Origin of the sequence: Pseudomonas paeninsulae (genome assembly GCF_035621475.1) — a bacterium.
GTDB classification, from domain to species: domain Bacteria; phylum Pseudomonadota; class Gammaproteobacteria; order Pseudomonadales; family Pseudomonadaceae; genus Aquipseudomonas; species Aquipseudomonas paeninsulae.
In genome coordinates this window covers 2,578,198-2,634,345 of the sequence record NZ_CP141799.1, presented here as the reverse complement: position 1 = coordinate 2,634,345, position 56,148 = coordinate 2,578,198, and the positions used below count along the sequence as shown (strand labels likewise).

Genomic DNA, 56,148 nt, shown 5'->3' with positions numbered 1-56,148 from the left:
GCGCCGGAAACAGTACAAAATCCAGGTAGCCGGTAAGGGCAGACAGGCCAACCAGCCCGAGAAAAACCACCAGCAGCGGCGTAAAACAACACAATGCCGCCACTACCGAGCCACCCAGGCCGATCTTCAACAGCGTATTGGGGTTACTCATCGTCACTCCTTAAGCGAAGCCGGGTAGCCTGCGTTTTCGCTGGCGTTGCTCAGGGCTTCGACGCTGGTTTTGCTGTCATCGAAGGTGACTATTGCTTCACGGTTCGCATAACTCACCTCGGCCTTGATCACACCCTCGACCTTGGTCAACGCCTTCTTCACCGTGAACGGGCAAGCGGCGCAGCTCATGCCCGGCACCGACAGGGTGACGGTCTGGGTGGCTGCCCAGACAGGTGTAACGATGAGGGTGGCGAGGGCGATGGATACGAGTAGTTTTTTCATGGCGAACTCCTGATCAGTAAAACCATGGGAGAAGGTAGGGAAAGCCGAGCGCGACCAGCGCCAAGGCCACCACCACCCAGAACAGCAGCTTGTAGCTGCGGCGTACCTGAGGGATGGCACAGACCTCCCCGGCCGTGCAGACTTGCGCCGTGCGGAAGATCCGTCGCCAGGCGAAGAGCAGTGCGACCAGCGCTGCGCCGATAAAGAGCGGACGATAAGGCGCCAGTACCGTCAGGTTGCCGATCCAGGCCCCGCTGAATCCCAGCGTGATCAACAGCAGCGGCCCCAGGCAGCACGTCGAGGCGAGGATCGCAGCGAGTCCTCCCGCGACCAGAGGGGCGCGCCCGTTTGACGGCTCAGACATGCTTTTCTCCTTCCGATTATTCGAGCGATGACCTAAGGTTACTTCCGTAGTCATGTACGGACTCAAGCGCTATGCACAGCAAACCAGAAAGCCTGACCATCGGTGCCTTCGCCAAGGCCGCCGGGGTTAACGTGGAAACCATCCGCTTCTATCAACGCAAGGGGCTGTTGGCGGAACCGCAGCGCCCCCAGGGCGGTATCCGCCGTTACGGACAGGCGGACGTGGCGCGGCTGAGCTTCGTGAAAACGGCCCAGCGCCTGGGCTTCAGCCTGGATGAGATCGCCGAGCTGCTATGCCTGGAAGATGGCACCCACTGCACCGAGGCCAGCCGCCTGGCCGAGTACAGGCTGCAGGACGTACGCGCCAAGCTGGCCGACCTGGCGCGGATAGAGTCCGCTTTGTCCGAGCTTGTGAGCGCCTGCCAAGCCGGCAAGGGCGAGGTTTGCTGCCCGCTGATCGCCTCGTTGCAAGGCGCAACGGCTCTCGTCGCCACCGGCGCTGACAGTGGCTGATGAGGGGCCAAGCACCGCCGCCGAGCCCATTGGCCAGTCATCGAGAGGGCTGTCGATGAACACCCACGAAAACCCGCTTGCTGATCGACGGCCCCTCGAATGCCTTTCTCTTCCCGGCTACGGCCTTCTGTCGGCAGGCTCAATTGTCGGAACAACCACCACCGTGAATCAGATACTCCAAGGCCCGCAGCTTGCCCTCACGGTCTTCGTAGTACATGACCGAGGGCACAACATCGCACACCTGGCTGGTGTCGCTTATGTACAGCGCTCGCGCGATATCCAGCTTCATCCCGTAGTGGTAGGTCTCGACCGGGATCTGCTCCAGGTGAGACGGGATATCAGGCTGCATGTCCTGTGTCAGTTGAGTCTGGCCGGCATGTGCCAGCCCACCAGCACCGACCAGGCTTATCGCGGCGATCAGGCTGGCAAATCGGATTGTGTGTTTCATGACGTCATCCTCCAGAGGAATTTGACTGACATGAATTTGATCTGCTGTGGCAGCGCTTGTTACAGCTCGAACCATGCGGCTCGTCGGCACTCAAGCGCCTGGCCTACACCGATTGAGTCGATCCCTTCCCGCATTAACTCGCCGCGGTAACAAACCGCCGGCCAATGCCTGCAAAGCGCGTGGGACTTGCGGTGCAGCCCATCGATCGCGATGCCGGCGCGCTGTAAGCGTGCATATGCGCAGGGGCCAGATGATTGAAGGTGGCCTCGGCGAGGATGCTGCAACAACTATTGACGGTACAGAGAAACAGAATATTCAGCGCATGCTCACCTAACAATCAATGCTGGTTCAGGGCCTGAACCCAGCTGTCGACGGAAATGGGTAAATAGCCGGTGATCTCCAGCGTGCGATCTTCGAACACATCCTCACCGGGATGGGCCACCTGCCACGCTGCGACCACTTGATCGCGGTGCTCGATCAGCGCCTGAATATGAGGGCGGAAGAGCTGTAACAGAGCAGTCAGCCACAGATTGGCCGGCCAGGATGGATGGGCATGATCAATGCTAAACGTCGGCAGCAGCTGTTTCACCGCTGCGGCGGGATACCAGGTCTCGCCCGTCACCCAGCGATTGCAAGCGAACAGTCCTATCGGCTGGCCCCAGACATCCATGGACACGGCAATCAGATGGGCGATGGCCTCATCGCCGCTCGGCCAGGGTTCACTCCCCACTGGCGCCGACAGCGGTTGCAACGCGCTGGGGATGCCCTGACCACGGATGAACGTATGGAAATGCCCGTGCTCCAGGCCACCTTCACGGTGAGCGTGGTAGTAGTACTGGGCTTGGCTATCACGGTCGTACACATCGCCATCAGGGTAATGATTCATCTCGTAGAAGCCGTCATGGCCCTTGAGCAATTCGCCGACCACATTGAGACCGGCCTTGCTCAAGGCTCGCTGACAGCGGCGAACTTCTTCTGCCGCAGCCAGTTGTGCTGATCGTTCTGCCGCACTCAACCGCTCGGCATGCGGCAGCTCGATCGCACAATCGGGCAATGCGGTATCGAAAGCGGGAAGTTGGGCGTTCATGGCGGGATCTCGAAAAAGGACCGGAGCGCAGGAGCAGCCGCCCCGGTCAAGGCACGTTTATTACTTGGCGGCGCAGGGCGCGCACTTGGCAGCGCAAGGGTTCTTGGCCGCACAGGGATTTTTTGCGGCGCAGGGGTTGGCCGCGCAGGGATTCGGTTTGAAGCTCGCCTGCAGACTTGCCGTATAGGCAACCAGCGCCGCCAGCTCTTTCGACTCCCAGCCCAGGGCCTTGGATGCCATGGGTGCGACCATGCAGATCTGGATCATCTCGTCGAGAAACACCTGGGCCATGCCGAACTGACTCTTCGCCATGGCCACCTCATGGGGATATGCCTTGGCAAAACTGGCCTGGAACAGATTGCCGCCCTGGTGGCAGGTAGCGCAAGACAGACCGTTGCTGCTCAGGCTGGGATCCTTGTAGAGCTTCTCACCATAGGCCTTCAGCTCGGCCTGGGCGCCTTGATAGGGCTTGTAGTTGACGGGGCGCTTGACCGACTTGAGCGCACAAGGGTTCATTTTGGCTGCGCAAGGATTGGCGGCGCAGGGGTTACTGACGGCACAAGGATTCTTCGCCGCACAGGGGTTTTTAGCCGCGCAGGGATTCTTCGCTGCACATGGATTCAAGCTGCTGGGTGCGCACTTGCCCGCACATGGGCTGCAGGGGTTGGCGGCCACGGCCGGGCCTGAAAGTGCCATGGCCAGCACCGTCGCCGACACCATGCTGGCAAGGGGGCGATAACAGTGTGCAGTGGGAAGGTCGGGGCATATGTGGCGCATGGTCATTTCCTCAATCCACGGTTAACAACGGTACGTTGTGCACTTACCTATGGGCACCGGGTATTGAGTTGGTCTGCGCCCTTCGACAATAGCGGCAAAAACCGAGTCATTCCCGAACCAGGCGCTATAAGCCATGGATTTGTCCAACAGGTGGCACCTGCGTTTGCTCGCCCAACAAAACTGAGAGGCAAATCGGCCGATTTTGTTACAGCGCTAGTTTCTCTAATTAGGCAGATGACTATGCCGCCACACCTACCCAGCGGCATGAAGCAAGCCGCCGATGGCTGCCGCGACGGCCGGGCAGATCAGCAAGCGCCTTTGCCAGCAAGAGCGGTTCCTCCGCGGGAACCGCTCCTCAGCAAAATGCAATGCTCCGCAGGCGTCTCAGTCAAGTGACTACTGGCTCTTGGCGGCACAAGGGTTCTTGGCTGCGCACGGACTCTTTGCGGCGCAAGGGTTAGCCGCACAAGGACTCTTGGCGGCACAGGGGTTCTTCGCCGCGCATGGATTTGCCGCACACGGGTTCGCCGCACAGGGATTCATGGCCGCAGGTGCACACTTGGCAGCACAGGGCGAACAAGGATTTGCGGCCAGCAGCGGCCCTGCCAATGCCATGCTTAGAGCACCCGCACACAGCATGGCGGCCAGAGGACGGCGAGCAACGGCGTTGGCTGTTTTTTTCAGTAGGTGAGTCATGTCAGTTCCTCAAAATTTGTATGGAGTGTCGAGTAGCACGGACGGGGAACTTCGATGTGCTCCGCCCTGGGAATGCGAACACCGGACCCCTTTGTTTACTGGCCAATCACCGTTCGCTTAACTCAGATGCAGGGAGCGATGTTTTGTTACAAACTCGCCCTGGATCAGCACACTGCCCCGTGCTGTTACGCACTGAGCTCGGTTGCTTTCCGCCCCTGGGGCAAAAGACATGGAGCTGTGACTTGGGTTGCGTGCGCTCATATCCAGGCCGGCCATGACAACTGCGTTGTAACAATGCACTCTGGCAGGCCTCTACTTAACAACAGGGGTTACCTGCAATGCGCACTTGCAGGTCATCGAGGGAGAAATAGATGGATGAACAGGAACTGATCATCCGGCTGCGCCAGGGTGACAAGGGCGCCCTGGAGTCGGTGATCAAACTGCACCATGCCTTCCTGGTTGCCATGGCCACCCCGCTGGTGGGCAATGACCTCGCCAACGATGTCGCACAGGAAACCTGGCTGAAGGCTTTCGCCGCGATTGGCAAATTCGAAGGGCGCTCCAAACTGCGCACCTGGCTTGCCCGTATTGCCATCAACGAAGCGCATGCCATCCGCCGCAAAACAGGCCGTGAGGTGTCCCTCGATGGCTGGGGCAGCGATAGCGGATCGCCCATAGGCGCGCGTTTCAACGAGCAAGGCGCGTGGGATACACCGCCCACTCAGTGGCACCATGAAACGCCAGACGAGCTTCTGACTGAAGCTGAACTCTACGAGTGTATTCACAAGCATCTGCACAAGCTGCCTGAAGACCAGCAAAGCGTGGTGGTGATGCGTGAGCTTGGCGGGCTGGACTATGGCGAGATAGCCCGGGCGCTCAATCTGGCGGAGGGCAATATCCGCGTATTACTGCACCGCGGCCGGCAACGCATGCACGCCATGCTTAATCATTTCGAGGAGGTAGGAACATGCTGACCTGCCGTGAGATGTCCGAACTCGGCTCCGACATCATTGAGGGTGATCTGCGCTTAAGCACTCGCTGGGCAGTGTTCATGCATCTGAAAATGTGCTCGCGCTGCTCGCTGTACATCAAACAGCTGAAACTCACCTCCGACGTACTGCAACAACTACCGCTAAACGCAGAAGCGGTTGATAGCGCGGCCATTCTGGAAAAACTGCAAGAGCGGGATAAATAACAGAACTAACCAGTGCTGTAACAAAAACGCGAGCAGATTCTCATAAAGGTACAGCCTCAACGAGGGGCAGACCTGAATGTCACCTGGGTAAAGCCCGGTTATGCCAGTCAAGTCGACTATCAGGGCTTCAAACAGGATCAGGCCGAGCTGGACAGCTATCTGGCCGTTCTCTCGAACGTGCCGCGCGAGCAATATGACAACTGGAGTCGCGGCCGGCGTATGGCATTTCTGATCAATGCCTATAACGCCTTTACCGTAAAGCTTGTTACCGAGAATTACCCGCTGGACTCGATCAAGGAAATTGGCGGCGTGTTCGGCAGCCCCTGGGCTCAAGCATTCATCCCGCTGTTCGGGCAAACGTTGACACTCAATCAGATCGAGCATTCGATGATCCGCGAACCCGGCGTATTCGACGAATCACGCATCCACTTCGCGGTTAACTGTGCCTCCATAGGCTGCCCGGCCCTGCGCAGCGAAGCCTACGTTGCCAGCGAACTCGATGCGCAGTTGCAGGACAGCCAGCGGCGCTTCCTCAGTGATCGCAGCCGCAACCGTTTCGATGCAGCCGCCGGCCATTTTCGAGTCTCGAAGATTGTCGATTGGGACGCCGACGATTTCGCCAATCAGAGCGGCTCGCTGCAAGCCTACCTGCAAAGACAGACGACCTTGCTGGCAGCCGCAGAGCATCTGGAGCAGGCCTAGAGCACAAGCAAAGTGGAGTTCCTCGACTACGACTGGTCACTCAACCAAGCCCATTGACCCGGAGACCGCACGATGACAGACAAGATGGCTTTGGTACTCGCTGGCGGCGGCAGCTTGGGGGCCGTGCAGGTCGGCATGCTGCAGGCGTTGATAGCGGCAGACGTTACGATCGACCTAGTGGTGGGGGCATCGGTAGGGGCCATCAACGGCGCCCATTTCGCCTGCAAACCGAACGCCAAGGGCGTTGCCGAGCTGGCCGAAATCTGGTGCGCGCTGGGCAAGCAGGATATTTTCCCTTTTTCCCTACTGGGCGCGACCAAGGCCCTGCTGCTGCGGCGCGGATACATCCTCGACAACGCAGGCCTGCGCCGGATGATTCTGTCGGCACTGCCGATCAGTCGCCTGGAGGACTGCGAGCTGCCCCTGCATGTGGTCACCACCGATTTGCTCAGCGGTGCCGAGGTGTTGCAGTCGCAGGGCGACATCCTCCAGGCGTTGCTGGCCAGCGCCGCCATTCCGCTGGTCTACCCACCGATTGCAATCGACGGACACTTGCTGATGGATGGCGGCGTAGCCAGCAATACCCCGATCGCCAGTGCCGTTGCGTTGGGCGCGAAGCGCATCGTGGTCCTGCCCACCGGTTTTGGTTGTGCCTGCAAGGCTCCGCCCAAGGGGTTCGTTGCGCTGGCCCTGCATACCCTCAACCTGATGAGCATGCGCCAGCTGGTACGCGACATTGAGCTGTATGCCCCGCATGCCCATATCCATGTCGCTGCGCCTTTATGCCCCTTGGGCGTTTCGGTATTCGATTTCACCCAGACGCGCAGCCTGATCGAACGCGCCAAGCTGCATGCCCAGACCTGGCTGGATAGCGGCGGGCTCGAACAAACGGGTGTTCCCGACTCCCTGCGCGCGCATTCGCACGCCGACATGCTCCCTGTAGAGATGCCATGAGCGCATTCGTGGCTGGGCAGGCGGTTGGGCTATATGGCCGAAGCGGCCGACGAAACGAAGTCTTGCTATTGGCATCCGCCAGATTCATCCCAACCGTCGATCCACCTGTACTGGATGCCACGTCAAGGTGTGCGAAGGCCTTACGCTGCGCGAGCGCTCCATACGGTGAAGGTTATCTAATTGGTACGCGGTGCCAACCTGGCTGACGGGAACCAAGCCCTTGGTCAACGGGTCGCCAGCAACGAGAAAGCAATTTCTGACGGCAATAGCTTGGGCTTGGTTGCCTGGAACCTGATAGACCTCGCGCCTGAAATCAGGCGCGAGCAGCTCAAGCCGCAAAACAAGCCAACGTGGAGACTAAGGTGCGGACGGGCATACTCCAGAAACAACAAGGCCCCGAAATACGGGGCCTTGGTACATCTATATGGTGGAGGGCTAGGGATTCGAACCCTAGAAACGCTACTAACGTTCGCCGGTTTTCAAGACCGGTGCATTCAACCGCTCTGCCAACCCTCCAAATTTTTTCTACATCCTTACAAGGTGCAACACCGATCATCCTTAGATAAGAACTCTAGGACAGCTTCCCATCGGCGGTTTTCAAGACCGCTGCCTTAAACCACTCGGCCACGCTTCCAAAATTTTCTACGGCCATGGGGCAGGGCCGTTTTTTACATTGCTCAATCACGCCTTGGCTTGACTGAGGGCGGCAATCTTACCGGAACGCAACACACTGTCAAACTCTAAAGGTTGGCAGTGCCTATCGCTCTGTTATGATCCCCAAAAGCCTGATCACGGATCTACTAATTTTTTACAGGAGTGCCGCCATGCGCGAACAAGATTACACACTCAGTCACACGCAGGTTGAGCAGCTGGAAGTCAGCCGCGTTCTGCGCAATACATATGGCCTGCTGGCCATCACCCTGGCCTTCAGCGGCTTGGTCGCCTTTATGGCGCAGCGCGCCAATGTGCCTTACCCCAACTTTTTCGTGGTGCTGATCGGCTTCTACGGCCTGTTCTTCCTCACCGCTAAACTGCGTGACTCGTCCTGGGGCCTGCTCTCCACCCTCGCCCTGACCGGCTTCATGGGTTACACCCTGGGGCCGATCCTCAATCGCTACCTGGGCATGGCCAACGGCGCCGAAGTGGTCAGCTCGGCATTCACCATGACCGCGCTGGTGTTCTGTGGTCTGTCCGCCTATGTACTGATTTCGCGTAAGGATATGAGCTTCCTCAGCGGCTTCATCACTGCTGGCTTCTTTGTCCTGATCGGCGCCATGGTGGCAGGGTTCTTCTTCCAGATCAGCGGCCTGCAACTGGCGATTAGCGCCGGTTTCGTGCTGTTTTCCTCGGCCTGCATCCTGTACCAGACCAGCGCCATCATCCACGGTGGTGAACGCAACTACATCATGGCGACCATTAGCCTGTATGTATCGATCTACAACCTGTTCCTCAGCCTGCTGCAGATCATGGGCATCATGGGCAGCGACGACTGATCCTCGAGTCGCGCCCGAGGCCCGCTTCGGCGGGCTTTTTCATGCCTGCGGCGAGCATCTTGCGCGCTCACGCTTTATCATTGGGGCAGATTTCCCTGCCGGCTTCTATATGAAATTCGCCATCGCCCTCTTCGCCCCACCGCATGCGCCCTCCTCCCGGCGCGCCCTGCGTTTTGTTCAGGCTGCCCTGGCCGGCGGCCATCAGATCGTGCGGCTGTTCTTCTATCAGGACGCGGTGCATAACGCTTCGAGCAATGTGGTCAGCGCACAGGATGAGCTGGATATCCCTGCGCAATGGCGCGAACTGGTCTGCCAGCAGCAGCTCGATGGCGTTGTATGCATTGCCGCAGCGCTACGCCGCGGCATCCTCAATGAGCAGGAAGCGCAACGCTACGAGCGCAGCGCCGCCAATCTGGATGCTCCCTGGGACCTTTCCGGACTGGGTCAACTGCATGAAGCGGCGCAAACGGCCGATCGCCTGGTGTGTTTCGGAGGGCCTTGAAATGAACAAATCCTTGCTGATCATCAACCGTCAGTCGCCCTGGTCCGGCCCCTGCGCCCGCGAAGCGCTGGATATTGCCCTGGCTGGCGGCGCGTTCGACTTACCCCTCGGCATGCTGTTTCTCGACGACGGCGTGTTCCAGTTGGCGTCAGCGCAACAGCCCGCAGCCCTGCAGCAGAAAGACCTGGGCGCCAACCTGCAGGCCTTGCCGCTGTTCGGCGTCGAATCGCTGTATGCCTCGGCGCGCAGCCTGCAAGAGCGCGGCCTGGAGCAACAGGCGCTGACGCTGGCGACCGAGGTGCTGGATGATGCCGCCCTGATAGCGCTTATCGACCGTTACGACCAGGTGATCACCCTCTGATGGCTACGTTGCATGTTTTGTCCCATTCACCGTTCAGCGACAGTCGGCTGAGCAGCTGCCTGCGCCTGTTGGGTCCTGCCGACGGTTTGTTGCTCTGCGGCGATGCGGTATACGCCCTGCAACCCGGCACCGCACAGCACCAGGCCCTGGATCTAATGCCCGTCGGTATCGGCCTGTTCGCCCTCGACGAAGACCTCTGTGCGCGCGGCCTTGCCGCGCCGGCGCGGATCCAGGTGGTCGACTACCCGGGGTTCGTCGAACTCAGTTGCCGCTTCGACAAGGTCAACAGCTGGCTATGAGGCATTTGATCGTTAGCGGCCGGCGCATCGAGCTGGACAAGGACGGCTACCTGGTGGTCCTGGCCGATTGGTCGGAACCCGTGGCCGAGGCCCTGGCGCAGCAGGAGCAATTGACCCTGAGCGCCGAACATTGGCAGATTCTGCAAGTGTTGCGGGCCTTCTACGCCGAGTTCCAGCTGTCGCCAGCCAACCGGCCGCTGATCAAATATATGGCGCTCAAGCTAGGCCCGGAAAAGGGCAATAGCCTGCACCTCAATCTCCTGTTCAAAGGCGCTCCCGCCAAACTCGCCGCCAAGCTGGCGGGCCTGCCAAAACCGACGAATTGCCTATGAACCTTGTCACTCCAGCGGAACACCCTTTTGCCCAATTCGTACGCATCCTCGGCAAAGGCAAGCGCGGCGCGCGCAATCTGACCCGAGCAGAAGCCCGTGAAGCCATGGGCATGTTGCTCGACGGCAAGGCCGAGGACACCCAGCTCGGCGCTTTCCTGATGCTGCTCAGGCACAAAGAGGAAAGCGCCGAGGAGATGGCCGGCTTTGCCGAGGCGGTGCGCGAGCGTTTGCAGGCGCCAGCCATTGCGGTCGACCTGGACTGGCCCAGCTATGCCGGCAAGAAGCGTCACTTACCCTGGTTCCTCCTCGCCGCCAAGGCCCTGGCCAATAGCGGCGTGCGCATCCTCCTGCATGGCGGCGGCGCACACACCGCCGGGCGCTTGTATAGCGAGCAAGTAATCGGGCTTCTGCAGATTCCACTGTGCCGCAGCTGGGGTGAGGTGGAGCATGCCTTGCAGGAACAACAACTGGCATTTATCCCGCTGGGCGACTGGATGCCGCAACTGCAACGGATGATCGACCTGCGCAACATCCTCGGTCTGCGCTCGCCGATCCACTCGCTGACCCGCATTCTCAATCCGCTAGCGGCGCGCTGTGGCCTGCAAAGCATCTTTCACCCCGGTTATCAGGCGGTGCACCGCGAGGCTAGTCAGTTGCTCGGCGACACTGCGCTGGTGATCAAGGGTGACGGTGGCGAGGTGGAAATCAATCCGGACGCCACCAGTCATCTGTACGGCACGGCCAACGGCGAGAACTGGGACGAAGACTGGCCGCCGTTGTCCGCTCAGCGCCACGTCAAGCCCGGGTCGCTGCAACCGGAGCACCTGCAGGCGTTCTGGCGCGGTGAAGTCGAGGACGCTTACGGCCGACTCGCGGTATTGAGCAGCATGGCCTTGGCCTTGCGTGCCCTGGGCATGCCACGCGAAGAGGCGTTCAAGCAGGCGCAGCAACGCTGGGACGCACGAAAAATATCGAGCTAGTCGATTTTTAGAGACAGTTTTTTCTACCTTTCAATCGAACCGCTGCCGTTAGACTGAACGCCTGAGCCGTAACGCTAAAGGAGTCGGAAAATGGGTTTGTTGATTGAGGGCCGCTGGCATGACCAGTGGTACGACACTGCCACTGACGGCCGCTTCAAGCGCGAGAATGCCCAGCGGCGTAACTGGATCACCGCCAACGGCAACCCTGGGCCAAGCGGCGAAGGTGGCTTCAAGGCGCAGGCCGGTCGCTATCACTTGTATGTTTCCCTCGCCTGCCCCTGGGCCCATCGCAGCCTGATCCTACGTCAGCTCAAGGGTTTGCAGGACCTGGTCGATGTATCGGTGGTCAGCTGGCTGATGCTCGACGATGGCTGGACCTTCGACCCGACCCACGGCTCCACGGGTGATAGCCTGGACGGTCTGGATTTCTTGCATCAGCGCTACACCGTCGATGACGCCAACTACAGTGGTCGGGTGACCGTGCCATTGCTGTGGGACAAGCAGCAACAGTGCATCGTCAGCAATGAGTCGGCGGAAATTATCCGCATGTTCAACTCGGCTTTTGACGGGCTGACCGGTAACTTCCTGGATTTCTACCCCGAAGCACTGCGCGGCGAGATCGACGCACTCAATCAGCGCATCTATTCGGCGGTTAACAATGGCGTGTACCGCGCCGGTTTCGCCACCACCCAGGCGGCCTACGAGGAAGCCTTTGTCGAGCTGTTCGACGAACTGGACTGGCTGGATGCGCGCCTCGGCGAGCACCGTTACCTGGCTGGCGAATACCTCAGCGAAGCCGATTGGCGCCTGTTCACCACCCTGGTTCGTTTCGATGCGGTGTACTACGGGCACTTCAAGTGCAACCTGCGGCGCATCGAGGACTACCCGCACCTGTCCAACTGGCTGCGCGAGCTATATCAATGGCCCGGGGTGGCGGCAACAGTGGATTTCGACCACATCAAGAGCCATTACTACGCCAGCCATCGCACCATCAACCCGGCCGGCATAGTGCCCAAGGGGCCGGCGTTGGAGCTTGCCCGCGGGCATGATCGCGAGCGGTTACCGGGCAAGGGCATTTGGCGAACGTCGTAACGCTTCAGTTTTTGCAAGCGAGTGTAGTGACAGGCCTGTAGTCGTGGTAAACGCTGCAAACTGCCGAGCGATCAGGCGCCGCCATCGTTGCGCGCCGTGTAACTCAGCACTAGATAGCCCGAGTTGCACCGATGGTGGGTTACGACGCAAGGGGCTGCGGCGGGGTCATCGCTATCGGCAACATGCGCCTAATCCACCCTTCAAGAGGCCATGGAACTGTAGGATCATATGTGTCGACTCATTCGCTTCAAACCTCGGCCTGAGCACCTTCGAACCAGGCCAGCTTTTCGCGCAGTTGCACCACTTCGCCGACAATGACCAGGGTCGGCGCGTGGACCTGATGCTGGGCGACCAATTCCGGCAGGTTCGCCAGGGTGCCGGTGAAGACCCGCTGGTTGGGCGTAGTGCCCTGCTGAATCAGCGCTGCGGGTGTACTGGCGGCACGGCCATGGGCGATCAATTGCTGGCAAATCAGCGGCAAGCCGACCAGGCCCATATAGAACACCAGGGTCTGGCTGGGTGCTGAAAGCTCTGCCCAAGGCAGATCGCAGCTGCCATCCTTGAGGTGGCCGGTGACGAAGCGTACCGACTGCGCGTGATCGCGATGGGTCAGCGGAATCCCCGCATAAGCCGCGCAGCCACTGGCTGCGGTGATGCCCGGTACCACCTGGAAGGGAATACCCTGGGCTGCCAGCTCCTCGATCTCCTCGCCGCCACGACCGAAGATAAATGGGTCGCCACCTTTCAGGCGTAAGACCCGCTTGCCCTTTTTGGCCAGGCTGACTAACTGCTGGTTGATCTGCTCCTGCGGTACGGCATGCTCAGAGCGCTGCTTGCCGACATAGATACGCTCGGCATCGCGGCGGCACAGCTCGATGATCGCGGGTGCGACCAGGCGGTCGTAGAGCACCACATCGGCTTGCTGCATCAGGCGCAAGGCGCGAAACGTCAGCAGGTCAGGGTCGCCGGGGCCGGCACCGACCAGATACACCTCACCCAGGGTGCGTGGCGCGGCGCCGGCGATTTTCTCTTCGAGCAGGCGCTCGCCCTCATGCATTTTTCCAGCGAATACGCTCTCGGCAATTTGTCCCTGGAATACGTCCTCCCAGAACACCCGGCGTTGCTGCACATCGGGAAACAGGCCCTTGACCCGGTTGCGAAACTTCTTCGCCAAACCGGCCAGTTGACCATAGGTCGCTGGAATCCAGGTTTCGATCTTGGCCCGGATCAACCGCGCCAACACCGGCGCATCGCCGCCACTGGTGACGGCGACGATCAATGGCGAGCGGTCGACGATAGCCGGGAAGATCACGCTGCACAGTTTCGGTGCATCGACGACATTGACCGGAATCCCCAGCGCCTGGGCCTGGGCGGATATTTGCGCATTCAGCGGTTCATCGTCGGTGGCGGCGATGATCAGCGCCACGCCGCTCAGGTCCTCGGGCTGGTAGTTGCGCAGCAGCACCTCGCCAGCCCCCAGGCTGACCAGCGTGCAAAGTTCGTCGCGCACGTCGGGCGCCACGACCCGCAGCCTAGCGCCGGCATCGGCGAGCAAGCGCGATTTACGCAGGGCGACTTCACCGCCACCGACCACCAGTACCAGGCGATCCTGCAATTTGTGGAACAGCGGGAGAAAGTCCATGAGTATGATCCAGGCGATGACAATGGCGAGGCACACGCCTGGCCCGTAGGGTGGGCTTCAGCCCACCAGAATTGCCTGCAGAAGTGGGTTTTAAAACCCACCCTGCAAGATGTACTCCTGCGCGTTAACCGATGACTTCAACGCCGCCCATATAGGGTTTGAGCACCTCAGGCACACGAATACTGCCGTCGGCCTGCTGGTAATTCTCCAGCACCGCCACCAGGGTGCGGCCCACCGCCAGGCCGGAGCCGTTGAGGGTGTGCAGCAGCTCCGGCTTGCCGGTTTCCGGGTTGCGATAACGAGCTTGCATACGCCGCGCCTGGAAGTCGCCGCAATTGGAGCAGGAGGAAATCTCGCGGTACTTGTCCTGGCTCGGCACCCATACTTCCAGATCGTAGGTCTTGGTCGCGCTGAAGCCCATGTCGCCGGTGCAGAGGGCGAGCACGCGGTACGGCAGTTCGAGCAGTTGCAAAACCTTTTCGGCATTGCCAGTAAGTTCTTCCAGGGCCTGGTAGGAGGTGCTCGGCTCGACGATCTGCACCATCTCAACCTTGTCGAACTGATGCTGACGGATCATGCCACGGGTGTCGCGACCAGACGCGCCGGCTTCGCTGCGGAAACATGGAGTGTGGGCAACCAACTTCAGCGGCAATTGCTTGGCCTCGAGAATCTCGCCGGCGACTATATTGGTCAGCGACACCTCGGCAGTTGGAATCAGGTACAGATCGGCTTCGTTTTCGCGGCTGATCTTGAACAGGTCTTCTTCGAATTTGGGCAGCTGACCGGTGCCCTGCAACGCTGGCGCTTGGACCAGATAAGGTGTGTAGGCCTCTTCATAGCCATGTTCGCCGGTATGCAGATTGATCATGAACTGCGCCAGGGCGCGATGCAGGCGAGCGATCGGTCCACGCAACAGGGCGAAACGCGCACCGGACAGTTTGGCGGCGGTTTCGAAATCCAGCCAGCCGTACTTCTCGCCCAGGGCCACGTGATCCTGAATGGCGAAGTCGAAGACCTTGGGCGTGCCCCAGCGGCGCACCTCGACGTTGCCCTCTTCATCCGCGCCCACCGGCACCGACTCGTGTGGCAGGTTGGGAATGTTCAGCAGCAGGCTATCCAGCTCGACCTGAATGGCATCCAGCTCCTGTTTGCCTTGCTCCAGTTCGCTGCCCATGCGATCGACATCCGCCAGCAGCGGCGCTATGTCTTCGCCGCGCTGCTTGGCCTGGCTGATGGCCTTGGAGCGACTGTTACGCTCGGCTTGCAACTGCTCCGTGCGGGTTTGTAGGGTCTTGCGCTGGGTTTCCAACGCTTCAAAACGCGCCACATCCAGTTGAAAACCGCGCGCAGCAAGGCGCTGAGCCACATCGTGGAGTTGGCTGCGCACCAGTTTGGAATCGAGCATGTCAGGTTCTCGTCGATCAGAGTTTGGTGAGTGATAGGCCTGCCCAGGTCGCGAGCAGGCCGCCCAACACACTTAGCGCCAGATAGCCGAAGGCCATTGGCGCCTGGCCGCTTTCCAGCAGGCGCAAGGTGTCGAGGGAAAAGGATGAAAAGGTGGTAAGACCGCCCAGAAAACCAACGATCAAGCCGGCGCGTAACTCCAGCGGTATTTCCGGGCGTAGCAGAAACAGTCCATACAGGTAACCGATCAGCAAGCAACCAACGATGTTTACCGCCAGGGTCGCCGTATAGAAATATTGCGGCCAGCTTGCGTTGATCCAGTTGGCCGTAGCAAAGCGCAATAAGGTTCCGCACGCCCCACCGACCGCCACCGCGAAAACGACTGCGATCATGGCTTTCTCCGCTTGCGCGGACTGAGCGCATCCTGGCTGGCCAGATGCGCGAGCTTATCGCGAATTTTCTGCTCAAGGCCGCGCGGCACCGGTTGATAATACTGACGCGCCGGCAGTTGCTCGGGGAAGTAATCTTCACCTGCGGCGTAGGCTTCCGGCTCATCATGGGCATAGCGGTATTCATCGCCATAGCCCAGCTCTTTCATCAACTTGGTCGGTGCGTTACGCAGGTGCAGCGGTACTTCCAGGGAGCCATGTTCGGCAGCATCACGCATCGCCGCCTTGAACGCGCTGTACACGGCGTTGCTTTTCGGCGCGCAGGCCAGGTATACGATGGCCTGGGCGACGGCCAGCTCGCCTTCAGGGCTGCCCAGGCGCTCTTGCACGTCCCAGGCATTGAGGCACAGCGTCAGTGCCCGGGGGTCGGCATTGCCAATGTCTTCGCTGGCCATGCGCACGACCCGGCGGGCTATGTACAGCGGGTCGCAGCCGCCATCGAGCATGCGCGCGAACCAGTACAGCGCGCCATCCGGACTGGAGCCACGCACCGACTTGTGCAGCGCGGAAATCTGGTCGTAGAACGCTTCGCCGCCCTTATCGAAGCGCCTACGGCTGTCGCCGAGTAGGTCCAGCAACAACTCGGTGCTGATGGCGCCGCCGTCCTCTACCAGATCCGCAGCGTTTTCCAGGAAGTTCAGCAAGCGCCTGCCATCGCCATCGGCGGCGGCCAGAAGAATCTTGAAACTTTCCTCTGGCAGGCTGAGTTGCCGCTCGCCGAGGCCTTTGGGGTCGGTCAGGGCGCGACTCGCCAGCTTGTGCAGCGCCGTTTCGTCCAGGCTTTTGAGGACATAAACACGCGCCCGCGAAAGCAGCGCGTTGTTCAGTTCGAACGAGGGGTTTTCGGTAGTGGCACCGATGAAGATCAGGGTGCCGTCTTCCACATAGGGCAGAAAGGCATCCTGCTGCGACTTGTTGAAGCGATGCACCTCGTCGACGAACAGGATGGTCCGACGGCCATATTGGGCGGCATGCTGTTGCGCCACTTCGACCGCCTGGCGGATCTCCTTGACCCCGGAGAGCACCGCCGAAATCGTCTCGAAATGCGCATCGGTGACCTGGGCCAGCAAGCGCGCCAGGGTGGTCTTGCCCACGCCCGGCGGCCCCCAGAAAATCATCGAGTGCAGCGCGCCCTGCTCCAGCGCTTCACGCAGCGGCTTACCGCGCGCGAGCAGATGCTCCTGGCCGACGTACTCGTCCAGGCTGGCAGCACGCAAGCGCGCGGCCAGGGGTTGAGCGATGGGCGCATTTCGAAACAGATCCATGACGGCGGGCTACGACCTCTTACTCTTGAATGACATCCGCGCCTTCGGGAATTTCGAAGCTGAACAGTTTGTCGTCCACGCTTTCATTCATCTTCACGCTGAGGAACAGAATGTTGGTGCGCTGGCCAATACTGTCGATCAGTTGCATGTCATTCAACACACCGCTGCGAAATGACAGGCGCAGACTGTCGAACAGCGTGTCCTTGGATTTTGGCTTGAGGATGAAGTCGACCACGTTGCCGCCTTCCTTATGGCTGATCTCGAAATTCTCTTGAATCTCGGACACATCGCCGGACAGTAGCAGAGCCGGGGTATGGGTCAGGCGCTTGTCGAGGGTCTGAATGGTTACCTGCTCCAGATCCGGGTCATACAACCAGACCTTCTCGCCATTGGACACCAACAACTGCTCCATAGGCGCGTCAGTGTGCCAGCGAAACAGCCCCGGACGCTTGAGTACCAATTGCCCAGCTGTTTCCTGCAACTGCGTCCCACTGCCATCCAGGGTCAGTTGTGAGAAGCGGGCGCTGATGGTTTTTGCCTGGTTGAGCAATGTGGTCAGGCGCTGTGCCGACACATCCTCAGCGGCCAGGACGGAGACGCTGGTAATACTTAAAGCGGCCAGCAACAGTATACGAATCAGGCGCATGGAACTCCCTATTACATTGATTTCTAGGCGTTAGTCACGGGTTGGACTTGGCGCGATCACTTCGCGCGAGCCATTGGTGCTCATCGATGTCACTACGCCTGCCACTTCCATCGCTTCGATCATCCGCGCGGCACGGTTGTAACCGATCTTCAATTTGCGCTGCACAGCGGAAATCGAGGCCCGACGGCTTTCGGTGACAAAACGCACGGCTTCGTCATACAGCACATCTTCTTCACTGCCTTCGCTACCACCCTCACTGCTACCGTCAAAGCCACTGCCGGACTCTTCGACACCGGCCAGAATGTCTTCGATATAGTCCGGGGTACCGCGCAACTTCCAGGCTTCGACCACACGGTGGACTTCTTCGTCGGAAACGAAGGCGCCATGCACACGAATCGGCAGACCGGTGCCGGGCGGCAGGTAGAGCATGTCACCGTGGCCGAGCAACTGTTCGGCGCCGCCCTGGTCGAGAATGGTGCGTGAATCGATCTTGCTCGATACCTGAAAGGCCATGCGCGTCGGGATGTTGGCCTTGATCAGGCCGGTGATCACATCCACCGACGGACGCTGGGTGGCGAGAATCAGGTGAATACCGGCGGCGCGGGCCTTCTGCGCGATCCGTGCGATCAGCTCTTCGACCTTCTTGCCGACGATCATCATCATGTCGGCAAATTCATCCACCACCACCACAATGGTTGGCAGGGTTTTCAGCAGCGGCGCCTCGTCGTGCATGCTTTCGCGCTTGTATAGCGGATCGGCCAGGGGCTCACCCGCCTCCTCGGCCTCCCTGACCTTGCGGTTGAAGCCTGCCAGGTTGCGCACGCCCATCTTCGACATGAGCTTATAACGCCGCTCCATTTCAGCGACGCTCCAGCGCAGGGCGTTGGCCGCCTCCTTCATGTCGGTGACCACCGGGCAAAGCAGGTGTGGAATGCCTTCGTAGATCGACAGCTCGAGCATTTTCGGGTCGATCATGATCAAGCGCGCCTCTTCCGGCGTGGACTTGAACAGGATCGACAGAATCATCGCGTTGACCCCGACCGACTTACCCGAGCCTGTGGTGCCGGCGACCAGCAGGTGGGGCATCTTCGCCAGGTCAGTAATCACCGGACGACCGCCGATATCATGGCCGAGGGCCAGAGTTACCGGGGATTTGGCCTCATCGTACTCTGGGGACGACAGCACCTCAGAAAACCGCACGATCTGGCGGTCTTCGTTGGGCACCTCGATGCCCACGGTGGTTTTGCCGGGAATTACTTCGACCACGCGCACGCTGATGATCGCCATCGAGCGCGCCAGATCCTTAGCCAAGCTGGAAATACGACTGACCTTGACGCCGGCGGCGAGCTGGATCTCGAAACGGGTAATTACCGGGCCCGGATGCACTGACTCGACCATAACCTCGACGCCAAACTCCTTGAGCTTGATCTCCAGTAGGCGCGACATGGCCTCCAGCGACTCGGGGGAGAATTTCTTCTGCTTCTTCTCGGCGACATCGAGAATGGAAATCGGCGGCAAGGAGCCTTCGACGGCGCTGTCGACGAACAACGGAGCCTGCTTTTCTTTCAGTACGCGCTTGCTCGACTGGGCGGTTTTAGACTCCGCTGGCGGGGTAATCAGGGGCGCCGTGCGGCTTTCACGCGCGCTCATGTGTTTACTCAGCGCTTCCTCACGCTCAAGCAGGCGCTCTTTGACTTTGGCCTGTTCACGGCGGTCGTGCACCATCGGCGCCGCCACTTCGCTAACCCGCTCATCGACTTCGCGCAACTGGGCGACCAGTTGCTTGCGCTCGGTGCGGGCATTCCACCAGCGGTTGACCAGGCTCTGGATCAACTCGAAAAGATCCAGGGTGATCTTGCCGGTGAGATCCATGACCTTGAACCAGGACAGGTCGCTGAACACGGTCAAGCCAAACAGGAACAGCGCAATGAACAGCAAGGTGCTGCCCTGCACGTTCAATACATCTTCGGTCAACTGACCAAGACTCTCGCCTAATGCACCGCCAGCGCCAGCAGAGGCCGGTATGCTGCTGCCCGCGTCAAAATGTATATCGGCCAGCGTAGCCCCGGACAGCACCAGGAATACCAGACCGATCAACCGCCAGGAAAACAGCCAGCCGCTCCACTGCCAGGGCTGATGGCGGTTTCGGAACACCTGCAAGGTCTTGACCCCGAGCAACAGCGGGAACACATAGGCGAAATAGCCCAGGGCCATGAATAGGATGTCGGCGAACCAGGCGCCAGCACGGCCGGCGGCATTCTGTACTTGATCGATATTGCTGGTATGCGTCCAGCCCGGATCGGCGGGATCATAGGTCAGCAGCGCCATCCACAGATAAAGGCAGAGTGCACCGAGAGCGATCAAGGCGCCTTCTTTCAACCTGTAGGGCAATTGCTGACGCCAGACTGGAGTCTGGGCTGTAGGGCTTGAATTCTTCAAAACACATCTATTCCTGCGCCTGCGGCGCGCCGAATAATCGGTTAATGGCAAAAACTTTTGACTATTGTACGGATTTACCCGATTGATGCCACGCTAGGCAACGAGGTGGCAACCAGCCTGGACGAAGGCCTCTGCCACCGGCTCCCGCTCGTCCCCTGCTTCGGTGTAGCATAGCCAGCAACATATTACGTGCGACTCAATTTGAGCATGCATTCTCTTTTGTGACAAAGGCTTATGAGGTGTTTCTATGAGCGAAGTCAAGCATTCACGCCTGATCATCCTGGGTTCCGGCCCTGCCGGTTACGCTGCAGCGGTATACGCTGCCCGTGCCAACCTCAAGCCCGTAGTGATCACCGGCATCCAACCCGGCGGCCAACTTACCACCACAACAGAAGTGGACAACTGGCCAGGTGACGTCGAAGGTTTGACCGGCCCTGCGCTTATGGAACGCATGCAAAAACATGCCGAGCGCTTCGACACCGAGATCATTTATGACCACATTCACACGGCCGAGTTGCAGCAGCGTCCGTTTATCCTCAAAGGCGACAGTGGCACCTACAGCTGCGACGCACTGATCATCGCCACCGGCGCCTCGGCGCAGTACCTCGGTCTGCCGTCGGAAGAGGCGTTTGCCGGCAAAGGTGTTTCTGCCTGCGCCACCTGCGACGGTTTCTTCTACCGCAATCAAGTCGTCGCAGTGATTGGTGGCGGCAACACCGCCGTCGAGGAAGCGCTGTACCTGGCCAATATCGCCAAGGAAGTGCACCTGGTTCACCGTCGCGACAAGCTGCGCTCGGAAAAGATCTTGCAAGACAAGCTGTTCGACAAGGCAGCCAACGGCAACGTCCAGCTGCACTGGAATCACACCCTTGACGAAGTGCTTGGTGATGCCAGCGGCGTAACCGGCGTACGCCTGAGAGACACCAGCAATGGCTCATCCAAGGAACTGCCGCTGACCGGCGTGTTCATCGCCATCGGCCACAAGCCCAATACCGATCTGTTCCAGGGTCAACTGGAAATGCGCGAGGGCTATCTGCTGATCAAGGGCGGTAGCGAAGGCAATGCTACTGCGACCAGTATCGAGGGTGTGTTCGCCGCCGGCGACGTGGCCGACCACGTGTACCGCCAGGCAATCACTTCTGCCGGGGCCGGCTGCATGGCTGCGCTGGATGTCGAAAAGTTCCTCGACGACAATTGATCGCTCCCAGGGCGGGTTCCACCGCCCGAAAGGCTGCCAATCCCGCCCTCTCCTCCCGCGGTTTCGTCGAATGCTGACCTGGTTGCAACGCGATTCCCTGAGTTTCCCGCCGCTTGCCAAAGCCCTGCGCGAGCCCAACGGCTTGCTTGCGGCCGGTGGCGACTTGAGTGCCGAGCGCTTGATAGCGGCTTATCGCCACGGCTGCTTCCCCTGGTATCAGGATGGCCAGCCGATTCTCTGGTGGTCGCCAGATCCGCGCACGGTGCTCTTCCCCGACCAACTGCATGTCTCACGCAGCCTGACCAAGGTGCTGCGCCAAGCACCCTATCAGGTGACCTTCGATCAAGCTTTCGCTGAGGTAATCCAGGCCTGCGCTGCGCCCCGCGACCATGCCGACGGCACCTGGATCACCACGCCTATGCAGCACGCCTACCTCGAGTTGCATCAGCGCGGCATTGCCCATTCGGCCGAAGTCTGGCGCGACGGCGAATTGGTCGGCGGGCTATACGGGCTGGCAATGGGCCAGTTGTTTTTCGGCGAATCCATGTTCAGTCGCGCCGATAACGCTTCGAAAGTCGGCTTTGTCACCTTGGTCGAGCAACTAAAGGCCTGGGGCTTCGCCCTCATCGACTGCCAGATGCCCACGCAGCACCTGCACAGCTTCGGTGCCAGACCGGTTGCCCGGGCAGATTTCGCCGACTACCTGAAGCGACATATCGACCAGCCCAGCAAGGCGTCCTGGCGCGCCTAGGCGAGTACGGCAGCGTGGCATACACTTATTCAAGGCTTTACCCCGAGAGTCGATCATGACCGAGCTGGCCCGCCTGAAGTTTTACGCCACCCAGCCTCATCCGTGCAGCTATCTGCCCGAGGAACAGGCCACTACCCTGTTCCTCGACCCCAGTCAGCCGATGGATGTGGATGTCTATGCCGAACTTTCGGAAATGGGCTTTCGCCGCAGCGGCGACCACCTTTACCGGCCCCACTGCCAACGTTGCTCGGCCTGCGTGCCTGCGCGCATTCCCGTTGCCCAGTTCAGACCCAATCGCCAGCAGCGGCGTATCTTTAAACGCAATCTCGACATCCAGGTCTGTGCGGTGCGCCCGGTGTTCACCGAGGAGTACTACGACCTCTATGCCCGCTATATCGAACAACGCCATGCAGATGGCGACATGTACCCACCGAACCGCGAACAGTTCGCCACTTTTCTGGTACGCGACCTGCCGTTTTCCCGGTTCTACGAGTTTCGCCAGCACGGCCGACTGCTGGCGATTGCGGTCACTGACGTGCTGCCCAATGGACTTTCAGCGGTTTACACCTTCTACGAGCCCGGCGAAGAGCGCCGCAGCCTCGGACGTTTCGCCATTCTGTGGCAAATCAGGGAATCAGCGCTTCTCGGATTGCACGCCCTGTACCTCGGTTATTGGATCAAGAATTGCCGAAAAATGAACTACAAGACGCAATACCGTCCAATCGAGCTATTCGTTAACCAACGCTGGATCACTCTCACCTGAAGTCGCTTGGCGTACGCCCTCCTTTTCGGGCACAATGCATGCCGCTTTTGCCAGGAGCCAGTTGCACCGGCCATGGCCATACTTTGGATACCGAGGGCTTTACTGCATGTCGAAAGAAGACAGCTTCGAAATGGAAGGCACTGTCGTCGACACCCTGCCCAACACCATGTTCCGTGTGGAGTTGGAAAACGGGCACGTCGTTACCGCGCACATCTCCGGAAAGATGCGCAAAAACTATATCCGCATTCTGACTGGCGACAAGGTTCGCGTAGAACTGACGCCTTATGATCTGAGCAAAGGTCGTATCACCTACCGCGCCCGTTAACAGGTCTTTGGAAAAACCACTGCATTTGGCCATAGGCATTAAGGACAGGTAGTTAAAGGCGTAGCGTTAAGCGCGCTTTAGCCTGAATCCAGGAACCTGCCGGACTTGAGACTGCCTTACAGCTAAAGTCCGACAGGCCCCAGGATGAAGTGAGCCAAGCATATCGCGACCTTCGCTTTTTTCTTGACTGACTTACCAAGCTTCCCTGCCACTCAGCCTTGACCTTCTGCACCCGGCTTTTCAAGGACTCATCAAATCATGCGCTCACAAAAACGCCCGGCATTGCCGGGCGTTTTTGTGAGCGCTATTTTATTAAGGCACTAGCAACCTAAGGCCATTTCCGCAGTGGTTTCGAACTCGAAGGTCAATTCGTCTCCACTGAGGTCGACATGGGCCACGCCTCCATGCTCGGCCAGCTCGCCAAACAGGATCTGCTCCGCCAAGGGCCGCTTGATCTTCTCCTGAATCAAGCGCGCCATAGGCCTTGCCCCCATCTGCACGTCGTAGCCTTTCTCTGCCAGCCAACCACGCGCGGCATCACTGACTTCGAGCATCACGTGCTTGTCTTCGAGCTGCGCCTGAAGTTCGGTGAGGAACTTGTCGACGATGCTCTTGATCACTTCATGACTCAGGCGACCGAACTGGATGATGGTATCCAGACGGTTGCGGAACTCCGGCGTGAAGCTCTTCTTAATCACTTCCATGGCATCGGACGCATGGTCCTGATAGGTGAAGCCAATGGACGCCCGCGCCGCGGTTTCCGCTCCGGCGTTGGTGGTCATGATGAGGATCACGTTACGGAAATCGGCCTTGCGCCCATTGTTATCGGTCAGGGTGCCGTGATCCATCACCTGCAGCAGCAGGTTGAAGACTTCCGGATGAGCCTTCTCGACTTCATCGAGCAGCAATACACAATGCGGAGTCTTGGTAATGGCCTCGGTCAGCAAACCGCCCTGATCGAACCCGACATAGCCTGGCGGCGCACCGATCAGCCGGGAAACTGTATGCCGTTCCATGTATTCGGACATGTCGAAGCGCACCAACTCTACACCCAGCGCCTTGGACAACTGACGAGCCGCTTCGGTTTTACCGACCCCGGTAGGGCCCGCAAAGAGGAAAGAACCGACCGGCTTTTCTGGCGCCTTGAGTCCCGCCCGTGACAACTTGATCGCCGTGGACAGGGAGTCGATGGCGGCCTCCTGACCGAACACTGTCAGCTTGAGGTCGCGCTCCAGATTGCGTAGCAACTCTTTGTCCGAGCTGCTGACGTGCTTTGGCGGGATTCGTGCAATTTTTGCCACGATATCCTCGACCTGCGCCACTTCGATGCGCTTGAGCCGCTTCTCCACTGGCTGCAGGCGCTGATAGGCGCCGGCCTCGTCGATTACGTCGATGGCCTTATCCGGCATGTGCCGATCATTGATATAGCGCGCAGCAAGCTCAGCCGCCGCGCGCAGAGCCTCGTCGCTGTACTCGATGCCATGGTGCTGTTCAAAGCGCCCCTTGAGGCCTTTTAGAATGCCGTAGGTATCATCCACCGAGGGCTCGCTGACATCGACCTTCTGGAAGCGCCGCGCGAGGGCGCGATCCTTCTCGAAAATGCCGCGAAATTCCTGGAAGGTAGTGGAGCCTATGCAGCGAATTTCCCCTGAAGACAGCATTGGCTTGAGCAGGTTGGACGCATCCATCACCCCGCCAGACGCAGCCCCAGCACCGATTATGGTGTGGATTTCGTCGATAAACAAAATGGCGTGCGGGCGCTTGCGCAGCTCGTTGAGCAGTGCCTTGAGGCGCTTCTCGAAGTCGCCACGGTATTTGGTGCCAGCCAGCAAAGCGCCCAGATCCAGGGAGTAGACCACGCTGGTAGCCAGCAGATCGGGCACCTGATTGTCGACAATGCGCTTGGCCAACCCCTCGGCTATAGCGGTTTTACCCACACCGGCTTCGCCGACCAGCAGCGGATTGTTCTTGCGCCGACGCGCCAGGATCTGCGCGACCCGCTCGACTTCCAGCTCTCGACCGACCAGCGGGTCGATCCGCCCTTGGCGGGCTAACTCATTGAGATTACTGGTGTAAGCATCCAGCGGATTGCCTGAAGCCGAGGGCTCTCCACCCTCTTCATCCTGCATTTCCTGCTCGCTTTCTGTATGGCCACCATGGCCTGGCACTTTGGAAATGCCGTGGGCGATGAAATTGACCACATCGATGCGTGCAACGCTCTGCTGCTTGAGCAGGAACACTGCCTGACTTTCCTGCTCGCTGAAAATTGCCACCAACACGTTGGCGCCAGTCACTTCACGCTTGCCGGAGCTTTGCACATGGAAGACGGCGCGCTGCAATACCCGCTGGAAGCCCAGGGTCGGCTGCGTCTCCCGCTCTTCATCATGTTGCGGAATCAGTGGGGTTGTGGAATCGATGAACTCCTGAAGGTCGTGACGCAATTTGTCGAGGCTGGCACCGCATGCGCGCAGTACGCTGGCGGCGGCCTCGTTATCCAATAGAGCCAAAAGGAGGTGCTCAACCGTCATGAATTCATGACGCTTGGTGCGAGCCTCCTTGAAGGCCAGATTGAGGGTGACTTCGAGCTCTCGATTTAACATGGCTTCACCTCGTGCCCAAGCGGCCGGCGTTAACCGTCCTTCTCTATCTCACAGAGTAGCGGATGCTGGCTTTCTCTAGCGTACTGATTAACCTGCATTGCCTTGGTTTCGGCGATGTCGCGGGTAAACACTCCGCAAACTGCCCGTCCCTCTGTGTGGACGGTCAGCATGATCTTGGTCGCCAGCTCCCGGTTTAAGTTGAAAAACACCTCGAGCACTTCGACCACGAAATCCATCGGTGTGTAGTCATCATTGAATATGACCACCTTATACAGCGGTGGTGCCTGCAGCGCAGGCTTGGATTCCTGCACGGCAAGGCCGGTGGAATCGTCCTCATGCGTTGCCGGGCGGTCCTGATTGAATGTTAGTCGAATCTGGCTACGTGCATGCATGCTGTAATAAAGGTTCTGGCTGGGCGAGTACGGATGGTAGATGGAGTTTGACCGGCTTCTCAGGCAGTTGCAGCATCGCCTTGACTAACGGCAAAACGGTGTTACAAACAATGAATACCCACTTGTGTAGGTATGAGGGATTCCGCGCCCTCGCCCAAGCCTGTTTGTTGATTCGCGCGCGGAATCAGAAGTGGATGATACTCCAGTGGTGGAGTTCTTTGCAGAGGGATATCAGCATGCTTAGCGGTAAGGTCAAGTGGTTCAATAACGCCAAGGGCTATGGATTCATTCTGGCCGACGGCCGGGATGAGGACCTGTTCGCTCATTACTCGGCGATCCAGATGGATGGTTATAAAACCCTGAAAGCCGGTCAGGCGGTAAGCTTCGATATCATCCAGGGCCCTAAAGGACTCCACGCCGTGAACATCAGCGCGCTTTCGGCCACCACCGAAGCCCCTGCTACTGCAAGCCAGCCCCACGGCAATACGATTGAAGCTTGAACAGCAGGATGACTAGTTACCCGCAATAAAAAAGACCGGTCATTTGACCGGTCTTTTCCTACCGCTGATCAGCTCACATGTGAGAGATCATGGCGTCGCCGAACTGCGAGCAAGACATCAGCTTAGCGCCCTCCATCAGACGCTCGAAGTCATAGGTCACGGTCTTGGCCGAGATAGCGCCGTTGGTGCCTTTGATGATCAGGTCTGCCGCTTCGATCCAACCCATGTGACGCAACATCATTTCGGCAGACAGGATCAGCGAACCCGGGTTCACCTGATCCTTGCCGGCGTACTTCGGCGCAGTGCCGTGAGTCGCTTCGAACATGGCAATGGTGTCGGACAGGTTGGCGCCAGGCGCAATACCAATACCGCCCACCTCGGCCGCCAGGGCGTCGGACAGATAATCGCCGTTCAGGTTGAGGGTGGCGATCACATCGTACTCCGCCGGGCGCAGGAGGATCTGCTGCAACATGGCGTCGGCGATGGCGTCCTTGACGATGACATTCTTGCCGGTTTTCGGGTTCTTGAACTGCATCCAAGGACCACCATCGAGCAGGGTTGCACCGAACTCTTCGGCAGCAATTTCGTAGGCCCACTCCTTGAAGGCACCTTCGGTGAACTTCATGATGTTGCCTTTGTGCACAATGGTCAGCGAGTCGCGGTCGTTATCGACCACATACTGCAGCGCCTTGCGCGCCAAGCGCCGGGTGCCTTCTTTGGAAACCGGCTTGATGCCGATACCGCAGTTTTCGTCGAAACGAATCTTGGTGACTCCCATTTCCTCTTTGAGGAACTTGATGACCTTGTCGGCTTCCGGCGAACCGGCTTTCCATTCGATCCCGGCATAAATATCTTCGGAGTTTTCCCGGAAGATGGTCATGTCGACATCGCCTGGCTTCTTCACCGGGCTAGGTACACCTTCGAACCAGCGTACCGGGCGCAGGCAAACGTACAGATCCAGTTGCTGGCGCAGGGCCACGTTGAGGGAGCGAATTCCGCCACCGACCGGGGTGGTCAGCGGGCCCTTGATGGAAACGACGTAGTCTTTGACGGCGTCCAGGGTTTCCTGAGGAAGCCAGGTGTCCTGGTCATACACCTGAGTGGCTTTTTCGCCTGCGTAAACTTCCATCCAGGAAATCTTGCGCTTGCCGCCGTAGGCTTTTTCGACGGCCGCATCGACAACCTTGATCATTACCGGGCTGATATCGACGCCGATACCATCACCCTCGATGTAAGGGATGATCGGGTTGTTCGGTACGTTAAGCGACATATCTGCATTGACGGTGATTTTGTCACCGGTTGCTGGCACCTGGATCTTTTGGTATCCCATGCTGGACTCCGCTTTGTGGTTAAAAATCGTGTACTCCCGAGCGTAACCCACTTGATTCGGGCGAGACTACCTGTTCCTTCGTCTATAGGGGTAAGGGCATTCTTCAGCACCTTAGTGCGATGGTATACTGCGCGCCGTGACTAACGAGTCATAGGGGGTTTACCTGTCTTGAACGAGACAGCCGGCCCTTTGAACCGGTCGAGTTACTACCGTGACTCCACCGTTCAACTGCTCAACGCTCTACTGGTGCATCCAACATCACTGCGGCAAATCCTCGACTTTCGGCTCATTGACGCCTTTGAGCGAACGCGCCTACCTGCGCATCTCGAGATTCTGTGCTCGCTTAGCAAAGAAGAGAGTTAATCCAAAATGTCCAACCGTTCGAAGATCATCTATACCTTCACCGACGAAGCTCCAGCCCTTGCCACCTATTCGCTTCTGCCAATTGTAGAAGCTTTCGCTGCAAGCGCTGACATAGCCGTCGAAACCAGCGACATCTCTCTTGCAGGGCGCATTCTTGCGAGCTTTGCCGAGCATCTGGATGCTGACAAGCGCGTTCAGGACGACCTTGCCAAACTGGCTGTTCTGGCTACCGACCCAGAAGCCAATATCATCAAACTGCCCAATATCAGCGCCTCGGTACCGCAACTCAAAGGTGCCATCGCAGAGCTGCAGGCTCAGGGCTACAACATCCCTGACTTTCCGGAAGATCCGCAGACCGAGGCAGAGCAACAAGCCCGTGCGCGTTACAGCAAGATCCTCGGCAGCGCAGTGAACCCGGTCCTGCGTGAAGGCAACTCTGACCGTCGTGCCCCTGCCGCGGTCAAGGCCTTCGCCCGCAAGCACCCGCATTCGATGGGCAAGTGGAGCATGGCCTCCCAGTCCCATGCCGACTACATGCGCGGCGGCGATTTCTTCTCCAGCGAACAATCGATCACCATGGACAAAGCCGGTGACGTGCGCATCGAGTTCGTTGGCAAGGACGGCAAGGTCGAAGTGAAGAAACAGCTTGCCCTGCAGGAAGGCGAAGTGTTCGACGGCATGTTCATGAGCTGCCGCAAGCTGCGCGATTTCTTCGAGGCCACTTTGCAGGACTGCAAAGAAACCGGTGTGATGTGGTCGCTGCACGTTAAAGCCACCATGATGAAGGTGTCCCACCCGATCGTCTTCGGCCACGCGGTCAGCGTTTACTACAAGGGCGCCTTCGATAAGCATGCGGCTCTATTTGCTGAACTCGGCGTCAATCCGAACAACGGCATTAGCAGCGTCTACGACAAGATCAAGTCCCTGCCCGCCTCCCAGCAGGAAGAGATCCTGCACGACATCCACGCTTGCTACAGCGATCGTCCGGAAATGGCCATGGTCGATTCGGTCAAGGGCATCACCAACCTGCACATCCCAAGCGACGTGATCGTCGATGCCTCGATGCCGGCGATGATTCGCAGCTCCGGGCAGATGTGGGGCAAAGACGGCAAACTGAAGGACACCAAAGCGGTGATGCCGGAAAGCACCTACGCCCGCATCTACCAAGAAATGATCAACTTCTGCAAAACCAACGGTGCGTTCGACCCGACCACCATGGGCACCGTGCCGAACGTCGGCCTGATGGCGCAGAAAGCCGAAGAGTACGGTTCCCACGACAAGACCTTCGAAATGACTGCCGATGGCAGCATGCGCGTGGTTCTGGCCGACGGCACCGTAGTGATGCAGCACGAAGTCGAAGCTGGTGACATCTGGCGTGCCTGCCAGACCAAGGACGCGGCAATTCGCGACTGGGTCAAGCTGGCCGTTACCCGCGCCCGCCAATCCAACACGCCGACTATCTTCTGGCTCGACCCGGAGCGCGCTCACGATCTGCAATTGCAGAAGAAGGTTGAAGCCTACCTGCAGGAATACGACCTGAGCGGCCTGGACATTCGCCTCATGGGTTACAACGAAGCCATCCGCATCAGCATGGAGCGCCTGATTCGCGGCCAAGACACCATCTCGGTGACCGGTAACGTGCTGCGCGACTACCTGACCGACCTGTTCCCGATCATGGAACTGGGTACTTCGGCCAAGATGCTGTCCATCGTGCCACTGATGGCGGGTGGCGGCATGTACGAAACCGGTGCCGGTGGTTCGGCGCCGAAACACGTGCAGCAGCTGATCGAAGAGAACCACCTGCGCTGGGACTCCCTCGGCGAGTTCCTGGCCCTGGCAGTGTCCCTGGAAGAAACTGGCATCAAGAACAACAACCAGCGCGCCAAGCTGCTGGGTAAAACCCTGGATGCCGCCACCGGCAAGCTGCTCGACAACAACAAGTCGCCGTCCCGTAAAACCGGCGAGCTGGACAACCGTGGCAGCCACTTCTACCTGGCGCTGTACTGGGCACAGGAGCTGGCTGCGCAGACTGAAGACAGCGCTTTGCAAGCGCACTTCAGCCCGCTGGCGAAAACCCTGGCCGACAATGAAGCAACCATCATTGCCGAGCTCAGCGCCGTTCAAGGCTCGCCGGTAGACATCGCTGGCTACTACCGCTCGAGCCCGGAGTTGACTAGCAAAGTCATGCGCCCGAGCCCAACCTTCAACGCTGCGATCGCCTCGCTGCTTTAAGGTGCACCACCTGGCGCTTGACCGCGCCGCATGACCAGAAGCCCCGGCCACGTGCCGGGGTTTCTGCTTGTGCGCCCAGGTACAGCGAATGCAGCGCATAGCGGTCGCAGCGACCTGCGACCGCTATGCTCAACCCACTCCTACAAGGCACACCCATGGATTGGCATCCCCATATCACCGTTGCCACTATTATCGAAAATCAGGGCCGCTTTCTCCTCGTCGAAGAGCTCAAGGGCGGACGTCTGGTCTTCAATCAGCCCGCGGGCCATCTTGAAGCCAACGAAACCCTGCGCGAGGCGGCGGTGCGCGAGACCCTCGAAGAAACCGGCTGGGATGTCGAACTCACCGGCATCGTCGGTATTTATCTGTATACCGCGCCGAGCAATGGCGTGACCTATCAGCGCGTCTGCTTTGTCGCTAAACCGCTACGACATAACCCAGAGCGCAGCCTGGACACCGGCATCGTCGGCGCGTCCTGGTTGACCCGTGATGAATTGTCCAGCCAGCCAGAGCGCTGGCGCAGCGAGCTGGTCCTGCGCTGCATTGACGACTACCTCGCTGGCCCGCTGCATGACCTGGAGCTGATCCGTGATTGAATCCCGTCTTAGCCTTGGCACCGCCAGCCTGTTAGAATTCCGTCTTTTGTGCAGACACCCCCATGCGTGATCCAGCCCTCCCCAGTCCAGAACAGCAACGCGTCATAGTCGGCATGTCCGGCGGCGTGGACTCCTCCGTTTCCGCCCTGCTGCTGCTCGAACAGGGTTATCAGGTCGAAGGCCTGTTCATGAAGAACTGGGACGAAGACGACGGCACCGAATACTGCACCGCCATGGATGATCTGGCCGATGCCCAGGCCGTGTGCGACAAAATCGGCATCAAGCTGCACACCGCCAACTTCGCGGCAGAGTATTGGGACAACGTATTCGAGCATTTTCTTGCCGAATACAAGGCCGGGCGCACGCCCAACCCGGACATCCTGTGCAACCGCGAGATCAAGTTCAAAGCCTTCCTCGACTACGCCCTGGCGCTCGGCGCCGACCTGATCGCCACCGGCCACTACGTGCGCCGCCGCGATAGCGCCGGCCGTACCGAACTGCTCAAGGGACTCGATCCGAACAAGGATCAGAGCTACTTCCTGCATGCCGTCGGCAGCGAGCAGATCGCCAAGACTCTATTCCCTGTCGGTGAACTGGAAAAACCGGCAGTGCGCGCCATCGCCGAGAAGCACCAGTTGGCCACGGCGAAGAAAAAAGACTCCACCGGCATCTGCTTTATCGGCGAGCGCCGCTTCAGCGACTTTCTCAAGCAGTATCTGCCGGCCCAGCCCGGTGATATTGAAACCACCGAAGGCGAAGTCATCGGCCGTCACCATGGCCTGATGTACCACACCATTGGCCAGCGCCAAGGCCTGGGCATCGGTGGATTGAAAGACGCCAGCGACGAGCCTTGGTACGTGCTGCAGAAAGACCTGGAGCGCAATGTGCTGGTAGTCGGTCAGGGCAACGATCACCCCTGGCTGTTTTCCAGTGCCCTGCTCGCTTCGCACATGTACTGGGTCAATCCGCTCGAACTCAACGAGCCACGCCGGCTAACGGCCAAGGTCCGCTACCGCCAAGGCGATCAAGCCTGCACCCTGGAAAAAACCGCCAACGGCTATCGCGCCAGTTTTGCCATGCCGCAACGCGCGGTCACCCCCGGCCAGTCAGTGGTGTTCTACGATGGCGAAGTCTGCCTCGGCGGCGGCGTGATCGAAACAGCAGAACCCTGGAGCAGCAAGGATAAGCATCCATGAGTCCAACGCAGGAACAACTGGTCGCACTGGGTGCGGTTTTCGAGGCCGCAGTGCTGGTCGACAAGCTGGCCAAGACCGGCCAGGTGGGTGAGCCGGGAGTGGCATGCCTGCTGGGTAGTCTGCTGGAGCGCGACCCCCAAAGCACCCTGGCCGTCTATGGTGGTGACGACCTCAACCTGCGCGACGGTTATCGCGCCCTGATCAGTTCTCTGGAGCGCGACCCGGCCAGCCTGCAGCGCGAACCATTGCGTTACGCACTGGCACTGCTCGGGCTGGAAAGGCAACTGGCCAAGCGCGACGACATGCTCCAGGTAATGGGCAGCCGCCTGGACCAGATTCAGAACCAGGTCGGTCATTTCGGCCTGGTCCATGAAAACGTCATCGCCGCCTGCGGCAGTCTGTACGAGGACACCATCAGCACCTTCCGCCAGCGCATCCAGGTCCAGGGCGACATGCGCCACCTGCAACAACCGAGCAACGCCTCGAAGATTCGCGCCCTGTTGCTCGCCGGTATCCGCTCGGCACGGCTGTGGCGTCAGCTCGGCGGCCATCGCTGGCAACTGGTATTCAGCCGCAGCAAGCTGCTCAAGGAACTCTACCCACTGTTGCGCGGCTAACCGTGACCACCCGCATGGTCAAACCCATGCAGGGCGCCGCACTGTTGGCGCTATCGGCGCTGCTGTTCTCGCTAATGGGCGTCGGCATTCGTGAGGTCTCCGGTAGCGTCAACAATGAATCGGTGGTGTTCTTTCGCAACCTGGTCGGCGTGCTGTTCTTTTTGCCGTTGATCCTGCTCAAAGGTGTGGGCCCACTCAAAACCACGCGCATCAAGTCGCATCTATGGCGTACCAGCTATGGCCTGGCGGCGATGTACTGCTTCTTTTACGCAATTGCCCACCTGCCCCTGGCTGACGCCATGCTGTTCACTTACTCGGCCCCACTGTTCACCCCTCTGATCGCCTGGTGGTGGCTGAAGGAGCCCCTGAGCAAACGGATTCTGCTGACGACCTGTATCGGCTTGCTCGGCGTATTGCTGGTGGCCAAGCCCTCGACTGCCTTGCTCGGTGGCAATACCTTGATCGGCATGTCAGCCAGCGTTCTGGCGGCGTTTGCCTTTGTCTCCATTCGCGAGATGAGCGATACCGAACCGGCTTACCGCATCGTATTTTATTTCGCCTTATTCAGCGCGCTGGCCTCGGCAATCCCGCTGAGCTGGGCCTGGCAGCCCTTGAGTACTCATGAGTTAAGGCTGTTGCTGGGAATCGGCCTACTTGCCACCACCAGCCAGATCATCATGTCCAAGGCCTACGGCATGGCGCCACCTGGGCTGATTGGGCCATTTGCCTACCTGGCCATCGTTTTTGCCGGCTTGATTGCCTGGCTGCGCTGGGGCGAAACCCCGGATCTGACCTCACTGATCGGTGCCGCCCTGATTTTTGCCTCCAGCCTTCTGTCGATTGCCCGCCGCAGCCGCTGAACGGCTATCGAGCAAACGCGGCCAGAGCGGTGATTTAATGTATGATATGCGCCCTTTTCGTCGCCCGATTGTCCGAGAACGCCTCCCATGCAGCTTTCCTCGCTCACCGCGGTTTCCCCCGTTGATGGCCGCTATGCCGGCAGAACCAGCGCCCTGCGCCCGATTTTCAGCGAATACGGCCTGATCCGTTTTCGCGTCATGGTTGAGGTGCGTTGGTTGCAACGCCTGGCCGCCCACGAAGGCATCGGCGAAGTCCCAGCCTTCTCAGTCGAAGCCCAGGCCGTCCTCAACGAGTTGGCGGAGAACTTCGCCATCGAGCACGCCGAGCGCGTAAAAGAGATCGAGCGCACCACCAACCACGACGTCAAGGCCGTGGAGTACCTGCTCAAGGAACAGGCCGCCAAGCTGCCGGAACTGGATAACGTCAGCGAGTTCATCCACTTCGCCTGCACCAGCGAGGACATCAACAACCTGTCCCATGCCCTGATGCTGCGTGAAGGTCGCGATGACGTACTGTTGCCGCTGATGCGCCAGACTGCCGAAGCCATCCGTGAACTGGCGGTAAAGTTCGCCGACGTGCCAATGCTCTCGCGCACCCACGGCCAGCCTGCCTCGCCGACCACCCTCGGCAAAGAACTGGCCAACGTGGTCTATCGCCTCGAGCGGCAGATCGCTCAGGTGGCGGCCGTGCCGCTGCTGGGCAAGATCAATGGCGCAGTAGGTAACTACAACGCTCACCTGTCGGCCTACCCGCAGGTCGACTGGGAAGCCAACGCCCGCGCCTTTATCGAAGGCGACCTGGGCCTGCAGTTCAACCCCTACACCACCCAGATCGAGCCGCACGATTACATCGCCGAGCTGTTCGACGCCATCGCCCGCTTCAACACCATCCTGATCGATTTCGATCGCGATATCTGGGGTTATATCTCCCTGGGCTATTTCAAGCAGCGCACCATCGCTGGTGAAATCGGCTCATCGACCATGCCGCACAAGGTCAACCCGATCGACTTCGAAAACTCCGAAGGCAACCTGGGTATCGCCAACGCACTGTTCCAGCACCTGGCCAGCAAGTTGCCGATCTCGCGCTGGCAGCGTGACCTGACCGACTCCACCGTACTGCGCAACCTTGGCGTCGGCTTCGCCCATAGCGTTATCGCTTATGAAGCAAGTCTCAAGGGAATCAGTAAGTTGGAGCTCAATGCTCAACGTATTGCTAATGATCTGGATGCCTGTTGGGAAGTACTGGCCGAGCCCATCCAGACGGTCATGCGCCGCTACGCCATCGAAAACCCCTACGAGAAACTCAAAGAGCTGACTCGCGGCAAGGGTATCAGCGCCGAAGCCCTGCAGACGTTCATCGATGGCCTCGATATGCCGGCCGCGGCCAAAGCCGAACTGAAGTTGCTGACCCCAGCCAACTACATCGGCAATGCAGTCGCTCAGGCCAAGCGCATTTAACCGACCAAGACCCTTGCACGCCCGGCAGTGCCGGGCGTTTTTATTTTTGGGCTTTTATTTATTTCAAGGGCTTAGCGATGAATCCTGATACTCCACTGCAGCTGTTGGGTGGCCTTACGGCCCGTGAATTCCTGCGCGACTACTGGCAGAAGAAACCCCTGCTGGTGCGCCAGGCCATGCCCGGCTTCGAGAGCCCGATCTCGCCGGACGAACTGGCTGGCCTGGCCCTGGAAGAGGAAATCGAGTCGCGCCTGGTCATCGAGCACGGCGAGCGCCCATGGGAATTGCGCCGCGGCCCTTTCGCCGAAGACGCCTTCGCCCAACTGCCGGAGCGCGACTGGACCTTGCTCGTGCAAGCCGTCGATCAGTTCGTGCCAGAAGTGGCCGAATTACTCGAAGAGTTCAAGTTTCTGCCCAAGTGGCGCATCGACGACGTGATGATCAGCTTTGCCGCACCTGGCGGCGGCGTTGGGCCGCACTTCGACAATTACGATGTGTTCCTGCTACAGGGCTACGGCAAGCGCCGCTGGCAGGTCGGCCAGATGTGCAACTCCGATAGCCCATTACTGCAACACGCGGACCTGAAGATCCTTGCCGAATTCGCAAAAACTGAAGAATGGGTACTTGAGCCCGGCGACATGCTCTATCTGCCGCCGCTCCTGGCCCACTGTGGTACCGCTGAGGATGATTGTATGACCTATTCCGTAGGCTTCCGTGCGCCTAGCGCCGCTGAAGTACTGACCCATTTCACCGACTTTCTCGGCCAGTTCCTGCCCGACGAGGAGCGCTACAGCGACGCCGATGCGCAGCCGACCAGCGATCCGCATCAGATCCAGCGTGACGCCCTGGATCGTTTGAAAGCCCTGCTCAATGAGCACATGAGCGATGAGCGCCTGCTGATGACCTGGTTCGGCCAGTTCATGACCGAGCCGCGCTACCCCGAACTGATCGCCACTATCGAGATCGACGAGAACGTTTTCCTCGGCAGCCTGGAAGACGGCGCCGTGTTGATCCGCAACCCCAGCGCACGCCTGGCCTGGTCCGAAGTGGGCGAAGACCTGGTGCTGTTTGCCAGTGGCCAGAGCCGCCTGCTGTCTGCCAGTCAGCGCGAACTGCTGAAGCTGATCTGCTCGGCCGACGCGTTACATATAAACAACCTTGGCCCATGGCTGGCCGATGATGAGGGGCGTAATCTACTTCTGGAGCTGGCCAAGCAGGGTAGCCTGGAGTTTGCTGATGAATAGCATTCACGTCCGCCTGGCCGATTGGCAAAAGGACAACGCCGAGCTGCGGCGCATTCGCTCGACGGTATTCATTGCCGAGCAAGAGGTGCCGCCGGAACTCGAATGGGATGCCGAAGATGCCGAGGCATTGCACTTTCTCGCCTACGAAGGCAATTACCCGATCGGTACCGCACGCCTGCTGCCGGACGGGCATATTGGTCGGGTTTCGGTACTCAAGGACTGGCGTGGCCTGAAAGTCGGCGATGCACTGCTGCGCGCGGTGATCGCCGAAGCGGAAAAGCGTGGTCTGCAGCAACAAATGCTCAGCGCCCAGGTGCAGGCCACCCCTTTCTATGAAAGGCTTGGCTTTACCATTGTCAGCGGCGAATACCTTGACGCCGGCATTTCCCATATCGATATGGTGCGCAACAGCCAATAGCCGCGAGGTCAGGATGAACGAAAACGCCCCGTCAGACGCAACCGAGAGCAACGAGCCAGCAGAGCTTCCCGCCATCGAGTTTCAGTCGCCGGGGCGTTTTACCGTGCTCAACCCCGCATCTGCCCTGGCAGAAAACCCGCTGGCAGAACCGGCGCCGTTCATCCTCGGCGAACACCTGACGCTGGAGCGCTTCAATCATCCCGAGCTGGCCCGTGCCCACGCACTGGCCATGTTCCAGCAAGCCCAGCGCAGCCTGTGCATCTACAGCACCGATCTGGAACCCTGGCTGTACCATCACAGCAGCATTCAGGAGGCCTGCACGCGCTTCCTAGTTGCCAGCCCGAAGAATCACCTGCGCATCCTGGTCAAAGACATCACCCGGGCGGTTAAACAGGGCCACCGCCTACTTGGCTTATCGCGCCGACTGTCAAGCAACCTGCATATTCGCAAGCTGCATCCGGACTACCCCAGTGAGGAGGTGGCCTTTTTACTGGCCGACGACCGCGGCTTGCTGCTGCGCCCACAACCCGAGCTATCTGCCGGCTATGCGCTCTATCAGGATCCCGCCCGCGTGCGCTTGCGTCAGGCTCAATTCGATCAGGCTTGGCAAACCAGCATCACTGACCCGGATATAAGGAACTTCCTGCTATGAGCGCGCGTAACCTGCTCGCGGCCCTGCTGTTCAGCATTGTCCTGCCCCTCCATGCAGCCACCGAGGTCATCCCGCTGAGCTACCGCACCGCCGAAGACGTATTGCCGGTAGTCCAGTCGGTACTTGGCAGGGATGGCCGCGTCAATGCCTATGGCAACCAGTTGATTGTCAACGCCACGCCGGCCAAGATCGAAGAAATCCGCCAGTTGCTCGAGCAACTTGATACCCGCCCACGTCGCTTGCTGATCAGTGTCGACAGCTCTGAGTCCAGCTACCAGAACGACCGCGGCTATCGTGCCGACGGCACGCTCAGTGCCGGCAATGCCCAGGCACAGATTGGTCGGGGCGAAACCAACGGTCGTGACCAGGTGCGCATCATCAGCCGCTCTACCGATAGCCGTGGCGGTGGCACTCAGCAGGTGCAAGCCAACGAAGGCTACCCGGCGCTGATCCAGGTTGGCCAAAGTGTACCCCTCAGGTCAACCAGCACCGATCCTTATGGCCAGGTGTACAACAACACCGAATACCGCGACGTTACCCGCGGTTTCTATGTGACCGCCAGCCTGACGGGGGAGATCGTGCATATCAATATCAGCAGCAACCGTGACCGGCTGAGCGAGTCGCAGCCCGGAGTGATCGACATCCAGAGCACCGATACCCGGGTCAGTGGCCGGCTTGGGGAATGGATCAGCATCGGCGGTGTTAACCAGCAGAGCCAGACCGAGCAAGGCGGCGTGCTGCGCCACCGTTCGACCCAGGGGCGTGAGGACATGACGCTGCGGGTCAAGGTCGAGATTGTCGACTAAAACCAGCCCATAACTGACTCTCCGGTCGCCGTAATACTTATGTAGTAGTCGTGAAAAAGCACTACAAAACGTTTGACGAACACTTTTAGCAGAGGCATCATGGCCTCGCTCCCGCTAATCAGGGGCCCTGGAAAGGGTCTCCGGATCGTGTTCCAGCTTACCGCCAGAACCGATTCGTGTTGTAAAGCCCACAAGGCAGTTCGACGAGATTGCGACTGGAACGAAGTTGTCCTGAGGGACGGGGAAGCGCTTCAACGTAGCAGCCAGCAGACAGTTACAGCCACTGAGTCGTCCAACGGCATCTTTGATCCGGTAAACGCCAAATGACTTGCTCATTTGCAGCAGCTGAAGCCACTCGCACTGTTCGTTTCGTCCCCCCTCCTCCCAGTTACAACTGCGCCCTGGTCACTATCTCTCGTACTGTTGTGAGCCCCCGCACCATGACCTTCGCAGGTTTTGAGTGGGAAAGCCGGTGCTCAACCAAACACATACTTTGAAGGATTGACCATGTCAGCTTATCAAAACGACATCAAGGCAGTCGCCGCTCTGAAAGAGATCAACGGCAGCAGCTGGAGCGCGATCAACCCGGAATCCGTGGCTCGCATGCGCACTCAGAACCGCTTCAAGACCGGTCTGGAAATCGCGCAGTACACCGCCGATATCATGCGCAAAGACATGGCCGAGTACGATGCCGACTCCTCCGTCTACACCCAGTCCCTGGGCTGCTGGCATGGCTTCATCGGTCAGCAGAAGCTGATTTCGATCAAAAAGCACTTGAAGACCACCAACAAGCGCTACCTCTACCTGTCCGGCTGGATGGTTGCTGCTCTGCGTTCCGAGTTCGGCCCACTGCCGGACCAGTCCATGCACGAGAAAACCTCGGTCTCCGACCTGATTGAAGAGCTGTACACCTTCCTGCGCCAGGCTGACGCCCGCGAACTGGACCTGCTGTTCACTGCCATGGACGCCGCTCGCGAAGCTGGTGATAAAGCCAAAGTCGCTGACCTGCAGAACCAGATCGACAACTACGAAACCCACGTAGTACCGATCATCGCCGACATCGACGCTGGCTTCGGTAACCCGGAAGCCACCTACCTGTTGGCCAAGCGCATGATCGAAGCAGGCGCTTGCTGCATTCAGATCGAAAACCAGGTTTCTGATGAGAAGCAATGCGGCCACCAGGACGGTAAAGTTACCGTTCCTCACGCCGACTTCCTGGCCAAGATCAATGCTGTGCGTTACGCCTTCCTTGAGATGGGTATCGACAACGGTGTGATCGTTGCGCGGACTGACTCCCTGGGTGCGGGCCTGACCAAGCAGATCGCTGTAACCAACGAGCCGGGCGACCTGGGCGACCAGTACAACGCTTTCCTCGATTGCGAAGAAGTCTCCGCCTCCGACCTGAAAAACGGCGACGTGGTACTCAACCGCGAAGGCAAATTGCTGCGTCCCAAGCGTCTGCCAAGCAACCTGTTCCAGTTCCGCAAGGGCACGGGTGAAGAGCGCTGCGTACTCGATAGCATCACCTCGCTGCAGAACGGTGCCGACCTGCTGTGGATCGAAACCGAGAAGCCGCACGTTGGTCAGATCGCGGCCATGGTTAACGAGATCCGCAAAGTGATCCCGAACGCCAAGCTGGTCTACAACAACAGCCCGTCCTTCAACTGGACACTGAACTTCCGTCAGCAAATGTTCGACATCATGGCTGGCGAAGGCAAAGACGTATCTGCCTACGACCGCGCCAAACTGATGAGCATTGACTACGACGAAACCGACCTGGCTGTTCGTGCAGACGAAATGATCCGCACCTTCCAACGCGACAGTTCGGCTCAGGCGGGTATCTTCCACCACCTGATCACCCTGCCGACGTACCACACCGCCGCGCTGTCGACCGACAACCTGGCCAAAGGTTACTTCGCCGAGCAAGGCATGCTGGCCTACGTCAAAGGCGTTCAGCGCGAAGAGCTCCGTCAAGGCATCGCCTGCGTCAAGCACCAGAACATGGCCGGTTCCGACATCGGCGACAACCACAAAGAGTACTTCGCTGGCGAAGCCGCTCTGAAAGCTAGCGGTAAAGACAACACCATGAACCAGTTCGGCTAATAACCATTGGTTCACTCGGTCAGGACCACGCATCTTGACTGAGCCCGTTACGAGAAAGCCCCGGCAGCGATGCCGGGGCTTTCTCGTTATGCCCCGATAATTTGTTTCATCGGCTGATGTTCTTCATCGACGCCAGCTGGTTGACGATCTGAACTTATGGACCGCCGCAACGGCGCAACGGCGCGTATCGGCGGCAAGCTCGCGGTGCGCTACTGAACGTCGCCATTTCGCGGCTCACAGCAGCTCGCTGGAGTGCTTGCAGCAGGGCACTTCGTTCGGCGCGCCGGGCTGTATACGCACCAGCGGTCTTGTGCCTCGCCACCCCAGCACTGTCATGTTCCCGTCGTCTTCTCTGGTTAACGTCAAGGCTCCGCCAATCACCCTCTCCAGAGGAGTTCTCGATGAATCATGAAGATGACAACGTGCTGCTGTTCGGCAGTGGCGATGAATTGCCCAGCAACCATTCCAATAATCCGCATATCGATACCCTGATCAATGGCCTGAGCCGCCGCCAGGTCCTGGCAGGAGGCACCGGACTGGGTGTCTTGGCCTTTCTCGGCAGCGCTCTGCCCGCACTGGCGCAAGCCGCGCAACCCGCCGGCAAGGACCTGGCCGGCCTACCCTTCAAACGCCGAACTCGACTGCCGTTCGATGCGCTGGCCGTGACCCGTACCGACACGGTCAGCGTCCCTGCCGGTTACCGTGCCACGCCGTTCATTCCCTGGGGTACGCCGATCACTGGTAGCTACCCGGCATTTCTCGAGAATGCCGGCAACAGCGCCCAGGATCAGGCCGAGCAAGTCGGCATGAATCACGACGGCATGCATTTCTTCCCCATCGATGCCCAGAGTGGTAAAAGCCGCATCAGCGACCACGGTTTGCTCGTGCTCAATCATGAATATATCGATGCCGGATTGCTCCATCCCAACGGCCCGACGGTGGTCGCGGGCAAGCGTGTCAGCGCCGAGGAAGTGCGTAAGGAAATTAATGCTCATGGGGTCTCGGTGGTGGAAATCCGCCGCAACCTGCAAGGTGGTTGGGAGGTTATGCCGAGCGCTCGCAACCGTCGCGTCACCGCCGCCACGCCTATGCAGATCCGCGGCCCTGCCCGTGGTCATGCCCTGCTGCGGACCCGCTACAGCCCGGATGGCAATGCCGCTCGTGGTACGCAGAATAACTGCGCCAATGGCTTCACCCCCTGGGGCACCTACCTGACCTGCGAAGAGAACTGGGCCGGTTACTTTGCCAGCGCCGATGCTGCCTTGCCGCGCGAGTTGAGTCGTTATGGCGTGCGCAACAGCAGCCGTTACGGCTGGGATCACCTGGTCGGTGACGAATTCGAGCGCTTCGATGCCACACCCAAGGCGGCCGCGGCCAATGCGGATTATCGTAACGAACCCAACCACTTCGGCTGGATCGTTGAAATCGATCCGTTCGCCCCCGAATCTGAGCCAGTAAAACGCACCGCACTGGGCCGCTTCGCCCACGAAGGCCTGGTGTTCGCCCCGGTAAAGCCGGGGCGGCCGGTAGTCTGTTACTCCGCTGATGACTCGCAGAATGAGTACATCTACAAGTACGTCAGCCGCGACAAATACCGCCCTGGCCGCAGCAATGACCGCTTGCTGGACGAAGGTACCCTGTATGTGGCCCGTTTCGATGCCAGCGGCAAGGGCCAATGGCTGGCCCTGGATATTCACGACGATAGCTTTCAACGAGCCTGCACAGCCGCTGGCGTAAGCTTCGCCGATCAGGGCGACGTGCTGATCAATACCCGTTTGGCCGCCGATACCGTCGGCGCCACCAAGATGGATCGACCGGAATGGGGCGCGGTCAACCCGGAGAATGGCGAGGTCTACTTTAGCCTCACCAACAACAGCTCACGCACCACGGCCGATGCCGCCAACCCCCGCTCAGCCAATCCCTTCGGCCATATCATCCGCTGGCGTGAGTTGAGCAAGGACTATGCAGGGCGGTCTTTCGCCTGGAGCCTTTTCCTGCTGGCCGGCCCAGAAACCGACAGCCTGGGCCCGAATGGACAGCCATTGAACGCCGACAACCGTCTGGCCAGCCCGGACGGCCTGTGGTTCGACGAAGAAGGCCGGTTGTGGATCCAGACCGACATGAGCGGCAGCCAATTGCACACGGGGCCCTTCGGTAACAATCAAATGCTGGTCGCAGACCCGAAAACCGGAGAGATGAAACGCTTCCTGGTTGGCCCGCTGGGTGCGGAAGTCACTGGTATCACCGCCACGCCGGACTTCCGCACGCTGTTCGTCAATATCCAGCATCCCGGTGAAGGCTCCACCGCCGACAACCTGCTCAGCACCTGGCCAGATGGTCCTGGCACACGCCCACGCTCGGCCACCGTCATCATCTCCCGCGAAGACGGCCGGCGTTTGTTGTAACCGATCAGATGTCCCGCCCGGCGCTATGCTGAAAGCGTCAGCACTCGCTCATCGAGTGCTGCGCGGACGCCGGGTTTTCGCGCGCATACCTGGAAACCCGATTGCCTGCGGGAGGCCGCTAGCCAGCACCCTATTCGTCCTCCGCCGTGCATTTGGTGCACTTCACCGGAGACTAATCATGCGCGGCTATCAGGTGACTTTATTTACTCAGCAGAACCGCCGTTACAAGGGCAAGATGCTCGCGGACTGGCTGGTTGCCCTGGCCAAGGAGATGCATTTGCGTGGCGCCACCCTGGTATCCGGGATCGAGGGCTTCGGACACACGGGGCGGATTCACTCCTCGCACTTCTTCGAACTTGCCGATCAGCCCATGGAGGTCTCCCTGGTACTCAGCGAAGAAGAATGCTCTCGGCTGTTCGAGCGTTTGCGGGAGGAAGATCTCGCCTTGTTCTACGTGAAAATGCCGGTTGAATTCGGCACCCTTGGCAAGCAGGCCGAGGCCGATCCAGCCCGCTGAAACCGCCCTCCCCAGGCAAAAATAGCGCCCTGACCCGGACGTCAGTTGAAAAGCTGAGCAAGATCATTGCTTAAGTTTTTTTCTGCAGAACGCCACTGAGTTGCTGAAGCCCGCCTAGTATTGAGTAAACCGCTGTGACGCAGTCACGGGGAGTGATGCGTCAGCAACACCCATCCTTGTCGAGGAGTACGACATGTCTGATGTGGTATCGAGCCTGGCCCATAACTGGGGGTTTGCGATTTTTCTGTTGGGCGTAGCTGGGTTGTGCGCCTTCATGCTCGGGGTCTCCAGCCTGCTCGGCAGTAAAGCCTGGGGGCATAGCAAGAACGAGCCCTTCGAGTCTGGCATCGTTTCTACCGGCGGCGCGCGCCTGCGTTTTTCCGCCAAGTTCTATCTGGTTGCGATGCTGTTCGTGATCTTCGATGTCGAAGCCCTGTTTCTCTTTGCCTGGGCCATTTCGCTACGCGAAAGCGGCTGGCCCGGGTTTATCGAGGCCTTGGTGTTCATCGTGATTCTGCTGATTGGGCTGTTTTACCTGGCGCGCATCGGTGCGCTCGACTGGGCGCCACAAGCGCGGCGTGATCGCCTCGCCAACCAGCACAAACCTTGAGGTGCGGGCATGCAGTACACACTCACGCGAATCGATCCCAACGCCGCCAATGCGCAGTACCCGATTGGCGAACGGGAGACCGTCGCCGACCCACTCGCCGGTCAGGTGCACCGCAACATCTACATGGGCAAGTTGCACGAGGTGCTCAACGACGCGGTCAACTGGGGCCGCAAGAACTCGCTGTGGCCCTACAACTTCGGCCTGTCCTGCTGCTACGTGGAGATGACTACGGCCTTCACCGCACCGCATGACATCGCCCGCTTTGGTGCCGAAGTGATCCGCGCCTCGCCGCGGCAGGCGGACTTCATGGTCATCGCTGGCACCTGCTTCATCAAGATGGCGCCGATCATCCAGCGCCTCTACGAGCAGATGCTCGAGCCAAAATGGGTGATTTCCATGGGCTCCTGCGCCAACTCCGGCGGCATGTACGACATCTACTCGGTGGTCCAGGGGGTCGACAAGTTTCTCCCGGTGGACGTCTACGTGCCCGGCTGCCCGCCACGGCCCGAGGCGTTTTTGCAAGGTCTGATGCTGTTGCAGGAGTCCATCGGCCAGGAGCGCCGGCCGCTATCGTGGGTAGTCGGCGACCAGGGCATCTACCGCGCCGATATGCCCTCGCAACGCGAGCAACGACGCGCCGAACGCATTCAGGTGACCAACCTGCGCAGCCCCGACGACGTCTGAATCGAGTGTCCACGCTGACGGATAACGAGCGAGAGAATGACTGCATCAAGCACCCTACAGGCACTGCCCCAACCGACAGCCGCGAACGATGTGGTCGCCGAGTTGCAGGCGCGCTTCAGCGCCGACAGCCTGACCGTGCAAGACACCCGTACCGGCATGCCGGTGCTCTGGGTCAACCGCGACATGCTCCTGCAGGTGCTGGACTACCTGCGCCACGTGCCTAAGCCTTACGTCATGCTCTACGACCTCAGCGCCATGGACGAGCGCCTGCGCACCCAGCGCCGCGGCCTGCCGGCAGCAGACTTCAGCGTGTTCTATCACCTGCTGTCGATTGAGCGCAACGGCGACCTGATGCTCAAGGTCGCCCTGCAGGAAGACGACCTCAAGCTGCCCAGCGCCACGCGCATCTGGGCCAACGCCAACTGGTACGAGCGGGAAGTCTGGGACCTGTTCGGCATCCACTTCGACGGCCACCCGCACCTGACCCGGATCATGATGCCGCCGACCTGGGAGGGGCATCCGCTGCGCAAGGACTATCCGGCGCGCGCCACCGAGTTCGACCCCTACAGCCTGTCCGCCGCCAAGCAGGACCTGGAGCAGGAAGCCCTGCGCTTCAAGCCGGAAGACTGGGGCATGCAGCGCCACAGCGAGGTTGAGGACTTCATGTTCCTCAACCTCGGCCCCAACCACCCCTCCGCCCACGGCGCCTTTCGCATCATCCTGCAACTGGACGGCGAGGAAATCGTCGACTGCGTGCCGGAAATCGGCTACCACCACCGCGGTGCCGAGAAGATGGCCGAGCGCCAGAGCTGGCACAGTTTCATCCCCTACACCGACCGCATCGACTACCTGGGCGGGGTGATGAACAACCTGCCCTACGTGCTGGCGGTGGAGAAACTCGCCGGAATCACCGTGCCGGACCGGGTCGACTTCATCCGCGTGATGCTCGCCGAATTCTTCCGCATCAACAGCCACCTGTTGTTTCTCGGCACTTATATCCAGGACGTTGGCGCCATGACCCCGGTGTTCTTCACCTTCACCGACCGCCAGCGCGCCTACCAGGTGATTGAAGCGATCACCGGCTTTCGCATGCACCCGGCCTGGTACCGCATCGGCGGCGTCGCCCATGACCTGCCGCGCGGCTGGGAAAAACTGGTGCAGGACTTCGTCACCTGGCTGCCCAAGCGTCTCGACGAGTACGAAAAAGCTGCCTTACAGAACAGCATTTTGCGCGGCCGCACCATCGGCGTGGCCGCCTACAACACCGCGCAAGCGCTGGAATGGGGCGTCACCGGCTCGGGCCTGCGCGCCACCGGGCTGGACTTCGACCTGCGCAAGGCGCGGCCCTATTCCGGTTATCAGCACTTCGAGTTCGAGATCCCCCTGGCGGTTAATGGCGATGCCTACGACCGCTGCATCATCCGCGTCGAGGAAATGCGCCAGAGCCTGCGGATCATCGAGCAGTGCCTGCGCAACATGCCGGCCGGCCCGTACAAGGCCGATCACCCACTGACCACGCCGCCGCCGAAGGAGCGCACCCTGCAGCACATCGAAACCCTGATCACCCATTTCCTGCAGGTGTCCTGGGGCCCGGTGATGCCGGCCAATGAGGCGTTTCAAATGATCGAGGCGACCAAGGGCATCAACAGCTACTACCTGACCAGCGACGGCGGCACCATGAGTTACCGCACCCGCATCCGCACGCCGAGCTTCCCGCACCTGCAGCAGATCCCCGCGGTGATCAGGGGCAGCATGGTCGCCGACCTGATCGCCTACCTGGGCAGTATCGACTTCGTCATGGCCGACGTGGACCGCTGATATGACTGACTCGTTGATCCAAACCGACCGTTTCATCCTCAGCGCCAGCGAACGCATGGCCATCGAGCACGAACTCGCGCATTACGAAGACCCGCGCGCGGCGTCCATCGAGGCGCTGAAAATCGTCCAGCAGCAGCGCGGTTGGGTGCCGGACGGCGCGATCCAGTCCATTGGTGAGATTCTAGGCATCCCGGCCAGCGACGTGGAAGGCGTAGCCACCTTCTACAGCCAGATTTTTCGCCAGCCGGTAGGCCGCCACATCATTCGCCTGTGCGACAGCATGGTCTGCTATCTCCAGGGCCATGAGGCGATCCAGGCCGCGTTGCAGCAACGGCTCGGCATCGGCCTGGGTGAAACCAGCACCGACAACCGCTTCACCCTGCTGCCGGTGTGCTGCCAGGGCAATTGTGACAAGGCGCCGAGCCTGATGATCGACGACGACACCTACAGTCACCTGGATGCCGGCAATGTGGCCCAGCTACTGGAACGCTACCCATGAGCTGCGTCTCCTTTAGTACCGCCAACCACAGCCCGCGCAGCGCTGAAAACCAGCCGCTGACCTGGCGCCTGCGTGACGACGGCGAACCGGTCTGGCTCGACGAATACCTGCGCCAGAACGGTTATGCCGCCGCGCGCAAGGCGCTCGCTCAGTTCAGTCCGGAGCAGATCACCCAACAGGTCAAGGACAGCGGCCTCAAGGGCCGTGGCGGCGCCGGCTTCCCCACTGGGGTGAAGTGGGGGCTGATGCCCCAGGACGAAACACAGAACAAACGCTATCTGCTGTGCAACGCCGACGAGATGGAGCCCAACACCTACAAGGATCGCCTGCTGATGGAGCAGCTGCCGCACCTGCTGATCGAAGGCATGCTGATCAGCGCCCGCGCGCTCAAGGCCTATCGCGGCTATATCTTCCTGCGTGGCGAATACGTTGATTGCGCACGGCACCTCAAGCGCGCCATCGCCGAGGCCGAGGCGGCCGGCTTGCTCGGGCGCAACATCCTCGGCAGCGGCTTCGACTTCGAGCTGCTGGTGCACAGCGGCGCCGGTCGCTATATCTGCGGCGAAGAAACCGCGCTGATCAACTCTCTCGAAGGGCGCCGCGCCAACCCGCGGGCCAAGCCGCCCTTCCCGGCCGCCGTCGGGGTTTGGGGCAAGCCAACCTGCGTCAACAACGTCGAAACCTTGTGCAACGTGCCGGCAATCATCGGCAACGGCGTCGACTGGTACAAGGCCCTGGCTCGCCCCGGCAGTGAGGATATGGGCAGCAAACTGCTGGGTTTCTCCGGCAAGGTGAAGCACCCCGGACTGTGGGAGTTGCCCTTCGGCATCCCGGCACGCGAGCTGCTCGAGGACTACGCCGGTGGCATGCGCGACGGCTATCGGCTGAAAGCCTGGCAGCCGGGCGGTGCCGGCACCGGTTTCCTGCTGCCAGAGCATCTGGATGCGCCGATGTGCAGCACCGGCATCGCCAAAGTCGGCACGCGCATGGGCACCGGTCTGGCCATGGCGCTGGACGACAGCGTCAACATGGTCGGCCTGCTGCGCAATATGGAGGTGTTCTTCGCCCGCGAGTCCTGCGGTTTCTGCACCCCCTGCCGCGATGGCCTGCCCTGGAGCGTCAAGCTGCTCAGCGCGCTGGAACGCGGCCAGGGCCAACCCGGCGATCTCGAAATCCTCGAACAACTGTGCAACTTCCTCGGCCCGGGCAAGACCTTCTGCGCCCATGCGCCGGGCGCCGTCGAGCCGCTGGCCAGTGCACTCAAGTATTTTCGTGAAGAATTCGAGGCGGGGATTGCCACAACGCCCCTGACCCCGACCAACCAGGCGCTCGGTGTGTAACAGCATGTGCGGCGCAGGCCGCAGGCGCAGCAACGATGACCTTAGCCCGCCCACTCCCATGGGCATAAGAAGACTGAAGAAATGGCCACTATTCACGTAGACGGCAAAGCATTCGAAGTCGATGGTGCGGCTAACCTGCTCCAGGCCTGCCTGTCGCTGGGGCTGGATATTCCCTATTTCTGCTGGCATCCGGCGCTCGGCAGCGTGGGCGCCTGCCGGCAGTGCGCGGTCAAGCAGTTCAGCGACGAGAACGATACGCGTGGGCGCCTGGTGATGTCCTGCATGACCCCGGCCAGCGACAACAGCTGGATTTCCATCGACGACGAGGAAGCCCGCCAGTTCCGCGCCAGCGTGGTCGAGTGGCTGATGACCAACCACCCGCATGACTGCCCGGTGTGCGAGGAAGGCGGCCACTGCCACCTGCAGGACATGACGGTGATGAGCGGGCACAACCGCCGGCGCTACCGCTTCAGCAAACGCACTCACCAGAACCAGGACCTGGGCCCCTTCATCGGTCACGAAATGAACCGCTGCATCGCCTGCTACCGCTGCGTGCGCTATTACCAGGACTACGCCGGCGGCAGCGACCTGGGCGTGTATGGCGCCCATGAAAATCTGTATTTCGGCCGCGTAGCGGACGGGGTGCTGGAAAGCGAGTTCTCCGGCAACCTCACCGAGGTCTGTCCGACCGGGGTGTTCACCGACAAGACCCACTCAGCCCGCTACAACCGCAAGTGGGACATGCAGTTCGCGCCGAGCATCTGCCATGGCTGCTCGCTCGGCTGCAACATCAGTCCCGGCGAGCGCTACGGCGAGATCCGCCGCATCGAAAACCGCTTCAATGGCGCGGTGAATCAGTACTTTCTCTGCGACCGTGGGCGTTTCGGCTATGGCCATGTCAACCGCGCAGACCGCCCGCGCCAGCCGATGATGATGCTGAGCAAGATGAAGATGGGCCTCGACTCGGCCCTCGATCAGGCTGCGGCGTTGCTCAAGCCGCGCAAGGTGATCGGCATTGGCTCGCCCCGCGCCAGTCTGGAGAGCAACTTCGCCCTGCGTGAGCTGGTCGGCAGCGCAAACTACTATTGCGGCATTGGCGCCGCAGAGCTGGAAAACCTGCGCCTGATCCGCGATCTGCTGCTGAACGGGCCGCTGCCGGCACCGACCCTGCGCGACGTGGAAAGCCACGATGCCGTGTTCATCCTCGGCGAAGATCTGACCCAGACCGCCGCCCGGCTCGCGTTGGCCCTGCGCCAGGCGGTGAAAGGCAAGGCCACTGCCATGGCCGCCGCGCTGCACATTCCGTCATGGCACAATGCCGCTGTGCAGAACGTTGGCCAACGGGCATTGCACCCGTTGTTTATCGCCAGCGTCACGGCCACTCGCCTGGATGACATCGCCGCCGAGTGCGTGCATGCCGCCCCAACCGACCTGGCGCGCCTGGGCTGCGCCGTGGCCCACGCCATCGACCCAAAGGCGCCAGCGGTACTGGGCTTGCCGGGCGAAGCCATCGACCTGGCGCAGCGCATCGCCGCGGCCCTGCTCGAGGCCGAGCGACCCTTGCTGGTCTGCGGTGCCTCCCTGGGCTGCACAGCGCTGATCGAAGCGGCCGCGAATATCGCCAGCGCCCTGCACAACCGTGGGAAAAACGCCTCCATCAGCCTGGTCGTGGCGGAAGCCAACAGCATGGGCCTGGCGCTGTTGCTGGGTGAACAGCTCGAAGAAAAATCGCTGGACGCCGCCTTGCTGACCCTGACCAGCGGTCAGGCCGATGCCGTGGTGGTGCTGGAAAACGACCTCTACCGCCGCGTCGACAGCGCCAGAGTCGACGCCGCGCTGCAGGCCGCCAAGCTGGTGATAGTCGCCGACCATCAACACACGGCCACCACCGCCAAAGCTCACCTGCTGCTGCCCGCGGCCAGCTTTGCCGAAGCCGACGGCACCCTGGTCAGCCAGGAAGGCCGCGCCCAGCGTTTTTTCCAGGTATTTGATCCCGCCTACTACGACGCCAAGGTGCTGGTGCGCGAGAGCTGGCGCTGGCTGCATGCGCTGCACAGCACCCTGCTCGGCAAGCCCGTCGACTGGACCCGACTGGATGAAGTCACCGCCGCCTGCGCGGCCAGCAACAGGCTGCTGGCCCGAATCGGCGAAGCCGCGCCGAATGCCTCGTTCCGCATCAAAGGCCTCAAGCTGGCGCGCGAACCCTTGCGCTACAGCGGCCGCACCGCCATGCGCGCCAATATCAGCGTGCATGAGCCACGCCAGCCGCAGGATCAGGACTCGGCCCTGGCCTTCTCCATGGAAGGCTATTCCGGCAGTCAGGAACACCGGCAGCAGATTCCCTTTGCCTGGTCACCCGGCTGGAACTCGCCGCAGGCGTGGAACAAGTTCCAGGACGAAGTCGGCGGCCATCTGCGCGCCGGCGATCCGGGCGTGCGCCTGATCGAGGCAAAGGGTGACGCGCTGCCCTGGTTCGGCGTGCCTGCCGCGTTCGAGCCAGCACCTGGGACCTGGCAGGCCGTGCCCTTGCATCACCTGTTCGGCAGTGAAGAAACCTCCGCCCGCGCCGCGCCGCTGCAGACGCGCATCCCGCAGCCCTATGTGGCAGTGGGCGAGGTCGACGCCGAGCGCCTCGGACTGGGCGATGGCGCACTAGTAGCGCTCACCATAGACGCTCAGGTGCTGCGTCTGCCGTTGCGCGTGTGTGACGAGTTGGCTACTGGCCTGATCGGCCTGCCTGTCGGTTTGCCTGGGATTCCGGCAGTGATCGCTGGCGCCGTGGTAACTGCGCTGCAGGAGGCGACGCCATGAACTGGTTGACACCCGAGTTGCTCGCGATCGTGCTCGCGGTACTCAAGGCCGTGGTGATTCTGCTCAGCGTGGTGATTTGCGGTGCCCTGCTCAGCTGGGTCGAGCGACGTCTGCTGGGTCTCTGGCAGGATCGTTACGGACCCAATCGGGTTGGCCCGTTCGGCATGTTCCAGATCGCCGCGGACATGCTCAAGATGTTCTTCAAGGAAGACTGGACACCGCCGTTCGCCGACCGGTTCATCTTCACCCTGGCGCCGGTTATGGCCATGAGCGCGCTGCTGATCGCCTTCGTGGTGGTGCCGATCACCCCGACCTGGGGCGTGGCCGACCTCAATATTGGTTTGCTGTTCTTCTTTGCCATGGCCGGTTTGTCGGTGTATGCGGTGCTGTTCGCCGGCTGGGCCAGCAACAACAAATTCGCCCTGCTCGGCAGCCTGCGCGCCTCGGCGCAGACGGTGTCCTACGAAGTGTTCATGGGCCTGGCGCTGATGGGCGTGGTAGCCCAGGCCGGTTCATTCAACCTGCGCGACATCGTCGAATACCAGCACCAGCACCTGTGGTTCATCATTCCGCAATTTCTCGGCTTCTGTACCTTCTTCATTGCCGGAGTGGCGGTCACTCACCGCCACCCGTTCGACCAGCCGGAAGCCGAACAGGAACTGGCCGACGGCTATCACATCGAATACGCTGGGATGAAATGGGGCATGTTCTTCGTCGGCGAATACATCGGTATCGTGCTGATCTCGGCGCTGCTGGTGACCCTGTTCTTCGGCGGCTGGCATGGTCCGTTGCTGCCGCCTTTCGCCTGGTTCGTCCTGAAGACCGGGTGCTTCATCATGCTGTTCATCCTCCTGCGCGCCGCCATCCCGCGGCCGCGCTATGACCAGGTGATGAGCTTCAGCTGGGTCTTCTGCCTGCCTCTGACCCTGCTCAACCTACTGGTGACCGGCGCTTTGGTGCTGGCCGCCGCCGACTAGGGAGAACCAGTATGTTCGGCTATATCTGGCACATCCTGCAGGGCACCTTCACCCAGTTGCGCAGCCTGGCAATGATCTTTGCCCATGCCTGGCGCAAGCGCGACACCCTGCAATATCCCGAGGAACCGGTGTACCTGCCGCCGCGCTACCGCGGTCGCATCGTGCTGACCCGCGACCCGGACGGCGAGGAGCGTTGCGTGGCCTGCAACCTCTGCGCGGTGGCCTGTCCGGTGGCCTGCATCTCCCTGCAGAAGGCTGAAAGCGCCGATGGCCGCTGGTATCCAGAATTCTTCCGCATCAATTTTTCGCGCTGCATTTTCTGCGGTCTGTGCGAAGAGGCCTGCCCGACCAACGCCATCCAGCTGACCCCGGACTTCGAAATGGCCGAGTTCAAGCGCCAGGAACTGGTGTACGAGAAGGACGATCTGTTGATCGCCGGCCCCGGCAAGTACCCGGATTACAACTTCTACCGTATCGCCGGCCTGGCCATCGCCGGCAAACCCAAAGGCGCCGCGCAAAACGAGGCCGAGCCGGTCAACGTCAAGGGGTTGTTGCCATGATGCCGAGGAGCCGCTGATGGAGTTCGCCTTCTATTTCGCTGCCGGTATCGCGGTACTCGCGACCCTGCGAGTGATCAGCAACCGCAATCCGATGCACGCCTTGCTCTACCTGATCATCTCGCTGCTAGCGGTGGCGATGTGTTTTTTCGCCCTCGGCGCGCCTTTCGCTGGCGCCCTGGAGGTCATCGTCTACGCAGGGGCGATCATGGTGCTGTTCGTCTTCGTGGTGATGATGCTCAACCTCGGCCCAGCGGCCATCGAACAGGAGCGCCACTGGCTGACCCCGGGCATCTGGCTGGGGCCGGCGCTGCTGGCGTTATTGCTGCTCGGCGAGTTGCTCTACACGCTGTTCGGCACACCTAGTGGCGCCGTACTGGGCAGCCAGACAGTGGCGGCCAAGGCCGTCGGTATCAGCTTGTTCGGCCCGTACCTGCTGGTGGTCGAACTGGCGTCCCTACTGCTCCTGGCGGCACTGGTCGTCGCCTTCCACCTGGGTCGATCCGAGGCGCAACCATGATCAGCTCCATTCCGCTGGAACACGGCCTGGCGCTGGCAGGTGTGCTGTTCTGCCTGGGCCTGGTCGGCCTGATGGTTCGGCGCAACATCCTCTTCGTACTGATGAGCCTGGAAATCATGATGAACGCCGCCGGCCTGGCCTTTATCGTCGCCGGCAGTCGCTGGGCACAGGCCGATGGCCAAGTGATGTTCATCCTGGTGATCACCCTGGCGGCTGCCGAGGCGGCCGTCGGCCTGGCCATGTTGCTGCAGCTGTACCGCCGTTTTCACACCCTGGACATCGACGCTGCCAGTGAGATGCACGGATGAACCTTCTCTACCTGACGCTGCTGTTTCCCCTGTTGGGTTTTTGCCTGCTGGCCTTCTCCCGTGGGCGCTTCCCGGAACATCTCACGGCGCTGATCGGCGTTGGTTCGGTGGGTCTGGCCGCATTGTTCAGCCTGTTCGCCGGCTGGCAATTTCTCAGTGGCATGCCGGTCGAGGGAATTTATGTTCAGGTGTTATGGCAGTGGCTGGCGGTAGATGGCTTTACCCCGAGCGTCGCCCTGCATCTGGATGGCTTGTCGCTGACCATGCTCGGCGTGGTCACCGGCGTGGGCTTTCTGATCCACCTGTTTGCCTCCTGGTACATGCGCGGCGAGGAAGGTTATTCGCGGTTCTTCGCCTATATGAACCTATTTATCGCCAGCATGTTGTTGCTGGTGCTCGGCGACAACCTGCTGCTGCTGTACTTCGGCTGGGAAGGCGTGGGCCTGTGCAGCTACCTGCTGATCGGCTTCTACTACCGTAACCCGGCCAACGGCGGGGCGGCGCTCAAGGCCTTTATCGTCACCCGCATCGGCGATGTGTTCATGGCCCTGGGCCTGTTCGTGTTGTTCCATGCCTTCGGCACCCTGAATATCCAGGAAATACTGCTGCTGGCTCCGCAGAAATTCGCCAGTGGCGATCCGCTGTTAACCACCGCGACCCTGCTGCTGCTCGGCGGCGCGGTGGGCAAGTCGGCGCAACTGCCCTTGCAGACCTGGCTGGCCGACGCGATGGCCGGGCCGACCCCGGTCTCCGCGCTGATCCACGCGGCGACCATGGTCACCGCCGGGGTCTACCTGATCGCCCGCTGCCATGCTTTGTTCAGCCTCACGCCCCTGACCCTGGGGCTGGTCGGCATGGTCGGCGGCGTAACCTTGCTGCTGGCCGGTTGCGCCGCCCTGGTGCAGACCGACATCAAGCGCATTCTCGCCTACTCGACCATGAGCCAGATCGGCTACATGTTCCTCGCGCTCGGCGTTGGCGCCTGGCAGGCGGCGATTTTCCACCTGATGACCCATGCCTTCTTCAAGGCCCTGCTATTCCTCACTGCTGGCGCGGTAATCGTCGCCTGCCACCACGAGCAGAACATCTTCAAGATGGGTGGACTGCGCAAGCCCCTGCCGTTGGCCTACCTGTGCTTCCTGGTCGGCGGCTCGGCACTGGCCGCCCTACCCCTGGTCACAGCTGGCTTCTACTCCAAGGATGAAATCCTCTGGGAAGCCCTGGCCAGCGGTAACCAGCAGCTGCTGTTGGCCGGCCTGCTCGGCGCCGTGCTGACCTCGCTGTATACCTTCCGCCTGATCTTCATCGTCTTCCACGGCCCGCAACAGACCGAGGCCCATGCGGGCAAGGGCATCGCCTACTGGCTGCCGCTGACGCTGTTGATGCTGTTGTCGACCTTCGTCGGCGCGCTGATCGAGCCGCCACTGGCCGGAGTGCTACCAGACAGCGCCGGGCATGCCGGAGGCGCAGGTAAGCACGGCCTGGAACTGTTCTCCGGCCTGATCGCCATGCTTGGCATCGCTGCTGCCGCAGCCCTGTTTCTCGGCCAGCGCGGACTGGCCAAGCGGCTGGCCGCCAGTGCGCCAGGGCGTTTCTTCAGTGCCTGGTGGTTCGCCGCCTGGGGCTTCGACTGGCTCTACGACCGGCTGTTCGTCAAGCCCTACCTGTGGCTCTGCCGGGTGCTGCGGCGTGATCCGTTCGACCGCAGCATCGGCCTGTTGCCGCGCCTGGCCCGGGTCCTGCACCTGTTACTCAGCCGCAGCCAGACCGGCCAGTTACGCTGGTATTCCGCAACCCTGGTTGCCGGCGGCGTACTGCTGCTCGCCCTGTTGAAGGTGCTCTGATCATGCAACCAAGGAGCGTGACCACGTGATTCTGCCCTGGCTGGTCCTGATTCCCTTTATCGGCGGCCTGCTCTGCTGGCTGGCCGAGCGCCATAGCAGCACCCTGCCGCGTTGGCTGGCGCTGCTGACCATGGCCCTGGTGCTGCTGATCGGCCTTTGGTTGTGGCAGCAGGGCGACTTCCAATTGGCACCGGGCGGTGGCCGCGAGCCGACCTGGGAGCTGGAATTCAAACACTCATGGATTGAGCGCTTCGGCATCAGCCTGCACCTGGCGCTGGACGGCCTGTCGCTGCTGATGATCCTGCTCACCGGGCTGCTCGGGGTGCTTTCGGTGCTCTGTTCCTGGCAGGAAATCCAGCAGCGCGTCGGCTTTTTTCACCTCAACCTGATGTGGATCCTCGGCGGCGTGATCGGCGTGTTCCTGGCCCTGGATTTGTTCCTGTTCTTCTTCTTCTGGGAAATGATGCTGGTCCCCATGTACTTCCTCATCGCCCTGTGGGGCCACAGTGCGGCGGACGGCAAGACCTCGCGGATCAATGCGGCGACCAAATTCTTCATCTACACCCAGGCCAGCGGCCTGATCATGCTGGTGGCGATTCTCGGCCTGGTATTCGCCAACTTCCACAGCAGTGGCGTGCTGACCTTCGACTACGCCCGGCTGTTGCAAGCCAAGCTGGACCCGGCAGTCGAATACACCCTGATGCTCGGGTTTTTTATCGCCTTCGCGGTCAAGTTGCCAGTGGTACCGCTGCACTCCTGGCTGCCGGATGCCCACGCCCAGGC

General features: G+C 60.4%; 57 protein-coding genes and 1 tRNA gene (2 of these 58 cut by a window edge). 42 read left to right on the top strand and 16 right to left on the bottom strand.

Features of this window, described 5'->3' with window-relative positions; translation table 11 throughout:
• The 3 genes in view from merF to merT are tightly spaced (at most 13 nt apart) and all read right to left on the bottom strand, a layout consistent with a single transcriptional unit that may run on beyond the window.
• Positions 1–151, bottom strand: the 5' portion of a protein-coding gene (gene merF, locus VCJ09_RS12185; protein WP_324734537.1) for a mercury resistance system transport protein MerF. Its footprint begins 98 nt before the window's first position; the window shows 151 of its 249 coding nt (coding positions 1–151); its start codon is at positions 149–151; the stop codon falls past the left edge of the window.
• Between the two features lie 2 nt (positions 152–153).
• Positions 154–432, bottom strand: coding sequence for a mercury resistance system periplasmic binding protein MerP (gene merP / locus VCJ09_RS12180; protein WP_324734536.1), 279 nt, complete (start codon positions 430–432; stop codon positions 154–156).
• 13 nt (positions 433–445) lie between these two features.
• Positions 446–796, bottom strand: a complete 351-nt coding sequence (gene merT / locus VCJ09_RS12175; protein ID WP_324734535.1) for a mercuric ion transporter MerT — start codon at positions 794–796, stop codon at positions 446–448.
• 71 nt (positions 797–867) lie between these two features.
• Here merT and merR point away from each other — a divergent pair, with 71 nt between their 5' ends.
• Positions 868–1,308, top strand: a complete 441-nt coding sequence (gene merR, locus VCJ09_RS12170; RefSeq protein ID WP_324734534.1) for an Hg(II)-responsive transcriptional regulator — start codon at positions 868–870, stop codon at positions 1,306–1,308.
• A gap of 139 nt (positions 1,309–1,447) precedes the next feature.
• Here the strand turns inward: merR and VCJ09_RS12165 are convergent, their stop codons facing one another.
• From VCJ09_RS12165 to VCJ09_RS12150, 3 genes are all read right to left on the bottom strand, one after another.
• Entirely contained in the window at positions 1,448–1,756 is a 309-nt protein-coding gene (locus tag VCJ09_RS12165) for a DUF2790 domain-containing protein (protein ID WP_324734533.1), read from the bottom strand.
• A 337-nt stretch (positions 1,757–2,093) separates the two neighbouring features.
• Entirely contained in the window at positions 2,094–2,843 is a 750-nt protein-coding gene (locus VCJ09_RS12155) for a DUF6969 family protein (protein WP_324734532.1), read from the bottom strand.
• Between the two features lie 60 nt (positions 2,844–2,903).
• Positions 2,904–3,359, bottom strand: coding sequence for a c-type cytochrome (locus VCJ09_RS12150; RefSeq protein WP_324734531.1), 456 nt, complete (start codon positions 3,357–3,359; stop codon positions 2,904–2,906).
• Between the two features lie 1,328 nt (positions 3,360–4,687).
• Between VCJ09_RS12150 and VCJ09_RS12145 the strand changes: the two genes are divergently transcribed.
• The 4 genes from VCJ09_RS12145 (at position 4,688) to VCJ09_RS12130 (ending at position 7,167) form a co-directional block, all read left to right on the top strand.
• Positions 4,688–5,290, top strand: a complete 603-nt coding sequence (locus tag VCJ09_RS12145) for an RNA polymerase sigma factor (protein ID WP_324734530.1) — start codon at positions 4,688–4,690, stop codon at positions 5,288–5,290.
• Entirely contained in the window at positions 5,284–5,511 is a 228-nt protein-coding gene (locus VCJ09_RS12140) for an anti-sigma factor (RefSeq protein WP_079202048.1), read from the top strand. Before VCJ09_RS12145 ends, VCJ09_RS12140 begins: the two co-directional genes overlap by 7 nt.
• A gap of 177 nt (positions 5,512–5,688) precedes the next feature.
• The gene (locus tag VCJ09_RS12135) at positions 5,689–6,213 is read left to right on the top strand and encodes a DUF547 domain-containing protein (RefSeq protein WP_324734529.1); all 525 of its coding nucleotides are present in this window, start codon (positions 5,689–5,691) and stop codon (positions 6,211–6,213) included.
• Between the two features lie 72 nt (positions 6,214–6,285).
• On the top strand, positions 6,286–7,167 hold the full coding sequence (locus VCJ09_RS12130; RefSeq protein WP_324734528.1) for a patatin-like phospholipase family protein: 882 nt from the start codon (positions 6,286–6,288) through the stop codon (positions 7,165–7,167).
• A 425-nt stretch (positions 7,168–7,592) separates the two neighbouring features.
• On the opposite strand, the gene VCJ09_RS12125 is transcribed toward VCJ09_RS12130, so the two are convergent.
• Positions 7,593–7,683 (bottom strand) — tRNA-Ser (locus VCJ09_RS12125).
• A 308-nt stretch (positions 7,684–7,991) separates the two neighbouring features.
• Here VCJ09_RS12125 and VCJ09_RS12120 point away from each other — a divergent pair.
• The 7 genes from VCJ09_RS12120 (at position 7,992) to VCJ09_RS12090 (ending at position 12,226) form a co-directional block, all read left to right on the top strand.
• Entirely contained in the window at positions 7,992–8,660 is a 669-nt protein-coding gene (locus VCJ09_RS12120) for a Bax inhibitor-1/YccA family protein (protein WP_079202045.1), read from the top strand.
• Between the two features lie 109 nt (positions 8,661–8,769).
• The gene (gene tusD, locus VCJ09_RS12115; protein WP_324734527.1) at positions 8,770–9,162 is read left to right on the top strand and encodes a sulfurtransferase complex subunit TusD; all 393 of its coding nucleotides are present in this window, start codon (positions 8,770–8,772) and stop codon (positions 9,160–9,162) included.
• A 1-nt stretch (position 9,163) separates the two neighbouring features.
• Positions 9,164–9,523, top strand: coding sequence for a sulfurtransferase complex subunit TusC (tusC, locus tag VCJ09_RS12110; protein ID WP_324734526.1), 360 nt, complete (start codon positions 9,164–9,166; stop codon positions 9,521–9,523).
• Positions 9,523–9,822: a sulfurtransferase complex subunit TusB gene (gene tusB, locus VCJ09_RS12105; RefSeq protein ID WP_324734525.1), complete on the top strand. Its 300-nt coding sequence runs from the start codon at positions 9,523–9,525 to the stop codon at positions 9,820–9,822. Before tusC ends, tusB begins: the two co-directional genes overlap by 1 nt.
• Positions 9,819–10,154, top strand: a complete 336-nt coding sequence (locus tag VCJ09_RS12100) for a TusE/DsrC/DsvC family sulfur relay protein (RefSeq protein ID WP_324734524.1) — start codon at positions 9,819–9,821, stop codon at positions 10,152–10,154. Before tusB ends, VCJ09_RS12100 begins: the two co-directional genes overlap by 4 nt.
• Positions 10,151–11,134, top strand: coding sequence for a glycosyl transferase family protein (locus VCJ09_RS12095; protein ID WP_324734523.1), 984 nt, complete (start codon positions 10,151–10,153; stop codon positions 11,132–11,134). The genes VCJ09_RS12100 and VCJ09_RS12095 overlap by 4 nt, the downstream gene beginning before the upstream one ends.
• Before the next feature lie 90 nt (positions 11,135–11,224).
• Positions 11,225–12,226: a glutathione S-transferase family protein gene (locus VCJ09_RS12090; protein WP_324734522.1), complete on the top strand. Its 1,002-nt coding sequence runs from the start codon at positions 11,225–11,227 to the stop codon at positions 12,224–12,226.
• 247 nt (positions 12,227–12,473) lie between these two features.
• On the opposite strand, the gene cysG is transcribed toward VCJ09_RS12090, so the two are convergent.
• From cysG to ftsK, 6 genes are all read right to left on the bottom strand, one after another.
• The gene (gene cysG / locus VCJ09_RS12085; RefSeq protein WP_324734521.1) at positions 12,474–13,868 is read right to left on the bottom strand and encodes a siroheme synthase CysG; all 1,395 of its coding nucleotides are present in this window, start codon (positions 13,866–13,868) and stop codon (positions 12,474–12,476) included.
• A 124-nt stretch (positions 13,869–13,992) separates the two neighbouring features.
• Entirely contained in the window at positions 13,993–15,273 is a 1,281-nt protein-coding gene (serS, locus tag VCJ09_RS12080; RefSeq protein WP_324734520.1) for a serine--tRNA ligase, read from the bottom strand.
• A 16-nt stretch (positions 15,274–15,289) separates the two neighbouring features.
• Positions 15,290–15,664 (bottom strand): fluoride efflux transporter CrcB, encoded by a 375-nt coding sequence (crcB, locus tag VCJ09_RS12075; RefSeq protein WP_324734519.1) that lies wholly within the window; start codon positions 15,662–15,664, stop codon positions 15,290–15,292.
• Positions 15,661–16,986, bottom strand: coding sequence for a replication-associated recombination protein A (locus VCJ09_RS12070; protein ID WP_324734518.1), 1,326 nt, complete (start codon positions 16,984–16,986; stop codon positions 15,661–15,663). Before VCJ09_RS12070 ends, crcB begins: the two co-directional genes overlap by 4 nt.
• Positions 16,987–17,005: 19 nt before the next feature.
• On the bottom strand, positions 17,006–17,632 hold the full coding sequence (gene lolA / locus VCJ09_RS12065; RefSeq protein ID WP_324734517.1) for an outer membrane lipoprotein chaperone LolA: 627 nt from the start codon (positions 17,630–17,632) through the stop codon (positions 17,006–17,008).
• A gap of 30 nt (positions 17,633–17,662) precedes the next feature.
• Positions 17,663–20,071, bottom strand: coding sequence for a DNA translocase FtsK (ftsK, locus tag VCJ09_RS12060; protein ID WP_324734516.1), 2,409 nt, complete (start codon positions 20,069–20,071; stop codon positions 17,663–17,665).
• A gap of 247 nt (positions 20,072–20,318) precedes the next feature.
• Here ftsK and trxB point away from each other — a divergent pair, with 247 nt between their 5' ends.
• The 4 genes from trxB (at position 20,319) to infA (ending at position 23,108) form a co-directional block, all read left to right on the top strand.
• Complete coding sequence (trxB, locus tag VCJ09_RS12055; protein WP_324734515.1) at positions 20,319–21,269, top strand: thioredoxin-disulfide reductase; 951 nt, start codon at positions 20,319–20,321, stop codon at positions 21,267–21,269.
• A gap of 70 nt (positions 21,270–21,339) precedes the next feature.
• Entirely contained in the window at positions 21,340–22,020 is a 681-nt protein-coding gene (gene aat, locus VCJ09_RS12050; RefSeq protein ID WP_324734514.1) for a leucyl/phenylalanyl-tRNA--protein transferase, read from the top strand.
• A gap of 55 nt (positions 22,021–22,075) precedes the next feature.
• Positions 22,076–22,783 (top strand): arginyltransferase, encoded by a 708-nt coding sequence (locus tag VCJ09_RS12045; protein ID WP_324734513.1) that lies wholly within the window; start codon positions 22,076–22,078, stop codon positions 22,781–22,783.
• Between the two features lie 106 nt (positions 22,784–22,889).
• Complete coding sequence (gene infA, locus VCJ09_RS12040) at positions 22,890–23,108, top strand: translation initiation factor IF-1 (protein ID WP_002553999.1); 219 nt, start codon at positions 22,890–22,892, stop codon at positions 23,106–23,108.
• A gap of 320 nt (positions 23,109–23,428) precedes the next feature.
• Here infA and clpA read toward each other — a convergent pair whose 3' ends face one another.
• Positions 23,429–25,708: an ATP-dependent Clp protease ATP-binding subunit ClpA gene (gene clpA, locus VCJ09_RS12035; RefSeq protein WP_079202029.1), complete on the bottom strand. Its 2,280-nt coding sequence runs from the start codon at positions 25,706–25,708 to the stop codon at positions 23,429–23,431.
• 29 nt (positions 25,709–25,737) lie between these two features.
• On the bottom strand, positions 25,738–26,100 hold the full coding sequence (clpS, locus tag VCJ09_RS12030) for an ATP-dependent Clp protease adapter ClpS (protein ID WP_079202028.1): 363 nt from the start codon (positions 26,098–26,100) through the stop codon (positions 25,738–25,740).
• Between the two features lie 236 nt (positions 26,101–26,336).
• Between clpS and cspD the strand changes: the two genes are divergently transcribed.
• Complete coding sequence (cspD, locus tag VCJ09_RS12025; RefSeq protein WP_324734512.1) at positions 26,337–26,600, top strand: cold shock domain-containing protein CspD; 264 nt, start codon at positions 26,337–26,339, stop codon at positions 26,598–26,600.
• Positions 26,601–26,673: 73 nt separating this feature from the next.
• On the opposite strand, the gene icd is transcribed toward cspD, so the two are convergent.
• Positions 26,674–27,930, bottom strand: a complete 1,257-nt coding sequence (gene icd, locus VCJ09_RS12020) for an NADP-dependent isocitrate dehydrogenase (RefSeq protein WP_324734511.1) — start codon at positions 27,928–27,930, stop codon at positions 26,674–26,676.
• A 369-nt stretch (positions 27,931–28,299) separates the two neighbouring features.
• On the opposite strand from icd, the gene VCJ09_RS12015 reads away from it, so the two are divergent.
• The 25 genes from VCJ09_RS12015 to nuoM all read left to right on the top strand — a co-directional run.
• Positions 28,300–30,525: an NADP-dependent isocitrate dehydrogenase gene (locus tag VCJ09_RS12015; RefSeq protein WP_324734510.1), complete on the top strand. Its 2,226-nt coding sequence runs from the start codon at positions 28,300–28,302 to the stop codon at positions 30,523–30,525.
• 155 nt (positions 30,526–30,680) lie between these two features.
• Positions 30,681–31,121, top strand: a complete 441-nt coding sequence (locus VCJ09_RS12010) for an NUDIX hydrolase (protein ID WP_324734509.1) — start codon at positions 30,681–30,683, stop codon at positions 31,119–31,121.
• Positions 31,122–31,183: 62 nt separating this feature from the next.
• A complete protein-coding gene (gene mnmA, locus VCJ09_RS12005; RefSeq protein ID WP_324734508.1) occupies positions 31,184–32,317 on the top strand; it encodes a tRNA 2-thiouridine(34) synthase MnmA in 1,134 nt (377 codons plus the stop codon).
• Positions 32,314–32,934: a high frequency lysogenization protein HflD gene (gene hflD / locus VCJ09_RS12000; protein WP_324734507.1), complete on the top strand. Its 621-nt coding sequence runs from the start codon at positions 32,314–32,316 to the stop codon at positions 32,932–32,934. Before mnmA ends, hflD begins: the two co-directional genes overlap by 4 nt.
• Before the next feature lie 14 nt (positions 32,935–32,948).
• Positions 32,949–33,794 carry a DMT family transporter gene (locus VCJ09_RS11995; protein ID WP_324734506.1) on the top strand — a complete coding sequence of 282 codons (846 nt, stop codon included), beginning with the start codon at positions 32,949–32,951 and terminating at the stop codon, positions 33,792–33,794.
• 87 nt (positions 33,795–33,881) lie between these two features.
• Complete coding sequence (purB, locus tag VCJ09_RS11990) at positions 33,882–35,252, top strand: adenylosuccinate lyase (RefSeq protein ID WP_324734505.1); 1,371 nt, start codon at positions 33,882–33,884, stop codon at positions 35,250–35,252.
• Between the two features lie 77 nt (positions 35,253–35,329).
• Positions 35,330–36,496, top strand: coding sequence for a ribosomal protein uL16 3-hydroxylase (locus tag VCJ09_RS11985; protein WP_324734504.1), 1,167 nt, complete (start codon positions 35,330–35,332; stop codon positions 36,494–36,496).
• Positions 36,489–36,914 carry a GNAT family N-acetyltransferase gene (locus VCJ09_RS11980; RefSeq protein WP_079202020.1) on the top strand — a complete coding sequence of 142 codons (426 nt, stop codon included), beginning with the start codon at positions 36,489–36,491 and terminating at the stop codon, positions 36,912–36,914. Before VCJ09_RS11985 ends, VCJ09_RS11980 begins: the two co-directional genes overlap by 8 nt.
• Before the next feature lie 13 nt (positions 36,915–36,927).
• A complete protein-coding gene (locus VCJ09_RS11975; RefSeq protein ID WP_324734503.1) occupies positions 36,928–37,566 on the top strand; it encodes a DUF7931 domain-containing protein in 639 nt (212 codons plus the stop codon).
• A complete protein-coding gene (locus tag VCJ09_RS11970; RefSeq protein WP_324734502.1) occupies positions 37,563–38,372 on the top strand; it encodes a secretin N-terminal domain-containing protein in 810 nt (269 codons plus the stop codon). Before VCJ09_RS11975 ends, VCJ09_RS11970 begins: the two co-directional genes overlap by 4 nt.
• Before the next feature lie 507 nt (positions 38,373–38,879).
• The gene (locus tag VCJ09_RS11965) at positions 38,880–40,475 is read left to right on the top strand and encodes an isocitrate lyase (protein WP_324734501.1); all 1,596 of its coding nucleotides are present in this window, start codon (positions 38,880–38,882) and stop codon (positions 40,473–40,475) included.
• Positions 40,476–40,876: 401 nt separating this feature from the next.
• Positions 40,877–42,880, top strand: a complete 2,004-nt coding sequence (locus VCJ09_RS11960) for a PhoX family protein (protein ID WP_324734500.1) — start codon at positions 40,877–40,879, stop codon at positions 42,878–42,880.
• 178 nt (positions 42,881–43,058) lie between these two features.
• Positions 43,059–43,397: a DUF190 domain-containing protein gene (locus VCJ09_RS11955; RefSeq protein ID WP_324734499.1), complete on the top strand. Its 339-nt coding sequence runs from the start codon at positions 43,059–43,061 to the stop codon at positions 43,395–43,397.
• Positions 43,398–43,590: 193 nt separating this feature from the next.
• Positions 43,591–44,007 (top strand): NADH-quinone oxidoreductase subunit A, encoded by a 417-nt coding sequence (locus VCJ09_RS11950; RefSeq protein ID WP_324734498.1) that lies wholly within the window; start codon positions 43,591–43,593, stop codon positions 44,005–44,007.
• 9 nt (positions 44,008–44,016) lie between these two features.
• Positions 44,017–44,691 (top strand): NADH-quinone oxidoreductase subunit B, encoded by a 675-nt coding sequence (locus VCJ09_RS11945; protein ID WP_324734497.1) that lies wholly within the window; start codon positions 44,017–44,019, stop codon positions 44,689–44,691.
• Positions 44,692–44,727: 36 nt separating this feature from the next.
• Complete coding sequence (gene nuoC / locus VCJ09_RS11940; protein WP_324734496.1) at positions 44,728–46,509, top strand: NADH-quinone oxidoreductase subunit C/D; 1,782 nt, start codon at positions 44,728–44,730, stop codon at positions 46,507–46,509.
• A 1-nt stretch (position 46,510) separates the two neighbouring features.
• On the top strand, positions 46,511–47,008 hold the full coding sequence (nuoE, locus tag VCJ09_RS11935; protein WP_324734495.1) for an NADH-quinone oxidoreductase subunit NuoE: 498 nt from the start codon (positions 46,511–46,513) through the stop codon (positions 47,006–47,008).
• Positions 47,005–48,348 (top strand): NADH-quinone oxidoreductase subunit NuoF, encoded by a 1,344-nt coding sequence (gene nuoF, locus VCJ09_RS11930; RefSeq protein ID WP_324734494.1) that lies wholly within the window; start codon positions 47,005–47,007, stop codon positions 48,346–48,348. Before nuoE ends, nuoF begins: the two co-directional genes overlap by 4 nt.
• 81 nt (positions 48,349–48,429) lie before the next feature.
• Positions 48,430–51,159: an NADH-quinone oxidoreductase subunit NuoG gene (gene nuoG / locus VCJ09_RS11925; RefSeq protein WP_324734493.1), complete on the top strand. Its 2,730-nt coding sequence runs from the start codon at positions 48,430–48,432 to the stop codon at positions 51,157–51,159.
• On the top strand, positions 51,156–52,136 hold the full coding sequence (gene nuoH / locus VCJ09_RS11920; RefSeq protein WP_324734492.1) for an NADH-quinone oxidoreductase subunit NuoH: 981 nt from the start codon (positions 51,156–51,158) through the stop codon (positions 52,134–52,136). Before nuoG ends, nuoH begins: the two co-directional genes overlap by 4 nt.
• 11 nt (positions 52,137–52,147) lie before the next feature.
• Positions 52,148–52,696 (top strand): NADH-quinone oxidoreductase subunit NuoI, encoded by a 549-nt coding sequence (gene nuoI / locus VCJ09_RS11915; protein ID WP_324734491.1) that lies wholly within the window; start codon positions 52,148–52,150, stop codon positions 52,694–52,696.
• A gap of 16 nt (positions 52,697–52,712) precedes the next feature.
• Positions 52,713–53,213, top strand: coding sequence for an NADH-quinone oxidoreductase subunit J (gene nuoJ, locus VCJ09_RS11910; protein WP_079202007.1), 501 nt, complete (start codon positions 52,713–52,715; stop codon positions 53,211–53,213).
• The gene (nuoK, locus tag VCJ09_RS11905) at positions 53,213–53,521 is read left to right on the top strand and encodes an NADH-quinone oxidoreductase subunit NuoK (protein WP_079204920.1); all 309 of its coding nucleotides are present in this window, start codon (positions 53,213–53,215) and stop codon (positions 53,519–53,521) included. The genes nuoJ and nuoK overlap by 1 nt, the downstream gene beginning before the upstream one ends.
• Complete coding sequence (gene nuoL / locus VCJ09_RS11900; RefSeq protein ID WP_324734490.1) at positions 53,518–55,365, top strand: NADH-quinone oxidoreductase subunit L; 1,848 nt, start codon at positions 53,518–53,520, stop codon at positions 55,363–55,365. The genes nuoK and nuoL overlap by 4 nt, the downstream gene beginning before the upstream one ends.
• Before the next feature lie 25 nt (positions 55,366–55,390).
• Positions 55,391–56,148, top strand: the beginning of a protein-coding gene (gene nuoM / locus VCJ09_RS11895; RefSeq protein WP_324734489.1) for an NADH-quinone oxidoreductase subunit M. Its footprint extends 775 nt past the window's final position; only the first 758 of its 1,533 coding nucleotides appear in the window; the start codon lies at positions 55,391–55,393; its stop codon lies beyond the right edge, outside the window.

Bases quoted from the DNA above. Each gene is read 5' to 3' on its own strand.
- merR (WP_324734534.1), top strand. From the start codon at position 868: ATGCACAGCAAACCAGAAAGCCTGACCATCGGTGCCTTCGCCAAGGCC.
- VCJ09_RS12010 (WP_324734509.1), top strand. From the start codon at position 30,681: ATGGATTGGCATCCCCATATCACCGTTGCCACTATTATCGAAAATCAG.
- lolA (WP_324734517.1), bottom strand. From the start codon at position 17,632: ATGCGCCTGATTCGTATACTGTTGCTGGCCGCTTTAAGTATTACCAGC.
- VCJ09_RS11980 (WP_079202020.1), top strand. From the start codon at position 36,489: ATGAATAGCATTCACGTCCGCCTGGCCGATTGGCAAAAGGACAACGCC.
- VCJ09_RS11955 (WP_324734499.1), top strand. From the start codon at position 43,059: ATGCGCGGCTATCAGGTGACTTTATTTACTCAGCAGAACCGCCGTTAC.
- nuoH (WP_324734492.1), top strand. From the start codon at position 51,156: ATGAACTGGTTGACACCCGAGTTGCTCGCGATCGTGCTCGCGGTACTC.
- VCJ09_RS11975 (WP_324734503.1), top strand. From the start codon at position 36,928: ATGAACGAAAACGCCCCGTCAGACGCAACCGAGAGCAACGAGCCAGCA.
- crcB (WP_324734519.1), bottom strand. From the start codon at position 15,664: ATGATCGCAGTCGTTTTCGCGGTGGCGGTCGGTGGGGCGTGCGGAACC.
- VCJ09_RS12165 (WP_324734533.1), bottom strand. From the start codon at position 1,756: ATGAAACACACAATCCGATTTGCCAGCCTGATCGCCGCGATAAGCCTG.
- cysG (WP_324734521.1), bottom strand. From the start codon at position 13,868: ATGGACTTTCTCCCGCTGTTCCACAAATTGCAGGATCGCCTGGTACTG.
- aat (WP_324734514.1), top strand. From the start codon at position 21,340: ATGCTGACCTGGTTGCAACGCGATTCCCTGAGTTTCCCGCCGCTTGCC.
- tusD (WP_324734527.1), top strand. From the start codon at position 8,770: ATGAAATTCGCCATCGCCCTCTTCGCCCCACCGCATGCGCCCTCCTCC.
- trxB (WP_324734515.1), top strand. From the start codon at position 20,319: ATGAGCGAAGTCAAGCATTCACGCCTGATCATCCTGGGTTCCGGCCCT.
- tusB (WP_324734525.1), top strand. From the start codon at position 9,523: ATGGCTACGTTGCATGTTTTGTCCCATTCACCGTTCAGCGACAGTCGG.
- VCJ09_RS12120 (WP_079202045.1), top strand. From the start codon at position 7,992: ATGCGCGAACAAGATTACACACTCAGTCACACGCAGGTTGAGCAGCTG.
- nuoE (WP_324734495.1), top strand. From the start codon at position 46,511: ATGACTGACTCGTTGATCCAAACCGACCGTTTCATCCTCAGCGCCAGC.
- VCJ09_RS11950 (WP_324734498.1), top strand. From the start codon at position 43,591: ATGTCTGATGTGGTATCGAGCCTGGCCCATAACTGGGGGTTTGCGATT.
- merP (WP_324734536.1), bottom strand. From the start codon at position 432: ATGAAAAAACTACTCGTATCCATCGCCCTCGCCACCCTCATCGTTACA.
- VCJ09_RS12015 (WP_324734510.1), top strand. From the start codon at position 28,300: ATGTCCAACCGTTCGAAGATCATCTATACCTTCACCGACGAAGCTCCA.
- VCJ09_RS12150 (WP_324734531.1), bottom strand. From the start codon at position 3,359: ATGAACCCTTGTGCGCTCAAGTCGGTCAAGCGCCCCGTCAACTACAAG.
- nuoL (WP_324734490.1), top strand. From the start codon at position 53,518: ATGAACCTTCTCTACCTGACGCTGCTGTTTCCCCTGTTGGGTTTTTGC.
- nuoJ (WP_079202007.1), top strand. From the start codon at position 52,713: ATGGAGTTCGCCTTCTATTTCGCTGCCGGTATCGCGGTACTCGCGACC.
- merT (WP_324734535.1), bottom strand. From the start codon at position 796: ATGTCTGAGCCGTCAAACGGGCGCGCCCCTCTGGTCGCGGGAGGACTC.
- VCJ09_RS11965 (WP_324734501.1), top strand. From the start codon at position 38,880: ATGTCAGCTTATCAAAACGACATCAAGGCAGTCGCCGCTCTGAAAGAG.
- VCJ09_RS11945 (WP_324734497.1), top strand. From the start codon at position 44,017: ATGCAGTACACACTCACGCGAATCGATCCCAACGCCGCCAATGCGCAG.
- tusC (WP_324734526.1), top strand. From the start codon at position 9,164: ATGAACAAATCCTTGCTGATCATCAACCGTCAGTCGCCCTGGTCCGGC.
- nuoF (WP_324734494.1), top strand. From the start codon at position 47,005: ATGAGCTGCGTCTCCTTTAGTACCGCCAACCACAGCCCGCGCAGCGCT.
- serS (WP_324734520.1), bottom strand. From the start codon at position 15,273: ATGCTCGATTCCAAACTGGTGCGCAGCCAACTCCACGATGTGGCTCAG.
- icd (WP_324734511.1), bottom strand. From the start codon at position 27,930: ATGGGATACCAAAAGATCCAGGTGCCAGCAACCGGTGACAAAATCACC.
- cspD (WP_324734512.1), top strand. From the start codon at position 26,337: ATGCTTAGCGGTAAGGTCAAGTGGTTCAATAACGCCAAGGGCTATGGA.
- nuoI (WP_324734491.1), top strand. From the start codon at position 52,148: ATGTTCGGCTATATCTGGCACATCCTGCAGGGCACCTTCACCCAGTTG.
- clpA (WP_079202029.1), bottom strand. From the start codon at position 25,708: ATGTTAAATCGAGAGCTCGAAGTCACCCTCAATCTGGCCTTCAAGGAG.
- VCJ09_RS12140 (WP_079202048.1), top strand. From the start codon at position 5,284: ATGCTGACCTGCCGTGAGATGTCCGAACTCGGCTCCGACATCATTGAG.
- VCJ09_RS11960 (WP_324734500.1), top strand. From the start codon at position 40,877: ATGAATCATGAAGATGACAACGTGCTGCTGTTCGGCAGTGGCGATGAA.
- clpS (WP_079202028.1), bottom strand. From the start codon at position 26,100: ATGCATGCACGTAGCCAGATTCGACTAACATTCAATCAGGACCGCCCG.
- VCJ09_RS12045 (WP_324734513.1), top strand. From the start codon at position 22,076: ATGACCGAGCTGGCCCGCCTGAAGTTTTACGCCACCCAGCCTCATCCG.
- VCJ09_RS12130 (WP_324734528.1), top strand. From the start codon at position 6,286: ATGACAGACAAGATGGCTTTGGTACTCGCTGGCGGCGGCAGCTTGGGG.
- VCJ09_RS12070 (WP_324734518.1), bottom strand. From the start codon at position 16,986: ATGGATCTGTTTCGAAATGCGCCCATCGCTCAACCCCTGGCCGCGCGC.
- VCJ09_RS12145 (WP_324734530.1), top strand. From the start codon at position 4,688: ATGGATGAACAGGAACTGATCATCCGGCTGCGCCAGGGTGACAAGGGC.
- VCJ09_RS12090 (WP_324734522.1), top strand. From the start codon at position 11,225: ATGGGTTTGTTGATTGAGGGCCGCTGGCATGACCAGTGGTACGACACT.
- VCJ09_RS11970 (WP_324734502.1), top strand. From the start codon at position 37,563: ATGAGCGCGCGTAACCTGCTCGCGGCCCTGCTGTTCAGCATTGTCCTG.
- mnmA (WP_324734508.1), top strand. From the start codon at position 31,184: ATGCGTGATCCAGCCCTCCCCAGTCCAGAACAGCAACGCGTCATAGTC.
- VCJ09_RS11985 (WP_324734504.1), top strand. From the start codon at position 35,330: ATGAATCCTGATACTCCACTGCAGCTGTTGGGTGGCCTTACGGCCCGT.
- nuoC (WP_324734496.1), top strand. From the start codon at position 44,728: ATGACTGCATCAAGCACCCTACAGGCACTGCCCCAACCGACAGCCGCG.
- nuoG (WP_324734493.1), top strand. From the start codon at position 48,430: ATGGCCACTATTCACGTAGACGGCAAAGCATTCGAAGTCGATGGTGCG.
- VCJ09_RS11995 (WP_324734506.1), top strand. From the start codon at position 32,949: ATGGTCAAACCCATGCAGGGCGCCGCACTGTTGGCGCTATCGGCGCTG.
- infA (WP_002553999.1), top strand. From the start codon at position 22,890: ATGTCGAAAGAAGACAGCTTCGAAATGGAAGGCACTGTCGTCGACACC.
- purB (WP_324734505.1), top strand. From the start codon at position 33,882: ATGCAGCTTTCCTCGCTCACCGCGGTTTCCCCCGTTGATGGCCGCTAT.
- VCJ09_RS12095 (WP_324734523.1), top strand. From the start codon at position 10,151: ATGAACCTTGTCACTCCAGCGGAACACCCTTTTGCCCAATTCGTACGC.
- VCJ09_RS12100 (WP_324734524.1), top strand. From the start codon at position 9,819: ATGAGGCATTTGATCGTTAGCGGCCGGCGCATCGAGCTGGACAAGGAC.
- VCJ09_RS12155 (WP_324734532.1), bottom strand. From the start codon at position 2,843: ATGAACGCCCAACTTCCCGCTTTCGATACCGCATTGCCCGATTGTGCG.
- hflD (WP_324734507.1), top strand. From the start codon at position 32,314: ATGAGTCCAACGCAGGAACAACTGGTCGCACTGGGTGCGGTTTTCGAG.